At 55.2% G+C, this 57,381-nt stretch carries 54 protein-coding genes, 5 tRNA genes and 1 other annotated feature (1 of these 60 only partly in view); of the genes, 12 read left to right on the forward strand and 47 right to left on the reverse strand.

What is annotated here, in order from left to right:
- Window positions 1–434 precede the first annotated feature (434 nt).
- The 3 genes from clpB to rluD all read right to left on the reverse strand — a co-directional run bounded on the left by clpB (window position 435) and on the right by rluD (window position 4,839).
- Complete coding sequence (gene clpB / locus AABB92_RS19510; RefSeq protein ID WP_031374787.1) at window positions 435–3,020, reverse strand: ATP-dependent chaperone ClpB; 2,586 nt, start codon at window positions 3,018–3,020, stop codon at window positions 435–437.
- Between the two features lie 113 nt (window positions 3,021–3,133).
- Window positions 3,134–3,862: a purine nucleoside phosphorylase YfiH gene (gene yfiH / locus AABB92_RS19515; RefSeq protein WP_031374786.1), complete on the reverse strand. Its 729-nt coding sequence runs from the start codon at window positions 3,860–3,862 to the stop codon at window positions 3,134–3,136.
- The gene (gene rluD / locus AABB92_RS19520) at window positions 3,862–4,839 is read right to left on the reverse strand and encodes a 23S rRNA pseudouridine(1911/1915/1917) synthase RluD (protein WP_031374785.1); all 978 of its coding nucleotides are present in this window, start codon (window positions 4,837–4,839) and stop codon (window positions 3,862–3,864) included. Before rluD ends, yfiH begins: the two co-directional genes overlap by 1 nt.
- A gap of 130 nt (window positions 4,840–4,969) precedes the next feature.
- On the opposite strand from rluD, the gene bamD reads away from it, so the two are divergent.
- From bamD to pheA, 4 genes are all read left to right on the forward strand, one after another.
- Window positions 4,970–5,701 (forward strand): outer membrane protein assembly factor BamD, encoded by a 732-nt coding sequence (gene bamD / locus AABB92_RS19525; protein WP_031374784.1) that lies wholly within the window; start codon window positions 4,970–4,972, stop codon window positions 5,699–5,701.
- A 278-nt stretch (window positions 5,702–5,979) separates the two neighbouring features.
- Entirely contained in the window at window positions 5,980–6,315 is a 336-nt protein-coding gene (gene raiA / locus AABB92_RS19530) for a ribosome-associated translation inhibitor RaiA (RefSeq protein WP_031374783.1), read from the forward strand.
- Between the two features lie 93 nt (window positions 6,316–6,408).
- Window positions 6,409–6,533: a sequence feature (Phe leader region), on the forward strand.
- Window positions 6,410–6,457 (forward strand): pheA operon leader peptide PheL, encoded by a 48-nt coding sequence (pheL, locus tag AABB92_RS19535; RefSeq protein ID WP_193387678.1) that lies wholly within the window; start codon window positions 6,410–6,412, stop codon window positions 6,455–6,457. It overlaps the preceding feature by 48 nt.
- A 22-nt stretch (window positions 6,534–6,555) precedes the next feature.
- A complete protein-coding gene (gene pheA / locus AABB92_RS19540; RefSeq protein ID WP_031374782.1) occupies window positions 6,556–7,719 on the forward strand; it encodes a bifunctional chorismate mutase/prephenate dehydratase in 1,164 nt (387 codons plus the stop codon).
- Window positions 7,720–7,752: 33 nt separating this feature from the next.
- On the opposite strand, the gene tyrA is transcribed toward pheA, so the two are convergent.
- A complete protein-coding gene (gene tyrA, locus AABB92_RS19545; protein WP_031374781.1) occupies window positions 7,753–8,874 on the reverse strand; it encodes a bifunctional chorismate mutase/prephenate dehydrogenase in 1,122 nt (373 codons plus the stop codon).
- Window positions 8,875–8,879: 5 nt separating this feature from the next.
- A complete protein-coding gene (locus AABB92_RS19550) occupies window positions 8,880–9,959 on the reverse strand; it encodes a 3-deoxy-7-phosphoheptulonate synthase (protein ID WP_031374780.1) in 1,080 nt (359 codons plus the stop codon).
- 290 nt (window positions 9,960–10,249) lie between these two features.
- Between AABB92_RS19550 and AABB92_RS19555 the strand changes: the two genes are divergently transcribed.
- Window positions 10,250–10,810 (forward strand): GNAT family N-acetyltransferase, encoded by a 561-nt coding sequence (locus AABB92_RS19555; RefSeq protein WP_031374779.1) that lies wholly within the window; start codon window positions 10,250–10,252, stop codon window positions 10,808–10,810.
- 73 nt (window positions 10,811–10,883) lie between these two features.
- Here the strand turns inward: AABB92_RS19555 and rplS are convergent, their stop codons facing one another.
- The 5 genes from rplS to ffh form a co-directional block, all read right to left on the reverse strand.
- Window positions 10,884–11,231: a 50S ribosomal protein L19 gene (gene rplS / locus AABB92_RS19560; RefSeq protein WP_031374778.1), complete on the reverse strand. Its 348-nt coding sequence runs from the start codon at window positions 11,229–11,231 to the stop codon at window positions 10,884–10,886.
- Between the two features lie 42 nt (window positions 11,232–11,273).
- A complete protein-coding gene (gene trmD / locus AABB92_RS19565) occupies window positions 11,274–12,038 on the reverse strand; it encodes a tRNA (guanosine(37)-N1)-methyltransferase TrmD (RefSeq protein ID WP_031374777.1) in 765 nt (254 codons plus the stop codon).
- A 35-nt stretch (window positions 12,039–12,073) separates the two neighbouring features.
- Window positions 12,074–12,622, reverse strand: coding sequence for a ribosome maturation factor RimM (rimM, locus tag AABB92_RS19570; RefSeq protein WP_046289605.1), 549 nt, complete (start codon window positions 12,620–12,622; stop codon window positions 12,074–12,076).
- An 18-nt stretch (window positions 12,623–12,640) separates the two neighbouring features.
- Window positions 12,641–12,889, reverse strand: coding sequence for a 30S ribosomal protein S16 (gene rpsP / locus AABB92_RS19575; RefSeq protein ID WP_003849041.1), 249 nt, complete (start codon window positions 12,887–12,889; stop codon window positions 12,641–12,643).
- A gap of 141 nt (window positions 12,890–13,030) precedes the next feature.
- Window positions 13,031–14,392 (reverse strand): signal recognition particle protein, encoded by a 1,362-nt coding sequence (ffh, locus tag AABB92_RS19580; RefSeq protein WP_031374776.1) that lies wholly within the window; start codon window positions 14,390–14,392, stop codon window positions 13,031–13,033.
- 165 nt (window positions 14,393–14,557) lie between these two features.
- On the opposite strand from ffh, the gene AABB92_RS19585 reads away from it, so the two are divergent.
- On the forward strand, window positions 14,558–15,358 hold the full coding sequence (locus AABB92_RS19585) for a cytochrome C assembly family protein (RefSeq protein WP_031374775.1): 801 nt from the start codon (window positions 14,558–14,560) through the stop codon (window positions 15,356–15,358).
- A 15-nt stretch (window positions 15,359–15,373) separates the two neighbouring features.
- Window positions 15,374–16,660: an HlyC/CorC family transporter gene (locus AABB92_RS19590; protein WP_031374774.1), complete on the forward strand. Its 1,287-nt coding sequence runs from the start codon at window positions 15,374–15,376 to the stop codon at window positions 16,658–16,660.
- Window positions 16,661–16,717: 57 nt separating this feature from the next.
- Here the strand turns inward: AABB92_RS19590 and luxS are convergent, their stop codons facing one another.
- From luxS to tam, 15 genes are all read right to left on the reverse strand, one after another.
- A complete protein-coding gene (luxS, locus tag AABB92_RS19595; RefSeq protein ID WP_031374773.1) occupies window positions 16,718–17,233 on the reverse strand; it encodes an S-ribosylhomocysteine lyase in 516 nt (171 codons plus the stop codon).
- A gap of 150 nt (window positions 17,234–17,383) precedes the next feature.
- Window positions 17,384–18,991: a glutamate--cysteine ligase gene (gene gshA, locus AABB92_RS19600; RefSeq protein ID WP_031374772.1), complete on the reverse strand. Its 1,608-nt coding sequence runs from the start codon at window positions 18,989–18,991 to the stop codon at window positions 17,384–17,386.
- A gap of 31 nt (window positions 18,992–19,022) precedes the next feature.
- A complete protein-coding gene (locus AABB92_RS19605; protein WP_031374771.1) occupies window positions 19,023–19,451 on the reverse strand; it encodes a YqaA family protein in 429 nt (142 codons plus the stop codon).
- Complete coding sequence (gene yqaB, locus AABB92_RS19610; protein WP_031374770.1) at window positions 19,448–20,014, reverse strand: fructose-1-phosphate/6-phosphogluconate phosphatase; 567 nt, start codon at window positions 20,012–20,014, stop codon at window positions 19,448–19,450. Before yqaB ends, AABB92_RS19605 begins: the two co-directional genes overlap by 4 nt.
- Before the next feature lie 460 nt (window positions 20,015–20,474).
- Window positions 20,475–20,551: transfer RNA gene (locus tag AABB92_RS19615), tRNA-Arg, on the reverse strand.
- 189 nt (window positions 20,552–20,740) lie between these two features.
- Window positions 20,741–20,817, reverse strand: a tRNA-Arg gene (locus tag AABB92_RS19620).
- A 190-nt stretch (window positions 20,818–21,007) separates the two neighbouring features.
- Window positions 21,008–21,084: transfer RNA gene (locus AABB92_RS19625), tRNA-Arg, on the reverse strand.
- A 216-nt stretch (window positions 21,085–21,300) separates the two neighbouring features.
- A tRNA-Arg gene (locus AABB92_RS19630) sits at window positions 21,301–21,377 on the reverse strand.
- Between the two features lie 8 nt (window positions 21,378–21,385).
- Window positions 21,386–21,478 (reverse strand) — tRNA-Ser (locus AABB92_RS19635).
- A 285-nt stretch (window positions 21,479–21,763) separates the two neighbouring features.
- Complete coding sequence (gene csrA, locus AABB92_RS19640; RefSeq protein WP_008927091.1) at window positions 21,764–21,949, reverse strand: carbon storage regulator CsrA; 186 nt, start codon at window positions 21,947–21,949, stop codon at window positions 21,764–21,766.
- 250 nt (window positions 21,950–22,199) lie between these two features.
- The gene (alaS, locus tag AABB92_RS19645; protein WP_031374769.1) at window positions 22,200–24,827 is read right to left on the reverse strand and encodes an alanine--tRNA ligase; all 2,628 of its coding nucleotides are present in this window, start codon (window positions 24,825–24,827) and stop codon (window positions 22,200–22,202) included.
- 133 nt (window positions 24,828–24,960) lie between these two features.
- The gene (locus tag AABB92_RS19650) at window positions 24,961–25,479 is read right to left on the reverse strand and encodes a regulatory protein RecX (RefSeq protein ID WP_031374768.1); all 519 of its coding nucleotides are present in this window, start codon (window positions 25,477–25,479) and stop codon (window positions 24,961–24,963) included.
- Between the two features lie 124 nt (window positions 25,480–25,603).
- Window positions 25,604–26,674 carry a recombinase RecA gene (gene recA / locus AABB92_RS19655; protein WP_031374767.1) on the reverse strand — a complete coding sequence of 357 codons (1,071 nt, stop codon included), beginning with the start codon at window positions 26,672–26,674 and terminating at the stop codon, window positions 25,604–25,606.
- Window positions 26,675–26,770: 96 nt separating this feature from the next.
- Entirely contained in the window at window positions 26,771–27,265 is a 495-nt protein-coding gene (pncC, locus tag AABB92_RS19660) for a nicotinamide-nucleotide amidase (RefSeq protein WP_046289604.1), read from the reverse strand.
- Between the two features lie 105 nt (window positions 27,266–27,370).
- Window positions 27,371–28,147, reverse strand: coding sequence for a trans-aconitate 2-methyltransferase (gene tam, locus AABB92_RS19665; RefSeq protein WP_031374766.1), 777 nt, complete (start codon window positions 28,145–28,147; stop codon window positions 27,371–27,373).
- Window positions 28,148–28,314: 167 nt separating this feature from the next.
- Between tam and AABB92_RS19670 the strand changes: the two genes are divergently transcribed.
- Window positions 28,315–29,202, forward strand: a complete 888-nt coding sequence (locus tag AABB92_RS19670; RefSeq protein WP_031374765.1) for a dihydrodipicolinate synthase family protein — start codon at window positions 28,315–28,317, stop codon at window positions 29,200–29,202.
- A 35-nt stretch (window positions 29,203–29,237) separates the two neighbouring features.
- Here AABB92_RS19670 and AABB92_RS19675 read toward each other — a convergent pair whose 3' ends face one another.
- The 7 genes from AABB92_RS19675 to AABB92_RS19705 all read right to left on the reverse strand — a co-directional run bounded on the left by AABB92_RS19675 (window position 29,238) and on the right by AABB92_RS19705 (window position 39,079).
- A complete protein-coding gene (locus tag AABB92_RS19675; protein ID WP_031374764.1) occupies window positions 29,238–29,573 on the reverse strand; it encodes a zinc ribbon domain-containing protein YjdM in 336 nt (111 codons plus the stop codon).
- 80 nt (window positions 29,574–29,653) lie between these two features.
- Window positions 29,654–30,736, reverse strand: a complete 1,083-nt coding sequence (mltB, locus tag AABB92_RS19680; RefSeq protein ID WP_031374763.1) for a lytic murein transglycosylase B — start codon at window positions 30,734–30,736, stop codon at window positions 29,654–29,656.
- A 148-nt stretch (window positions 30,737–30,884) separates the two neighbouring features.
- Entirely contained in the window at window positions 30,885–31,562 is a 678-nt protein-coding gene (gene narI / locus AABB92_RS19685; protein WP_031374762.1) for a respiratory nitrate reductase subunit gamma, read from the reverse strand.
- The gene (gene narJ, locus AABB92_RS19690; RefSeq protein ID WP_031374761.1) at window positions 31,559–32,287 is read right to left on the reverse strand and encodes a nitrate reductase molybdenum cofactor assembly chaperone; all 729 of its coding nucleotides are present in this window, start codon (window positions 32,285–32,287) and stop codon (window positions 31,559–31,561) included. The genes narI and narJ overlap by 4 nt, the downstream gene beginning before the upstream one ends.
- The gene (narH, locus tag AABB92_RS19695; protein ID WP_031374760.1) at window positions 32,284–33,828 is read right to left on the reverse strand and encodes a nitrate reductase subunit beta; all 1,545 of its coding nucleotides are present in this window, start codon (window positions 33,826–33,828) and stop codon (window positions 32,284–32,286) included. Before narH ends, narJ begins: the two co-directional genes overlap by 4 nt.
- Complete coding sequence (locus AABB92_RS19700) at window positions 33,825–37,586, reverse strand: nitrate reductase subunit alpha (protein WP_031374759.1); 3,762 nt, start codon at window positions 37,584–37,586, stop codon at window positions 33,825–33,827. The genes narH and AABB92_RS19700 overlap by 4 nt, the downstream gene beginning before the upstream one ends.
- A gap of 101 nt (window positions 37,587–37,687) precedes the next feature.
- A complete protein-coding gene (locus AABB92_RS19705; RefSeq protein ID WP_046289603.1) occupies window positions 37,688–39,079 on the reverse strand; it encodes a NarK family nitrate/nitrite MFS transporter in 1,392 nt (463 codons plus the stop codon).
- A gap of 322 nt (window positions 39,080–39,401) precedes the next feature.
- Here AABB92_RS19705 and narL point away from each other — a divergent pair, with 322 nt between their 5' ends.
- Complete coding sequence (gene narL, locus AABB92_RS19710) at window positions 39,402–40,049, forward strand: two-component system response regulator NarL (protein WP_031374758.1); 648 nt, start codon at window positions 39,402–39,404, stop codon at window positions 40,047–40,049.
- Window positions 40,050–40,351: 302 nt separating this feature from the next.
- Window positions 40,352–42,913 carry a DNA mismatch repair protein MutS gene (gene mutS / locus AABB92_RS19715; protein WP_046289601.1) on the forward strand — a complete coding sequence of 854 codons (2,562 nt, stop codon included), beginning with the start codon at window positions 40,352–40,354 and terminating at the stop codon, window positions 42,911–42,913.
- A 398-nt stretch (window positions 42,914–43,311) separates the two neighbouring features.
- Here the strand turns inward: mutS and rpoS are convergent, their stop codons facing one another.
- The 13 genes from rpoS to cysG all read right to left on the reverse strand — a co-directional run bounded on the left by rpoS (window position 43,312) and on the right by cysG (window position 54,684).
- Window positions 43,312–44,304 carry an RNA polymerase sigma factor RpoS gene (gene rpoS, locus AABB92_RS19720; protein WP_031374757.1) on the reverse strand — a complete coding sequence of 331 codons (993 nt, stop codon included), beginning with the start codon at window positions 44,302–44,304 and terminating at the stop codon, window positions 43,312–43,314.
- Between the two features lie 56 nt (window positions 44,305–44,360).
- Window positions 44,361–45,461: a murein hydrolase activator NlpD gene (nlpD, locus tag AABB92_RS19725; protein WP_031374756.1), complete on the reverse strand. Its 1,101-nt coding sequence runs from the start codon at window positions 45,459–45,461 to the stop codon at window positions 44,361–44,363.
- A gap of 162 nt (window positions 45,462–45,623) precedes the next feature.
- Complete coding sequence (locus AABB92_RS19730; RefSeq protein WP_031374755.1) at window positions 45,624–46,250, reverse strand: protein-L-isoaspartate(D-aspartate) O-methyltransferase; 627 nt, start codon at window positions 46,248–46,250, stop codon at window positions 45,624–45,626.
- On the reverse strand, window positions 46,244–47,005 hold the full coding sequence (surE, locus tag AABB92_RS19735) for a 5'/3'-nucleotidase SurE (protein ID WP_031374754.1): 762 nt from the start codon (window positions 47,003–47,005) through the stop codon (window positions 46,244–46,246). The genes AABB92_RS19730 and surE overlap by 7 nt, the downstream gene beginning before the upstream one ends.
- 191 nt (window positions 47,006–47,196) lie before the next feature.
- Entirely contained in the window at window positions 47,197–48,237 is a 1,041-nt protein-coding gene (gene truD / locus AABB92_RS19740) for a tRNA pseudouridine(13) synthase TruD (RefSeq protein WP_031374753.1), read from the reverse strand.
- Window positions 48,234–48,716, reverse strand: a complete 483-nt coding sequence (gene ispF, locus AABB92_RS19745) for a 2-C-methyl-D-erythritol 2,4-cyclodiphosphate synthase (protein WP_031374752.1) — start codon at window positions 48,714–48,716, stop codon at window positions 48,234–48,236. Before ispF ends, truD begins: the two co-directional genes overlap by 4 nt.
- Window positions 48,716–49,432, reverse strand: a complete 717-nt coding sequence (gene ispD, locus AABB92_RS19750) for a 2-C-methyl-D-erythritol 4-phosphate cytidylyltransferase (protein ID WP_031374751.1) — start codon at window positions 49,430–49,432, stop codon at window positions 48,716–48,718. Before ispD ends, ispF begins: the two co-directional genes overlap by 1 nt.
- Before the next feature lie 3 nt (window positions 49,433–49,435).
- Window positions 49,436–49,753: a cell division protein FtsB gene (gene ftsB / locus AABB92_RS19755; protein ID WP_031374750.1), complete on the reverse strand. Its 318-nt coding sequence runs from the start codon at window positions 49,751–49,753 to the stop codon at window positions 49,436–49,438.
- Between the two features lie 178 nt (window positions 49,754–49,931).
- Window positions 49,932–50,252, reverse strand: a complete 321-nt coding sequence (locus tag AABB92_RS19760; RefSeq protein WP_031374749.1) for a DUF3561 family protein — start codon at window positions 50,250–50,252, stop codon at window positions 49,932–49,934.
- A 54-nt stretch (window positions 50,253–50,306) separates the two neighbouring features.
- A complete protein-coding gene (cysC, locus tag AABB92_RS19765; RefSeq protein ID WP_031374748.1) occupies window positions 50,307–50,912 on the reverse strand; it encodes an adenylyl-sulfate kinase in 606 nt (201 codons plus the stop codon).
- A complete protein-coding gene (gene cysN, locus AABB92_RS19770) occupies window positions 50,912–52,339 on the reverse strand; it encodes a sulfate adenylyltransferase subunit CysN (protein WP_031374747.1) in 1,428 nt (475 codons plus the stop codon). Before cysN ends, cysC begins: the two co-directional genes overlap by 1 nt.
- A gap of 11 nt (window positions 52,340–52,350) precedes the next feature.
- Entirely contained in the window at window positions 52,351–53,259 is a 909-nt protein-coding gene (gene cysD, locus AABB92_RS19775) for a sulfate adenylyltransferase subunit CysD (RefSeq protein WP_031374746.1), read from the reverse strand.
- A 9-nt stretch (window positions 53,260–53,268) separates the two neighbouring features.
- Window positions 53,269–54,684: a siroheme synthase CysG gene (gene cysG, locus AABB92_RS19780; RefSeq protein ID WP_046289599.1), complete on the reverse strand. Its 1,416-nt coding sequence runs from the start codon at window positions 54,682–54,684 to the stop codon at window positions 53,269–53,271.
- Window positions 54,685–55,060: 376 nt separating this feature from the next.
- On the opposite strand from cysG, the gene AABB92_RS19785 reads away from it, so the two are divergent.
- Both AABB92_RS19785 and AABB92_RS19790 read left to right on the forward strand, forming a co-directional pair.
- Window positions 55,061–56,074: an aminopeptidase gene (locus AABB92_RS19785; protein WP_031374743.1), complete on the forward strand. Its 1,014-nt coding sequence runs from the start codon at window positions 55,061–55,063 to the stop codon at window positions 56,072–56,074.
- Window positions 56,075–56,083: 9 nt separating this feature from the next.
- Entirely contained in the window at window positions 56,084–56,368 is a 285-nt protein-coding gene (locus AABB92_RS19790; RefSeq protein WP_031374742.1) for a YciI family protein, read from the forward strand.
- Window positions 56,369–56,419: 51 nt separating this feature from the next.
- Here the strand turns inward: AABB92_RS19790 and AABB92_RS19795 are convergent, their stop codons facing one another.
- On the reverse strand, window positions 56,420–57,154 hold the full coding sequence (locus AABB92_RS19795; protein WP_046289598.1) for a phosphoadenylyl-sulfate reductase: 735 nt from the start codon (window positions 57,152–57,154) through the stop codon (window positions 56,420–56,422).
- Window positions 57,151–57,381, reverse strand: partial view of an assimilatory sulfite reductase (NADPH) hemoprotein subunit gene (gene cysI / locus AABB92_RS19800; RefSeq protein WP_031374741.1) — the 3' portion only. 1,491 nt of this gene lie beyond the right edge of the window; only the last 231 of its 1,722 coding nucleotides appear in the window; its start codon lies beyond the right edge, outside the window — the gene reads right to left on this strand; it ends in the stop codon at window positions 57,151–57,153. Before cysI ends, AABB92_RS19795 begins: the two co-directional genes overlap by 4 nt.

The raw sequence follows: 57,381 nt of genomic DNA on the forward strand, positions 1-57,381 counted from the left end.
TGTAAAACGTCATAATGAATTTCATTATGTGTTCACTCGTGAGACTTGATATTTTTTACGTCCGGAGACGCTGATATCAATCCTGCGAGTGCCCACACAGATTGTCTGATAAATTGTTAAAGAGCAGCGCGAACAGTGCGTTAGCGTCCTGTCGCGAGGAGGCGTATATTACGCTTTCCTCCCTCAGAGTCAACTTCTTTTCAGAAGTTTTTCTCCGGCGGCGCAGTCTCCTGTGCCTGCTGACCCGTCTCTCCGTAAGCCGGTGTTCCGTGTCAGTGGAGGCGCATTATAGGGAGTTTCCGGAGGCTGACAAGTGCTAATTTCAACTTTTTAACTAACCGTTCACTTTACGTGCAATATGAATAAAAAACCAGCAAATCACCCACTAATAGACAAGAAAAACGGGCCTAAGGCCCGTTTTTCTTCATGCTGCATTACTGATGCGCGGTGATAACGTCGTTTTCCACATCCATTTCGATTGTTTTTCCGGGAACCAGCTTACCAGAGAGAATCTGCTGTGCCAGCGGGTTCTCAATCTGTTGCTGTATCGCACGTTTCAGCGGCCGCGCGCCATATACCGGATCATAACCGTTCTCACCCAGCAGTTTGATCGCCGCGTCAGAGATATGCAGCTGATAGCCGCGCTCTTCCAGACGTTTGTACAACCGCTGCAGCTGAATCTGGGCAATCGACGCGATATGTTTCTCCGCCAGCGGATGGAACACTACCACCTCATCTATACGGTTAACGAACTCTGGACGGAAATGATGTCCAACCACGCCCATGACAATCTCTTTCATCTCGGCATAGTTCAGATCGCCAAACCGTTCCTGAATCAAATCCGATCCGAGGTTAGAGGTCATGATTACCACGGTGTTGCGGAAATCGACCGTGCGTCCCTGGCCATCCGTCAGGCGCCCATCATCCAACACCTGCAACAGGATGTTGAAAACATCCGGATGCGCTTTCTCCACCTCATCCAGCAGAATCACGGAATAAGGACGACGGCGAACGGCTTCGGTCAGATAACCGCCCTCTTCATATCCGACATAGCCCGGAGGCGCACCCACCAGACGCGACACCGAGTGTTTCTCCATAAACTCGGACATATCGATACGCACCATCGCATCATCACTGTCGAACAGGAAGTTAGCCAGCGACTTACACAGCTCGGTCTTACCGACACCGGTTGGCCCCAGGAACAGGAACGAACCGATTGGACGGTTAGGGTCTGACAAGCCCGCACGGCTACGACGAATCGCATTCGATACCGCCTCTACCGCTTCATCCTGTCCGATTACCCGTCCATGCAGATCCTGCTCCATACGCAGCAGTTTATCGCGCTCACCTTCCATCATGCGTGCCACCGGAATACCGGTCCAGCGCGCCAGCACATCGGCAATCTCCACGTCGGTTACGCGGTTGCGCAGTAACTTCATGGTTTTGCCTTCTGCCTGAGTGGCTGCGGCCAGCTGTTTTTCCAGCGCCGGAATTTTACCGTACTGCAACTCAGACATCCGGGCGAGATCGCCGAGGCGACGTGCCTGCTCTAAATTCAGACGCGCCTGTTCCAGCTCGGCTTTAATGTTCTGCGTACCGGACAACGACGCTTTTTCCGCCTTCCACTCATCTTCCAGCTCGGCGTATTCGCGTTCTTTCTGGTCGAGTTCGCTTTCCAGCATTTCAAGACGCTTAATGCTGGCATCGTCTGCCTCTTTCTTCAGCGCCTGCTGCTCCAGCTTGAGCTGAATAATCCGGCGTTCCAGCCGATCAAGCGCTTCCGGCTTCGAGTCAATCTGCATACGAATGCTGGAAGCGGCCTCATCGATCAGGTCAATCGCTTTGTCCGGCAACTGACGATCGGCAATATAGCGATGCGACAAGGTCGCGGCCGCCACAATGGCCGGGTCAGTAATCTGCACATGGTGATGCAGTTCATAACGCTCTTTCAGACCACGCAGAATGGCGATGGTGTCTTCCACTGTGGGCTCAGCCACATAGACTTTCTGGAAACGCCGTTCCAGCGCCGCATCTTTTTCAATGTACTGACGATATTCGTCGAGCGTAGTCGCGCCCACGCAGTGCAGTTCACCACGTGCCAGCGCCGGTTTGAGCATGTTGCCCGCATCCATCGCGCCGTCAGCTTTACCGGCACCTACCATAGTGTGCAGTTCATCAATAAACAGAATGACGTTGCCTTCCTGTTTGGACAGGTCGTTCAGCACGCCTTTCAGACGCTCTTCAAACTCACCGCGATATTTGGCACCGGCCACCAGCGCACCCATATCCAGCGCCAGTACCCGCCGCCCTTTCAGGCCTTCAGGCACTTCGCCGTTGATAATCCGCTGCGCCAGCCCTTCAACGATGGCCGTTTTACCGACCCCGGGTTCACCAATCAGTACCGGGTTGTTTTTAGTCCGGCGTTGCAGAACCTGAATGGTGCGACGAATCTCTTCGTCACGGCCAATCACCGGGTCAAGCTTGCCCTTCTCAGCACGCTCGGTCAGATCGATAGTGTATTTCTTTAATGCCTGGCGCTGATCTTCAGCCCCCTGATCGTTCACGCTGTCCCCTCCACGCATTTGTTCAATAGCCTTGGTGAGTTTTTCACTGGTTGCGCCTGCCGCTTTCAGCAGATCGGCCAGTGAACCCCGTGAGTCGAGGGCCGCCAGAACAAATAATTCAGATGATATAAAGTTGTCGTTGCGCTTCTGCGCCAGTTTGTCACACAGGTTCAGTACCCGAACCAGGTCAGATGAGGGTTGTACGTCCCCTTCGCTGCCTTCCACCTGTGGCAGACGATCGATAGCCTGCTCAACCTGAGTGCGCAATGAGGCAACGTCAATACCTGCTGACGTCAATAAAGGTGAAACCGATCCGCCTTCCTGTTTAAGCAGTGCGCTCATCAGGTGCAGAGGTTCAATGAATTGGTTGTCGTGTCCCAGAGCCAGGGACTGCGCGTCGGCGAGAGCCAGTTGGAATTTGTTAGTAAGACGATCCAGACGCATAATTCCTCCCATTACAGGTCAAAATGCTACTGGAGATTAAATGAGGTCATCCCTCAAAATTTCAAGGTTAATGACCTGAGATTTGAGTAAAAAATACGCTAACTGGACCGTCTTATGGCGTAAGGTTATAACAGCCAGATTAAAGTTGCCATACGCCCGGTGATTCCATCACGGCGGAACGAGAAGAAATCGTTACCTTCGGTGAAGGTGCAACGGCTGTCAGCACTGATGGATTGCACGCCTGCGGCCTGCAGACGTAAGCGCGCCAGTTGCCAGATATCGGCATAAAACTTCTCACCAGCTGGACGAAAAGCCTCTGCAGCGCGAGGATCCTGTGCCATAAACGCCTGCCGAACCTCGGCACCCACTTCAAACGCATCCGGACCAATCGCCGGCCCCAGCCAGGCGTGAATCTGATGCGCTGGTGAACGGAACTGCGCCAGCGTGTTTTCCAGCACGCCAGCACACAATCCCCGCCAGCCCGCATGCGCCGCAGCGACCTCGCTTCCATCCGCTGAACAGAACAGCACCGGCAGACAGTCGGCGGTCATGATCGCGCACACCACGCCTGCTTCGGCGGTAATGCAGGCATCGGCACGCAACGGCTCAGTGCCGCCCGAGGACAGACGCGCCACATCAGTGGCATGCACCTGCTCCAGCCACTGTGGCATCGCTGGCAAACCCGCCTGTTCAACCAGTAACTGTCGGTTCTGTGCAACGTGCTCTGGCTTATCCCCCACGTGCCCGCCGAGATTGAGTGCATCCCAGGGCGACAGGCTGACGCCGCCCTGACGCTGCGTCGAGCAAGCCCGGACGCGCGCCGGTGCCGGCCATTGAGGAATAATCATCTGCATCACCAGTCCATCTGGTCCTTGAAAGCCTCAGTATCGGCTTTCAGCGCTGCGATCAAATCGACCATATCCTGCGGAATCGCTGCGTGGAACTCCATCTCGATACCGCTGATCGGGTGATACAGACGCAGCATAGTGGCGTGCAGTGCCTGTCGATCGAAACCGCGCAGGGTCGCAATGAACGCATCCGATGCCCCTTTTGGTGGGCGAGGACGACCGCCGTAAAGCGGATCACCCACCAGCGGATGATTGATGTGCGACATATGCACACGAATCTGGTGAGTACGACCGGTTTCCAGACGCAGACGCAAACGGGTATGCGCGCGGAAGTGCTCCATGATGCGGTAATGCGTCACCGCTGGCTTACCCATCGGATGGACTGCCATGTGGGTGCGTTTGGTCGAGTGTCGGCTGATAGGCTCATCAACGGTGCCACCTGCGGTCATGTTGCCAATCGCGACCGCTTCATATTCACGGGTGATTTCGCGCCTCTGCAGCGATTCCACCAGGTGCGTCTGCGCCGGTACGGTCTTCGCGACCACCATCAAACCGGTGGTGTCTTTATCCAGACGGTGAACGATGCCGGCACGCGGCACATCCATAATCGCTGGATAGTGATGAAGTAAGGCGTTTAGCACCGTGCCATCGGGATTGCCGGCGCCAGGGTGCACCACGAAATCACGCGGCTTGTTGATGACAATAATGTCTTCATCTTCATAAACAATGTCGAGCGGCAGAGCTTGCGGTTCCCAGCGCTGCTCTTCTTCGATCTCAGCGTTAATGGCGACCAGCTCGCCGCCCAACACTTTTTCTTTCGGTGTATCAACCGTTACGCCATTGACTGTGACGCGACGATCGAGGATCCATTCTTTTATGCGAGAACGTGAATAATCAGGGAACAATTCCGCCAAAGATTGATCTAAGCGTTGTCCGAGTTGTGATTCGGATACCGTTGCGGTGAGTTGAACTTGTTGTGCCATATACAGCTTCTTCGTTAACGTTGGGTTTTCACGGCGATGCCGTTTAATATAATGTGCTATCGTACCTGGTCATTACCGGGAGCTATACGGACAGCTTCCGCCATAACATTTTGAGGATAATCACTTCGTCATGACGCGTATGAAACATCTGGTGGCTGCTGCCACACTGAGCCTGGCACTTGTTGGTTGTTCCGGCTCAAATGACGCGGTACCGGACAGCCCGCCTTCTGAAATTTATGCTACAGCGCAGCAAAAGCTGCAGGACGGTAACTTTAAAGCCGCGATTAAGCAACTGGAAGCGCTGGATAATCGTTATCCGTTCGGTCCTTATTCGCAGCAGGTTCAGCTGGATTTAATCTACGCGTACTATAAAAATGCCGATCTGCCCCTGGCGCAGGCTGCCATCGCTCGCTTCATGCGTCTGAACCCGACGCATCCGAACATTGACTATGTCATCTACATGAAAGGTCTGACGGACATGGCGCTGGATGATTCGGCGCTGCAGGGCTTCTTTGGTATCGATCGGTCTGACCGCGATCCGACGCACGCTCGTGATGCTTTCCGCGACTTCTCTCAGCTGCTGCGCGGTTACCCGAACAGCCAGTATGCGGCTGATGCTCAGAAACGTCTGGTCTACCTGAAAGATCGTCTGGCTAAATATGAGCTTTCAGTGGCGCAATTCTATACTAAGCGTGAGGCTTATGTCGCGGTTGTTAACCGGGTAGAGGGCATGATGCGCGATTATCCGGATACGCAGGCAACACATGATGCGTTGCCGTTGATGGAAAATGCTTACCGTCATCTGCAGCTGAACGCTGAAGCAGATAAAGTGGCGAAAATCATTGCAGCGAACAGTCACTGATCGTCTGTAGATTATCGGCCATAAAAAAGCAGCCTGAATGGGCTGCTTTTTTTTGCTTATTGCATAACCAGTCACAGATATTTGCTGGCAAGTTAACTCATCAAGAATGCCGCGAGAATCGCTTCGCTTCAAGGCTTTTCGGCCACATTCTCTGCCTTTCTCACAAATTGTCTGGCTTGACAAAAAGTGACATTTTTTCGTGATCAAAATCACGCAATTAACCCTTTATCGCGCTATGCTGGACCTACCAAGACGGAAATGACAGAGAGGTAAGACTGATGATCCTGAACATTACCAGCAAACAAATGGAAATCACTGCGGCTATCCGCAACCATGTTGAAGACCGTCTCGCCAAGCTTGAAAAATGGCAAACCGACCTGATTAATCCCCATATCGTCCTGTCCAAAGAGCCCAAAGAATTTGTGGCCGATGCCACCATTAATACGCCTAACGGGACGCTGGTGGCCAGTGCCAAACACGAGGATATGTACACCGCTATCAACGATCTGATCGCCAAGCTCGAGCGCCAGCTGAATAAAGTACAGCATAAATCTGAAGCGCGCCGCGCCAGTGCCAGCGTGAAAGACATTATCCCCGCTGACGAACAATCCTGATCTGATTCGGTTAACGCGCCTGCGGGCGCGTTTTTTATTGACAGCTTTAAATCAGTACGGTTACTCTCAGAACAGACTTTTTTCGGACATACCTATGAAACATGACCTGTTTTTCTTCGCTTTCTTTTTTACCTTCCCCTGAACGGGAGGCCATTCGTCGTGTGAAAACGAAAGCGAAGACGAACAACAAAGCCTCCCAACCGGGAGGCTTTTTTATTGGACAGCTTACAGGTGAGCCTTATGAATCCCGACAATCCACTGCTGGCGCTACGCGATAAAATCAGCGCAGTTGATAAAAAACTCCTGACGCTTTTAGCCGAACGCCGCCTGCTGGCAGTGGAAGTTGCGCAGGCCAAACTGGCTACCCACCGCCCGATTCGTGACGTCGAACGTGAGCGAGCGCTGCTGGAAAACCTGATTGTGCTGGGCAAAGCGCATAATCTGGATGCACATTACATCACCCGGCTGTTTCAGTTGGTGATCGAAGACTCGGTGTTAACCCAGCAGGCGTTATTGCAAAAAAACCTGAATCATCCGCATGCCCATGCGGCACGTATCGCCTTTCTCGGCCCTAAAGGTTCTTACTCCCATCTGGCGGCACGCAAATATGCCGCCCGTCATTTCGACAATATGGTTGAATGCGGTTGCCTGAAATTTCACGACATTATCAAGCAGGTAGAGAACGGCGCAGCTGATTACGCGGTGATGCCGATTGAGAACACCAGTTCAGGTTCAATCAATGACGTCTACGATTTGCTGCAGCAGACCAGCTTATCGATCGTCGGAGAAATGACGCTGCCGATTGACCATTGCGTACTGGTCAATGGCCCTACTGACTTGCAGCAGATCGAGACGGTCTACAGCCATCCTCAGCCATTCCAGCAGTGTAGTCAGTTCATTAACCGATTCCCGCACTGGAAAATCGAATATACCGAAAGCACTGCGGCAGCGATGGAGAAAGTCGCGGCGCTTAACTCACCGAAAGTGGCGGCACTGGGCAGTGAAGCCGGCGGTGAACTCTACCAGTTGCAGGTGCTGGAGCGTAACCTGGCGAACCAGCAGCAGAACCATACGCGCTTTATCGTGCTGGCACGCAAAGCAATCGAGGTTTCAGATCAGGTTCCGGCCAAAACGACGTTGATCATGGCAACGGGTCAGCAGGCGGGTGCGCTGGTTGATGCCTTACTGGTGCTGCGCCAGCATAATCTGATCATGAGCAAGCTGGAGTCGCGGCCGATTAACGGCAATCCATGGGAAGAGATGTTTTATATCGACGTTCAGGGCAACCTGCAGTCGGAAAGAATGCAGCAGGCGCTGCAGGAGTTGCAGACCATGACCCGTTCACTGAAGGTGCTGGGCTGTTATCCCAGTGAGAATGTAGTGCCGGTCGAACCGGGAGAATAGACAAAAAAGGCATCCCGCGGGATGCCTTTCTGTTTAAGGACGACTGTCGTTCGCCGAACGCAATAAGCTGCGACTTTCAACCAGGAAGCGTTTCGCGTGATCGCCAAACCAGTGTTCAACCCGATTGAAGCTGGCAATAAATGCCTGCTTATCACCCTGTTCCAGCAAGGCAATCGCCTCACCGAAGCGCTGGTAATAACGTTTAATCAGCGCCAGGTTGCTCTCTGACGACATGATGATGTCAGCATAGAGCTGCGGGTCCTGAGCAAATAATCGTCCGACCATCGCCAGCTCCAGCCGGTAGATCGGTGACGACAGCGCCAGTAGCTGATCGAGGTTAACGTTCTCTTCCGCTAAATGCAGGCCGTAAGCAAACGTTGCGAAGTGACGCAGCGCCTGAATGAATGCCATATTCTGATCGTGCTCAACCGCACTGATGCGGTGTAAGCGCGCGCCCCAGACCTGAATCTGCTCCAGAAACCACTGATAGGCTTCGGGCTGACGACCATCACACCAGACCACCACCTGTTTTGCCAGGCTGCCGCTATCCGGGCCAAACATCGGGTGCAGCCCCAGCACCGGACCGCTATGAGCAGCCAGCATCGCCTGCAACGGCCGGTTCTTCACCGACGCCAGATCGACCAGAATACAATCCTGTGGCAGCGGCGGCAGTTGGGCAATGACCTGTTCGGTCAAATGAATCGGTACGCTGATGATCACCATGCCGGCATCGCTGAGTAAATTCTCTGCCTGTGGCCAGTCATCTTTATCCAGAGTTTTCACCGTATAGCCCGACAGCCGCAGCATTTTCTCAAACAGCCGCCCCATCTGACCATTACCGCCGACGATCACTACCGGCCGCAGTTCAGGACACAACGTTTTGAAGCCCTTGTCGTTCTCGCTGGTATAGGATTCGCGCATTACCCGACGCAACACATCCTCAATCAGATCCGGCGGAACACCGAGCGCTTCAGCTTCTTTACGGCGCGAAGCCAACATGGAGGCCTCACGCTCAGGAACATAAATCGGCAGTCCATAACGGCTCTTGACTTCGCCCACCTCGGCGACCAGTTCAAGCCGTCTGGCCAGCAGGTCAAGCAGCGCCTTATCGACACTATCAATTTGATCGCGTAACGCGCTTAGTTCAGCCACCATTGCTCTTACACCTCGTGTGACAGACGCGCCGACAGCACTCCCTGCAGATCCTGATGCATCTCACGCAGCAACGTTTCAGTGACGTCCCAGTTGATGCAGGCATCGGTGACAGAGACGCCATATTTCATTTCACTGCGAGGCTGCTCAGAAGACTGGTTACCTTCATTGATATGGCTTTCCAGCATCAAACCAATAATTGAACGGTTTCCATCTTTGATCTGGGCGATAGCGGATTCCGCTACGCCAGGCTGACGACGGTAGTCTTTATTAGAGTTACCATGGCTGCAATCTATCATTAAGGCCGGACGCAGTCCCGCCTTGAGCATCTCTTTTTCACATTGCGTAACATCTTCCGGACCGTAGTTAGGCGCTTTTCCGCCGCGCAGAATGACGTGTCCATCCGGATTGCCCTGCGTCTGCAGCAGGCAAACCTGCCCCGCCTGATTGATGCCGACAAAGCGATGCGGCATTGACGCTGCGCGCATCGCATTAATCGCGGTGCCCAGGCTGCCGTCGGTGCCATTTTTGAAACCCACCGGCATCGACAGGCCAGAGGCCATTTCACGGTGCGTCTGCGATTCAGTGGTACGCGCGCCGATGGCTGACCAGCTGAACAGATCGCCAAGGTACTGCGGGCTGTTAGGATCCAGCGCTTCAGTTGCCAGCGGTAAACCCATTTCAACCAGGTTCACCAGCAGTTTACGGGCAATGTGCAGACCTGCTTCCATATCGAATGAGTTATCCATGTAAGGATCGTTGATCAACCCTTTCCAGCCGACGGTGGTACGGGGTTTTTCAAAGTAGACGCGCATCACGAGATACAGTTGATCCTTCAACTGTTCAGACAGAGTTTGCAAACGACGAGCATAATCCAGAGCCGCTTCGGTATCGTGGATTGAACAAGGTCCGCACACCACCAGCAGGCGAGGATCGCGGCCGGCAATAATGTCGGAGATAGTCTGACGAGAGGCAGCAACCTGAGCCTGTTGCTCAGCGGTCAGCGGAAATTTTGCTTTCAGCTCTTCCGGGGTAATAAGTACCTGTTCGTCGGCGATATGCACATTGTTCAGCGCGTCTTTTTGCATGATGGCGATCCTTTTTGCTCGTGTATGCGGTCATGGGATCCTCATGGAGGATGGAGCACACTGTATCACAGCGAATACATGACACAACTATAAACGTACACTTTTATTACCACTGAAATTAAACAGCTCAACAAAAATTGTAAATATTGATAAAAATCAACTAATTAAACCAATCACCTTGATTCACTAATCCCGATCAACTGTACAAATTTATTTACACTACTGGATGTTGTTTTCCCGCACGTCGCTGGCAGAATGAAGCCATCAACCTGACGATTACCGAGTGTGCTATGCCACAGACTGCTGCAAACATTAAGCTGCGCCCTTTTACCCTCAATGACATAGACGCATTCACCCAGGCGGTTAACGCCTCGCTGGAAAGCCTGATGCCGTGGATGGCCTGGGCACACCCGAATTATCAGCCGCACGAAGCGGAAAGCTGGATCCGCTTCACCCACTGGCAACGAATTAAGGCACAGGCGGAGGAATTTGCCATCGTTGATCAACACGATCGCCTGCTCGGAGGGGCCGGTATCCGATTCGCCCGTCATCCCGGCGATTTCAGCGCCTTAGGCTACTGGGTACGCAGCGATGCACAACGTCAGGGGATCGCCAGCCAGGCCGTGAAGGCTTTGCTGACACTGGGGTTTTCTCGACCTGAAACGCGCGGTATAGAGATCCTGGCGGCAGAGGAAAATCTGGCCAGTCGGGCAGTGGCAGAGAAATGTGGTGGTGAGTTTATTGGCTGCCGCTACGGGTTGATTGTGCTGGAGAGCGGCGCGGTGAATACGGCGATTTACCATTTTCCGCGACCGGATGCCGACGAATTATCATCTTTGGTTGGGCATTAAGATAAAAAAAGGGGCTGGCATCACGCCAACCCCTTGTTTGCTATTAACTTTTAGATGTCGCGTTAGCGATACCTTAGTTAAGACGCTCTTTAATACGAGCAGACTTACCAGTACGCTCACGCAGGTAGTACAGTTTGGCTTTACGCACAGCGCCACGACGTTTGACAGTGATGCTGTCAATAACCGGCGAGTGAGTCTGGAATACACGCTCAACGCCTTCGCCGTTAGAAATTTTGCGAACAGTGAATGCAGAGTGCAGACCGCGGTTACGAATAGCGATAACCACGCCCTCGAATGCCTGCAGACGTTTTTTAGAACCTTCAACGACCCATACTTTCACTTCCACGGAATCACCCGGGCGGAAGGAAGGTACGTCCTGTTTCATCTGCTCTTGTTCAATTTGCTTGATAATGTTGCTCATAATTAAATCTCATATCCTGGGTAAACTGATAGTCGGGGAAGATCACTCTTCCACATCATCGTTTTGTTGCTGATGAAATTCCCGCTGGAACTCACTTAGCAACCTTGCTTGCTCTTCAGTCAGAGCCAGGTTTTCCAGAAGTTCAGGTCTTCTCAGCCAGGTACGGCCTAGCGACTGCTTCAGGCGCCAACGGCGAATATCAGCATGGTTGCCTGACAGTAATACTGCCGGAACCTCCACACCGTCTAACACTTCAGGTCGGGTATAGTGCGGACAGTCCAGCAGCCCCTCCGAGAACGAATCCTCTTCGGCTGACGCCTGCTTGCCGAGTACGCCGGGAATAAACCGGGCGACTGCGTCAATCATCGTCATAGCTGGCAGTTCCCCGCCGCTGAGAACGTAATCACCGATTGACCATTCTTCGTCAATTTCGGCGTGGATTACGCGCTCATCTATCCCTTCATAACGGCCACAGACCAGAATTAACTTGTCCCGTGCCGCCAGTTCGCAAACGCCCTGTTGGTCCAGTTTGCGCCCCTGAGGTGAAAGATATATCACCCTGGCCCCATCACCTGCCGCTGCTTTCGCTGCGGAGATGGCATCCCGTAAGGGTTGTACCATCATCAGCATTCCCGGTCCGCCGCCGTATGGACGATCGTCTACGGTACGGTGCCGGTCGTGCGTGAAGTCACGAGGACTCCAGCTTTGAATGCTGAGCAGACCGTTTTTTACTGCCCGGCCAGTTACCCCGTAATCGGTAATAGCGCGAAACATTTCTGGAAACAGGCTAATTACACCAATCCACATTGTATTCGCCGTTACGTTACCGTTCGATTCGGAGATCAAAAACCAGGATCCCAATCTACTTCAATAACGCCAGTAGAGAGATCGACTTTCCTGATAACCTGTTCATCAAGAAACGGAATTAACCGCTCCTGCACACCGAACGCATCCTTCAGGTTTGCCTTAACGACGAGAACGTCGTTCGAGCCGGTTTCCATCATATCGATGACTTTGCCCATCTCGTAGCCGTCGAGGTTAACCACCTGGCAACCCATAAGGTCTTTCCAGTAGTAGTCGCCCTCTTCCAGCGATGGCAACTGCGTCGAGTCAACCTGAATTTCGCAATTGGTTAACTGAGCCGCCGCATCCCGATCGTCAACGCCTTTAACTTTGATGATCAGGTCCTGATTATGGTGCTTCCAACTCTCCAGTTCGATCTGCTGCCATTTACCGGCGCGCTGGATAAACCAGGGTTGGTAGTCGAAGATGCTTTCAGCGTCTTCAGTGGAGGAAAACACTTTGAGCCAGCCGCGAATACCGTAGGCGGCTCCCATTTTACCCAACACCAGTGGATTAACGGGAGGCTGTGCGGCAAGTTGTCTGCTCATGCTCACCACCGTGACAGATTAAGCTGCTTTCTTAGCTTCTTTGACCAGCGCGTTAACGCGATCAGAGAGTGTTGCGCCCTGGCCAACCCAGTGCTCGATACGATCCAGATCCAGACGCAGACCTTCAGCCTGACCAGATGCGATCGGGTTGAAGAAACCAACGCGCTCGATGAAACGACCGTTGCGTGCATTGCGGCTGTCAGTGACGACGACCTGATAGAACGGACGCTTTTTAGCGCCGTGACGTGCCAAACGAATTGTTACCATAACATCCTCTTCAGTTAATAAAACACCCGGCCCCCATCGAGGAACGGGGTCCGGGTGCTGTATAAAAAGCCCGAAAATTTTACTCATTTTGGCGCAAAAAGCAACCTAAACCGCGTCCTTTCGGGCTTTTTTGTGGAACACTTAGCGTCCAGGGAAACCTGGCGGCATCATACCTTTCATGCCGCGCATCATTTTCGCCATTCCGCCCTTCTTCATTTTCTTCATCATACGCTGCATGTCGTCGAACTGCTTCAGTAAGCGGTTAACGTCCTGCACCTGCATACCGGAGCCAGTAGCAATACGGCGCTTGCGCGAGCCTTTGATGATTTCAGGCTTCTGGCGCTCTTTACGCGTCATCGAGTTGATGATCGCTTCCATGCGCACCAGCACCTTGTCATCCATTTGTGACTTCACGTTATCCGGCAGCTGCCCCATGCCTGGCAGTTTGCCCATCAGGCTGGCCATCCCGCCCATGTTACGCATCTGCTTCAACTGCTCAAGGAAGTCATTGAGATCGAAACCGTCACCGGTTTTCAGCTTCTTCGCCAGCTTCTCCGCCTGATCGCGGTCAACCTTGCTTTCGATATCTTCGATCAGCGACAGCACATCGCCCATGCCGAGGATACGTGAAGCGATACGCTCCGGATAGAACGGCTCCAGTGCATCAGTCTTCTCACCGACACCCATGAACTTAATCGGCTTGCCGGTGATATGACGAATCGACAGCGCCGCACCACCGCGCGCATCACCATCCACTTTGGTCAGGATAACCCCGGTGAGCGGCAGCGCTTCGTTAAAGGCTTTGGCGGTATTCGCCGCATCCTGACCGGTCATGGCATCGACCACAAACAGCGTTTCTACCGGATTAATCGCGGCATGAACCTGTTTGATTTCGTCCATCATCGCTTCGTCAACGTGCAGACGACCCGCAGTATCCACCAGCAGAACATCGTAAAACTTCAGGCGTGCTTCACGCAGCGCATTGTTAACAATGTCGACCGGCTTCTGGCTCAGATCGGATGGACAGAAATCTACGCCCACCTGTTGCGCCAGCGTTTCCAGCTGTTTGATTGCCGCCGGACGATAAACGTCGGCAGAAACCACTAAGACTTTCTTTTTATGCTTCTCACGCAGGAACTTACCCAGCTTACCGACGCTGGTGGTTTTACCCGCACCCTGCAGGCCGGCCATCAGCACTACGGCAGGCGGCTGCGCAGCCAGATCCAGCGCATTGTTTTCTGCACCCATCGCCGCAACCAGTTCGTTACGGACGATCTTGATGAACTCCTGACCTGGCGTCAGGCTTTTATTCACATCGTGCCCAACCGCGCTCTCTTTCACGCGATTAATGAAGTCACGCACTACCGGCAGCGCAACGTCTGCCTCAAGCAGTGCCATGCGAACTTCACGCAGGGTCTCTTTGATGTTCTCTTCAGTCAGCCTTCCGCGGCCGCTGATATTGCGCAGGGTTTGCGACAAACGATCGGTTAAATTATCAAACATGGTCTCTCACTTAAAAAGATCGCGAGGCGCCTGATCGGCAGAATGCGGCGGATTATAACACGAAGCCTCAGCGATCTCTGCAATTGCCCCTCAGATCGTTTGGTGCCAGCTGCGGCTGGCGCTATACTGCCGTTTTCCTTATCTGACTGATACCCGAAAGGATCTATGTTCGTTTTCGCGATAGTGGCGCTGTTCGCCTACTCCCTTAGTCTTGCACTGATCATTCCCAGCCTGTTGAAACGTAACGGCGGCTGGCGGCGAATGGCGATGCTCTCTGCCTGCGTCGCGTTGATTACTCACGCGGTGGCCTTGCAGCAACGTATTTTTGCCGTCGACAGTGGACAGAACTTAAGCCTGCTCAATATCGGCTCGCTGGTCAGTCTGTTGATCTGTGCCATCATGACCATTGTGGCGTCCCGCAACCGTGGCTGGTTACTGCTGCCGATTGTTTATAGCTTCGCGCTGATCAACCTCGCCTTTGCTACTTTTGTGCCCAATGCGTTTATCACTCATCTGGAAACCACCCCAGGCATGATGATTCATATCGGCCTCTCGCTGTTTGCCTACGCGACGCTGATCATCGCGGCGCTGTATGCGCTGCAACTGGCGTGGATCGATTATCAGCTGAAAAACAAGCGACTGACCTTTACCCAGGATATGCCGCCGCTGCTGACGATTGAACGCAAGATGTTTCACATTACCCAGGTCGGCGTAGTACTACTGACGCTGGTGCTGTGTACCGGCTTGTTTTACATGCAGGATCTTTTCAGCGCGGAAAACGTCGATAAAGCGGTGCTCTCCATCATCGCCTGGTTTGTGTATATCGTTTTGCTGTGGGGGCACTATCATGAAGGTTGGCGTGGACGTCGTGTGGTGTGGTTTAACTGCAGCGGCGCATTGTTATTAACCATGGCCTACTTTGGCAGTCGCATCCTACAGCACCTGCTTATCCCTACCTCTCGTTAAAAAGGAAGTTCTGCGTTGGAACATGTTTCAACCACCACGCTGATTGTTACGCTGATCATCATGGTGCTGGTTTCGGCTTATTTTTCGGGCTCTGAAACCGGCATGATGACTCTCAATCGCTACAAGCTGCGCCATCAGGCTAAAAATGGCCACCGCGCTGCCCGTCGCGTCGAAAAATTGCTGCGCCGCCCTGACCGCCTGATTAGCCTGGTGCTGATCGGCAACAACCTGGTCAACATTCTTGCTTCTGCCCTCGGTACCATCGTCGGGATGCGCCTGTATGGTGATGCCGGCGTTGCCATCGCCACCGGTGTACTGACCTTCGTGGTGCTGGTGTTTGCCGAAGTGTTACCAAAAACCGTGGCGGCGCTCTATCCGGAAAAAGTCGCCTATCCCAGTAGCTTCCTGCTGGGTCCGTTGCAATACATTATGTTGCCGCTGGTCTGGTTGCTGAACACCATTACCCGTCTGCTGATGCGGATGGTCGGTATTCGCGCTGACGGCTCTGCCAATTCCGCGCTGAGTAAAGAAGAGCTGCGTACCATCGTTTACGAATCGCGTAACCTGATATCACGCCGTAATCAGGACATGCTGTTGTCCGTCCTCGATCTCGAGAAGGTCAGTGTGGATGACATCATGGTGCCGCGTAATGAGATCGTCGGCATCAACATCAACGATGACTGGAAGTCGGTGGTCCGCCAGTTAAGTCATTCGCCACACGGCCGCATCGTGCTGTTCCGGGATTCGCTGGATGACTGCGTCGGCATGCTGCGGGTGCGTGAGGCCTGGCGCATGATGACCGAGAAAAAAGAGTTCACCAAAGAGACGCTGCTGCGCGCTGCCGATGAGATCTACTACATCCCGGAAGGCACGCCGCTCAATACCCAACTGGTGAAGTTTCAGCGCAATAAGAAGAAAGCCGGACTGGTGGTTGATGAGTATGGCGATATCAAAGGACTGGTGACGATAGAGGATATTCTGGAAGAGATCGTCGGCGATTTCACCACCTCGATGTCGCCTTCGCTGGCTGAAGAAGTGATGCCGCAGAATGATGGATCGGTGCTGGTTGAAGGCAGCGCCAACGTGCGTGAAATCAACAAGGCGTTTAACTGGCATCTGCCGGAGCAGGAAGCCCGCACCATCAATGGCATGCTGCTGGAGGCGCTGGAGGAGATTCCTGAGGTGCAGACCCGGGTGCAAATCAGTCAGTACAACATCGACATCCTCGATGTGCAGGACAACATGATTAAACAGGTCCGCATCACACCGACCACGCCGTTAAAGAAATCTATCGGCTCTTAAGCCATAAAAAAACGCCGCAATAATAATGCGGCGTTTTTTTTAGCAGAAAAGTCCTGACTAGATGTGCAGTTCTTTCAGCTTCTCAGCAGGCAGTTTCAGATCTTCGTTGCGGTTAACACCGATATCATGCGCCAGCACATTGCGGGCGATCTGCTGTGCTTCTTCCAGCGAGTGCAGCTTGTAACTGCCGCACTGGTATTCGTTCAGCTCAGGGATCTGGTTCTGATCTTTAACTTTCAGAACGTCTTCCATCGCCCCTTTCCACGCTTTTGCTACGCGCTGCTCGTCTGGCGTACCAATCAGGCTCATGTAGAAGCCAGTACGGCAACCCATTGGCGAGATATCAACGATTTCAACGCCGTCACCGTTCAGATGATTACGCATGAAACCGGCAAACAGGTGCTCCAGCGTATGAATGCCACGCTCAGTGAGGATATCAATGTTCGGGCGGCAAAAACGCAGGTCAAAAACGGTAATCGTATCGCCATGCGGAGTCTTCATGGTTTTCGCAACGCGTACGGCGGGAGCGGCCATGATAGTGTGATCAACGGTAAAACTGTCCAGTAGTGGCATACGTCACCTCCTGTTTTAAGAATTTTTTTTAAAACGATGAAACTTTTCTGTTCGCCCAACGTCTGAATATATGAAAGACGCGCATTTGTTATCATCATCCCTGACAACAGAGATGTTAATTTGGCCACATTGATGTGGCCTTTTTCTTTTCTACCCTTCCCGGCTCGCCAGATAAGCCTCAAAATCCAGTTTGTCATCGGCTTCAAGCGCCTGCTGTGCTGCCACAGACTCCTTCGCCTGACGACTGAAATCGTCTTCGCTCAGCACTTCCAGCTGCTCTTCGCAAAGCAGATGGCGATACTGTTCCGCTAACGCCACACCGGTACCGGTAACACCATTGTCCTTCATCGCCTGAAGGATGCGCGCCGAATAGGTTAGCTCAGGATCGTCGAACGATGCCACCAGTTGATCGCAAACTTGTTGATATTGCGTGCTGCCCTGGTTGTTGCTGTCTAAAACTTCCGCCACCCGACGCAGATCGGCAAACAGTGTCTTACCGACTTCAACCAGCGAATGCTCCGCTTCACCACAGCCGACCGCAATTTTCTGATCCGGCTTACGCCCTTCCAGCACCACCCTATTCCAGTTTTTACGGGTACACTGCAGCTCGTCAGCGCTCATTTCCGGCGCGTCAGCCAGCGTACACCAGATCAGGAACAGGTCGAGGAAGCGCACCTGGTTCTCGTCCACGCCAATCGCTGAGAACGGGTTAATATCCAGCGAGCGCACTTCAATGTACTCAATGCCGCCACGCAGCAGCGCGTCAGAAGGCGCTTCACCCGAGCGCGTAACGCGCTTAGGCCGGATAGGCGCATAGAGTTCATTTTCAATCTGCAGCACGTTAGTGTTGAGCTGGAGCCAGTTGCCGTCGGCATCTTTGGTGCCCATCTCAGCATACTCTTCCGACGGTGTCTTGATCGCTTTCTTCAGCGCAGTGACATAGCCTTCCAGTGAATTGAAGGTAATGCCCAGCGCGCTCTGGGATTTGTTGGTATAGCCTAAATCGCTCAGACGCAGCGAGGTGGCATACGGCAGCCACAGGGTATCTTTATCATTAGTTTCAAACGGCAGTGCGCTCTCGCGGCCCTGCAGGAAGCTGGAACTGATGGCGGGCGACGCACCAAACAGATACGGGATCACCCAGCCAAAACGATAATAGTTACGGATCAGTCGCAGATAGCCGGCAGAGATGGTCTCTTTCCCGCTTTCCTGATCTTTCACATCGGCCCATTCCTGCCAGAAAGAGAGCGGCAGCGAGAAGTTATAGTGAATACCGGAGATGGTCTGCATCAACGCGCCGTAGCGGTTTTTCAGCCCCTGGCGGTACAGCGTTTTCATCTGGCCAATATTGGATTTCCCATACTGTGCCAGTTCAATCTTGTTCGCATCGTCAATCTCGCACGGCATGCTGAAGGGCCACATACGCTCTTCGCCGAGTTCACGGGCAACATGACGATGAATATCACGCAGGAAAGCCAGCATGTGATCGATGCTGTGATCCACTGGCGTAATGAACTCCAGCAGCGTTTCGGCAAAGTCTGTGGTAATCCAGTCATGCTTCAGCGCCGAACCCAGTGATTCGGGGTGACCGGTTTCCGCCAGCTTACCGTCTGCCTGCACGCGCAACGTTTCACGTTCGATGCCACGGCCGATACCCTTAAGGGCATCAGGATGCGCTTCCAGCCAGGAGAGCGCTTTAGATACGTCCGGGATCACATTAACCTCCCGCTGTGAGAATAATTTATTTTTGTTCAGCATAATGTTAACCGTAGCCTCGAATCTGTGCGAATCAATGCCACCATTGCATACCCTGTAATGTGGCGGTCGCGATAACGATATAACGCAGTGTTTTACCGACAGCGAGATACAACATCGCCGGTAACCAGGCGAAGCGTAACCAGCCTGCAAGCACGCAGAGCAGATCACCTATCACTGGTAACCAGCTAAATAACAGTGCTGCAGGACCCAATCGGTGCAACCACGTCATTGCTGTGTCATGCCATCGCCCCTGACGTTTTAACGGCAGCAAGCGACCAAGAAAAATGTTGGTTAAGCCGCCCAAGGTGTTTCCCAGTGATGCGGCCAAAAGCAACCCATAAACTGACGTCTTTTTTGCAATTAATAGTGCTATCAGCAGTGCTTCAGAGCTTCCTGGCAGGAGCGTCGCACTTAAAAAACTGCTGCCGAACAATGAGGCATAGGCGAGCATCTCACTCACAGTAAGCGGACGTCCACCACATCCATCCCTGCCGCTTTCGCCGCCTGAACGCCAAAATCTGCATCTTCGAAAACCACACAGCGCTCTGGCGCCACGCCCAACAGCTCGGCGCAGCGTAAGAAGGTATCTGGTTCAGGTTTATGACGCTGTACGTCATCAGCGCCGACCACGGCGGAAAACAGCTCACGCACGCCCAGCTGCGTCAGTAACGCATCTGCCATGCTCTGTTCACTGCCGGTACCGACTGCCATAGGACGACGCCCGTGGTAAGCCTTCACCACCTCCATCAAAGGAAGCGGCTGAACATTTTCCAACAGCATGGCTTTCACTGCGGCGGTCTTTTCGGCGGCAAGAAGATGAGGATCGTGAGACGACTGATTCGTTTCGATGATGAACTGCGCCAGTCGCCAGGTAGGAGCACCATTAAAGCCGACAATACGCGCTTCATCCAGCGTCATTCCATAACGCGCCAGTACCTGACGCCACGCTTTTCGATGTGTCGGCTCAGTATCGAGAATGGTGCCGTCCATATCGAAAATCAGGGCGTCGTATTGATCGTACATAGTCACTCCGGACCTCCAACAAATGAGACATTACTTTAGCCTAATGTGCACAGGTTGTCGCCAGGGGGGATGAACAGCAAATGCTTTGAAAGCATTAGCAATTTTTCTTTTCAGATAAAGGTGATCGTCTGCGACCGGCAATAACCGTACGAAATTGCAGCATTTTTTATCCGCAGAGGGTAAACCGGAGCTGGCTGGCATCAATTAAAAGCCAGCAATAGAAAACCGGATTTACGCGCTAACCGTCAGCAGAAAGAGTCAGGCCAGACAGCCTGTTAGCCGGGTTGATAAAGCAGATCGGTTTTGCGATTAAACGTGAGCAGTAGAGGAAGAAATGCAAAGGGCTCATTCAGAGGAGGCACCAGTGCGGGCCGTTGCTGAGGCAACGTTATGCACGTTAGTGCAGCCTGAACAATGAGAACGCTATAAGACGCTGAGGAGATAATGATATCGAAAGAGATGGTGCATCCAGGAGGATTCGAACCTCCGACCGCTCGGTTCGTAGCCGAGTACTCTATCCAGCTGAGCTATGGATGCAACGGAAATCTGGGGGATTACGGAGCAGGTTGCTAACCGGTAAAACAGCAAAGTGAAGAGTGCATCGCGGATAATGTCTCAGCTTACTTTTCGGCCTGCGGGCCGTTGCTGAGGCAACGCTATCCTCGTTAGTGCAGTCTGACGATTTTCACGCTATGACACACTAAGGCACTTCCCTATCCGAAGATATGGTGCATCCAGGAGGATTCGAACCTCCGACCGCTCGGTTCGTAGCCGAGTACTCTATCCAGCTGAGCTATGGATGCATTGGGGAATTACTTTTTATGGACTTTCAGAAATCAACCTGGGAATGATACGAAGAATGGTGCATCCGGGAGGATTACTCAGCTTACGCTTCGCCCTGCGGGCCGTTGCTGATGCAATGTTATCCTCCTTAGTGCAGTCTGACGATTTTCACGCTATGACACACTGAGGCACTTTCCATATTCGAAAATATGGTGCATCCAGGAGGATTCGAACCTCCGACCGCTCGGTTCGTAGCCGAGTACTCTATCCAGCTGAGCTATGGATGCATTGATTTAATTCTTGTACAACGCAGGGTGCTAACTACTCACCATGAAAGGAATTGCTAGTTCACTTTGTTTTTATTCCGATGGTGCATCCAGGAGGATTACTCAGCTTGCGCTTCGCCCTGCGGGCCATTGCTGATGCAACGTTAACCTCCTTAGTACGACCTGAACACTAATTGCGTCATGTCACACTGAGGCACTTCTCCACATTCGAAAATATGGTGCATCCAGGAGGATTCGAACCTCCGACCGCTCGGTTCGTAGCCGAGTACTCTATCCAGCTGAGCTATGGATGCATCGGAAATGGCGGTGAGGGAGGGATTCGAACCCTCGATACAGCTTTTGACCGTATACTCCCTTAGCAGGGGAGCGCCTTCAGCCTCTCGGCCACCTCACCTTACGCGTTCTTCCGAACTGCGCCGCTGAACTTTGTTTCCGCTCATCGGCACTGCGTGGCGCACATATTACTTTCCCGCACTTATAAGTCAAACAATTTTTCCGAAGGTTTGTTTGATTGAACAAATGACAGACAATTGGGCCAAAATGACGGCAAAAAGAGTGAATTATCAACAATGAAAGATGATGCAATTAACAAAAAAGGGAATAAGGGGGAGAAAAGAAAAAGGGGGGAATGGGTCGATAAAGCGGTAGCGCCTCGCACAGGTGCGAGACGCTGAATCCGTTAAACGCTGGTTTGTTGCGTTTTTTCAGCCTGGATGCGTTGATAGATCTCTTCGCGATGCACAGACACTTCTTTCGGAGCGTTAACCCCGATGCGAACCTGGTTACCTTTAACACCCAGCACCGTTACAGTCACCTCATCACCGATCATGAGGGTTTCACCAACTCGACGAGTTAGAATAAGCATTCTTTGCTCCTTGAAAGATTAAAAGAGTCGGGCTTGTACAGGCTCCCGGCATTATCCATCATTTAACGCTGCACAATGAGTATGACAAATACACCAATGCACATCGATGCGCTAATACATTCTGCTGATAGTTAGTTTAGCCGAAATACACTACATCAACCTGACTTTGTCATTTGCTACTCTGACATCGTATGAAAAAGCGCCGGAACAACCGTTCTGACGCTTTATACGATGCCTTGTTTTAATTCACTTACAGACGGCTGCTGACCCAGTCCTCAACCCCTGTTAACGCGCTTTTCAGGGCCGCCACATCGGTTCCGCCAGCCTGCGCCATATCCGGGCGTCCACCGCCCTTGCCGCCGACCTGCTGCGCCAGACCTGCAATCAGTTCACCGGCTTTAACCCGGTCAGTCAAATCTTTGGTCACGCCAGCGATTAACGACACTTTACCTTCCGCAACCGTCGCTAACACAATGATGGCCGAACCCAACTGGTTTTTCAGGTCATCCACCATGGTACGCAACATTTTCGGCTCAACGTTATTCAGCTCACTGACCAGCAGCTTCACGCCTTTCACGTCGATGGCACTGCTGCTCAGAGACGCGCTCTCCTGCGCCGCTTGCTGATCGCGCAGTTGCTGCAACTCTTTCTCCAGCGCCCGTACGTGATCCACCAGACCACGTACTTTTTCATTCAGGTTGCTGCTGTTGGCTTTCACCAGCTGCGCCAGATCGTGCAGCTGGCTGCTCTGCGCATTGACCTGCGCCAGGGCGCCTTCACCGGTAATCGCTTCAATACGACGAACACCCGCCGCAGTGCCTGACTCAGCCTGGATACGGAACAGACCGATGTCGCCGGTACGTGCCGCGTGCGTGCCGCCGCACAGCTCAACCGAGAAATCACCCATGGTCAGGACGCGCACGCGCTGATCATATTTTTCGCCAAACAGCGCCATGGCGCCTTTAGATTTCGCCGCCTCAAGATCCATCACGTCGGTTTCAACCGGCAAGTTGCGACGAATCTGCGCGTTGACAATATCTTCGACCTGGCGAATCTCCTGAGGTTTCATCGCTTCGAAATGCGAGAAGTCAAAACGCAGGTATTTATCGTTAACCAGAGATCCTTTCTGTGCAACATGCTCACCTAATACCTGACGCAGCGCGGCATGCAATAAGTGGGTTGCAGAGTGGTTAAGACGGATACGCGCCCGGCGTGCCGCATCAACTTTTGCTTCAAGGCGATCGCCGATACGTAACTGCCCTGCCGTCAGCTTACCGATATGACCGATTGCCTGACCATATTTTTGTGTGTCCTGTACGCTAAATTCAGCATTCTTCCCTGTCAGCACGCCGGTATCGCCGACCTGACCGCCTGATTCGCCATAGAATGGCGTTTCATCCAGTACCACAACCGCTTCCTGGCCTTCGGTGACTTCATTCACCGACTCGCCTGCCACGTACAGCGCTTTCACCGTCGCGGCTAAATCCAGCTGGTCGTAGCCTTTGAACGAGGACGCCGCATCGATACGAATAACGTTGCTGTAATCCGCGCCGAAACCACTCGCTTCACGTGCGCGCTGGCGCTGTTGCTCCATCGCCTGCTCGAAGCCCGCTTCGTCGATCTTCAGATTGCGTTCGCGGCAGACATCAGCCGTCAGGTCAGCCGGGAAGCCAAAGGTATCGTACAGACGGAAGACCGTTTCGCCATCCAGCGTATCACCCTGCAGTTTCGCCAGCTCTTCGTCCAGCAGCGCCAGGCCGCGTTCCAGAGTCTTAGCGAATTGCTCTTCTTCGCTTTTCAGCACCTGCTCAACCTGAGCCTGCTGACGCTGTAACTCTTCACCGGCCGATCCCATCACCTCAACCAGCGGCGCGACCAGCTTATAGAAGAATGCGTCTTTCGCGCCCAGCATGTTGCCATGACGTACGGCACGACGAATGATGCGACGCAGCACGTAACCACGGTTCTCATTCGACGGGATCACGCCATCGGCAATCAGGAATGCACAGGAGCGGATATGATCGGCAATCACGCGCAGTGATTTATTGCTCAGATCGGTGGCACCGGTCACCTGCGCTACCGCCTGGATCAGTTTCTGGAACAGGTCGATTTCATAGTTAGAGTTGACGTGTTGCAGTACGGCAGTAATGCGCTCCAGGCCCATGCCGGTATCAACCGACGGTTTCGGCAGCGGCAGCATGGTGCCATCCGCCTGACGATTGAACTGCATGAAGACGATGTTCCAGATCTCAATGTAGCGGTCGCCATCCTCTTCCGGGCTGCCTGGTGGTCCACCCCAGATGTGATCGCCGTGATCGTAGAAAATTTCGCTGCAGGGACCGCAAGGGCCGGTGTCGCCCATCTGCCAGAAGTTATCTGACGCGTAAGCCCCGCCCTTGTTGTCGCCGATACGGATAATGCGTTCGTGCGGCACGCCAATCTCGTTGGCCCAGATGGCATAAGCTTCATCATCGGTTTCATATACCGTAACCCACAGACGCTCTTTTGGCAGGCCGAACCACTGCTCGCTCGTCAACAGTTCCCAGGCAAAAGCGATTGCCTCTTTCTTGAAGTAGTCACCAAAGCTGAAATTACCCAGCATTTCAAAGAAAGTGTGGTGACGTGCGGTGTAGCCGACATTTTCAAGATCGTTGTGTTTGCCACCGGCACGCACGCAGCGCTGTGAAGTGGTCGCACGTGAGTAATCACGCTTGTCCTGGCCGAGGAAAACATCTTTGAACTGGTTCATTCCGGCGTTGGTAAACAGCAACGTCGGATCGTTATTCGGTACGAGGGAGCTGCTGGTTACAACCTGATGTCCCTTGCTATGAAAAAAGTCGAGAAACGCTTGACGGATCTCAGCAGTGCTCTTGCTCATATATATCCTGGAATCACGCTAACGAACGTTCCATCTTTTCCGCGATGCCACATCCTGGCGGCGCCTGATTAGAGGAACAAAAAGTGGGAATAAGATAAATTTTCTTCAGTGGGAAGTAAAATTACATCGGCTTTTAGTCGTCAAAATTTCTGAAAACGGACTGAATATCTTCGCTCATGAAGCCTTTTGACTGTAGATAGCGTAGTACTTTGGCTTTCTCTTTCCATTCTTTCGGTAACGGGTGTCCGAATTTACGTTCAGCCAGCTGGGCAGCACAGGCAGACCAGTCCACCTCGGTCTCTTCCATCGCAATATCAATCGCCTCGCGATCGATCCCCTTCTGCGCCAGTTCCAGACGTACCCGCTGTGAACCAAAACCTTTGCGGCTTCGGCTCTGAATAAAACGTTCGGTGAAACGCGCGTCGTTTAGCCAGCCATTTTCCTGGCACCAGTTGAGCACTTTTTCCAGCAGCTCTTCGGTGACGATTTCCGGCTCTTTCTGCTGTGCCCACGCCGCACGCTGCGCCGACTGTTGCAGCTTACGCGCTAATTCGGCACGACTGTGATCGCGCTGTCCAAGAATGCGCATCGCACGGTCGAGCAGACGAGAAAAAGAGACAATGTTGGGTTGGGGCTGGGATTGTTCAGACATACTGCGCACCTTGTACTAACGGGAAGGGGATTATGGCGACAGATCGGGAGAGAAGAAAGGTAAGAAAGAGAGGGTAAGTGGTAAAAAACAACGGGAGTGGATTTCTCCACCCCCGCGTGAGTGATTAGAAGTCTTCGTTCGCTTCACTGGCTGCGTTTTCAACTTTGTCAGCAGACTGCTCTGCTGCAAGCTTATCGTCAGCGCCGTTCAGTAACATTTCACGTAACTTCAGATCAATCTCGTTTGCGACAGCCGCATTCTCTTTGAGGAAGTTGCTGGCATTCGATTTACCCTGACCAATCTTATCGCCCTGGTAGCTGTACCATGCACCCGCTTTTTCGATCAGCTTGTGCTTCACGCCCAGGTCGACCAGTTCGCCGAAGGTGTTGATGCCTTCGCCGTACATGATCTGGAACTCTGCCTGTTTAAATGGCGCCGCGATTTTGTTTTTCACCACTTTAACGCGAGTCTCACTGCCCACCACGTTATCGCCCTCTTTGATAGCGCCGATACGGCGGATATCAAGACGGACAGAAGCGTAGAACTTCAGCGCGTTACCACCGGTAGTGGTTTCCGGGTTACCAAACATCACACCAATTTTCATACGGATCTGGTTGATGAAGATCAGCAGGGTGTTGGACTGCTTCAGGTTACCGGCAAGCTTACGCATCGCCTGGCTCATCATACGTGCCGCCAGGCCCATGTGTGAGTCACCGATTTCACCTTCGATTTCCGCTTTCGGCGTCAGTGCCGCCACGGAGTCGACAATGATTACGTCAACCGCGCCTGAGCGGGCCAGCGCATCACAAATCTCCAGCGCCTGCTCACCGGTGTCTGGCTGCGAACAAAGCAGGTTGTCGATGTCTACGCCCAGTTTCTTGGCGTAAACCGGATCCAGCGCATGCTCAGCATCGATAAAGGCACAGGTTTTGCCTTTACGCTGTGCTGACGCGATTACCTGCAGGGTCAGCGTGGTTTTACCTGAAGACTCTGGCCCGTAAATCTCAACGATACGGCCCATTGGCAGACCGCCTGCGCCTAACGCAATGTCCAGCGACAGCGAACCGGTAGAGATGGTTTCCACATCCATTGAGCGGTCTTCACCCAAGCGCATGATGGAGCCTTTACCAAATTGCTTCTCAATCTGGCCCAGCGCGGCAGCTAAAGCCTTTTGTTTGTTTTCATCAATCGCCATTTCAACTCCTAATCAAGCCGGGTAAACACGCACTCAGGGGTGCCTGCACTCTTTCTGTTGCCGACAATTATACTGTATAGTCATACAGTATCAAGTTTAATTTGTCAGAAATTCGCCATACAGCCGCTGTAGTGCCCAGGCGACGGACTGGCGGCGTACCGCCTCACGGTCACCGGAGAAATGCTGCTGAAAAGTCAGGACTTTATCCTGCGGACCGGCAAAACCGAACCAGACGGTGCCGACCGGTTTTTCCGCACTGCCGCCATCCGGCCCGGCAATACCGCTCACGGAGATGGCGTAGTCTGCCCGGGCGGCGTGCCTTGCGCCCAGCGCCATTTCGCGCACCACGGCTTCACTCACCGCTCCGTACTGTTCCAGCGACGTTGCCTGAACGCCCACCAGCTGCTGCTTGGCATCATTACTGTAGGTCACGAAGCCGCGTTCAAACCAGGCTGAGCTGCCACTGATGTCAGTAAACACCTTGGCAATCCACCCTCCGGTGCAGGATTCTGCACAGGTTACGGTGGCGTTTTGCTGCTTAAGCTTCTCACCGATCTGCGCGCTAAGCGCCTGCAACTGCCGATCATCCATCGTGTTTCTCCCTCAGGTGGTGCAATGAAAGTGGTGCAACACCGCCACTTTTTCAAGCCCTGTCTTAAGTATTGCCCGCTTTTTGCGGCCTGTTTTCCCTTAACCTCAGCTTTTTTTCACGGCAACGATAAAAAGACGCGGGAAAGCGAGCAGAACCTGACCATCGCGCTGCGCCGGATAGGCGCTGAGCAAACGCTGATGATAGGCCGCCAGAAAATCCGCCTGTTCGGCTTCATCCAGCATGGCCAGAAACGGGCGCAGGCCGGTCGCCTGTAGCCAGCTGATAATCGCCTGTGCATCGGCCATCACGTGATAATAGGTGGTGCGCCAGATATCCACGTCACAGCCGGTGCCGGTGAGCAGATCGTAATAGTCGCCGGTCGGGAGCAGCTGTTTACGGTCCGCCGTTTTGGCATCAATACGGGAATGCCAGGGTTCAGACGCCGCCACGTCGCGCATCAATCGATGCGAGGGCTCATTGAGATTATCGGGCATCTGCACTGCCAGCACGCCGCCGGGTGCCAGTTGTTCCACCAGATGGGGAAACAGCGTCGCGTGGTTATCCAGCCACTGTAGCGACGCATTGGCATAGATCACCTGCTGAGGCGTTTCTGCCTGCCAGCTGCGAATGTCCGCCTGTACAAAGCGGCAGTGCGGTAACCGTTCGCGCGCCTGGGCTAACATCGCTGCTGAACTGTCGAGCCCGCAGACCGTGGCCAGCGGCCAGGCTTCAGCCAGCAATTCGGTGCTGTTGCCCGGACCGCAGCCCAAATCGGTCACCTGCTCAACCTCTTCAACGCTGATGTGCGCCAGCAGTTCACGTGCCGGGCGGGTGCGTTCCGCCTCAAACTTGCGATACAACTCAGGATCCCACTCTTTCATGCTCACCTCCGGTTTGGTTATCTGACGTGACCGATCGATAAGACGCTTTAAACGCGGAAAAGTGCGACCTGTTGCTCATTTCTGAATCGAATACTGGCGGTGCTAAGGCGGAATAATTAAGTTAAAACACTGTTTCATTTTCCCTAAACGCTACTCAGGAGTGAGTCATGACTGCAGAATCTGCCTTTGCCGGCGTCTGGTGTCCCTCGGTGACCCCGTTTAATGCGCAGGGTGCGATCGATATCGATGCGCTCGGACGCCATTTTTCGCGCCTCAACCGTTCAGGCATTGATACCTTACTGATCATGGGCAGTATTGGCGAGTTCGCCTCATTGACGCAGCAGGAACGCTTACAGCTGATTAAAGAAGCCCGTCCCCTATCGCCGCTGACAATGGTGGCTAATGTCTCCGCTACCTGCGTCGCGGATATGCTGTCGCTGGCTGAAGCGGCATGGGAAAGTGGTTACGACGCGGTGATGGTTCTGCCGCCCTACTACTACGGCCAGACGCAGAACCAGCTGATGCATTATTTTGAAACGCTCGATCAGCAGTTAGGCGGCAAGTGGTTTGCCTATAATTTTCCGGCGCGCACCGGCTGCGACCTCTCCCCCACGCTGGTCGCCGCGTTAGCAGCAAAACTGCCGAATTTCATCGGCATTAAGGATACCGTCGACTGCCTGTCGCATAACCGGGCAATGATTGACGAGACAAAAAAGGTACGCAGCGATTTTGCGGTGCTGTCGGGCTATGACGAATATCTGTTGCCCAATCTGCTGGCGGGTGGCGCCGGGGTAATCTCGGGACTGAACAATATTGTGCCGGAGGTTTTTGCCCAAATGATGCAGGCGTGGCGTGACGGCAATATGGCTGAACTGACGCGTATCCAGCAACAGATTGGCCGGATGATGGCGATTTACAGCATCGGTGATGACTTTGTGACCACGATAAAAACCGCGGTGTCGCGTCGCTATGATTCAATGCGTAGCGCATCGCGTAATTACGGTGGCACTTTAGACGCGCAACAGTGTGCGGCGCTCGATCGGTTATTCAGCTAATCAGCATTACGGGCGCCTCCCTGCGCCCGCCAGCCTCAGTTCTTTTTGACGAACTCAGACTTCAATTTCATCGGACCAAAACCGTCGATCTTACAGTCGATGTTGTGGTCCCCTTCAACCAGACGGATGCTTTTCACTTTGGTGCCAATCTTCAGCGACGAAGAACTCCCCTTCACCTTGAGATCTTTAATCACTGTGACGCTGTCGCCATCTGCCAGCAGATTGCCGTTAGCGTCACGCACTTCCAGCGACTGATTGCTGCTGTCACTTTCCGCCTCGGTCCAGATATGACCACAGGAAGGACAGTTAAGGTTATCGCCATCTTGCCAGGTGTAATCGGCGTGACAGGCTGGGCAGGCAGGTAAAGACATAACGACTCCAGAGATAACAAGGGCTGATGGGCCTGAAAAAGGGCGTCATCATATAACCTTACAGTTGATAAGGACAGTCTTTATAGCATTCCGCCCTGCCGCGCCTTGCTAACGGCCTCGCCTAACTGCCACACCGCCATCGCGTAATGGGTGCTGTGGTTATAACGGGTAATGACATAAAAGTTGGGTAAACCGTACCAGTACTGATAGCTGGTGCCCAAATCAAGCCGTAGCAGGCTCACCTGGTCGTTGCCATTGAGTGAGCCCTGCGGCGACAGGCCGGAGGCAGCCAGCATGCCTACGCTGTAGCGGGTCTTGAAGCCATCTTCAAGCAAGGGCGCCTGACCACTGGCCGGGACCGCAATGTTTTCGCCGCTGCGCCAGCCGTGCTGCTGGAAGTAGTGCGCCACGCTGCCGATGGCATCAACCGGATCCCACAGGTTGGCGTGGCCATCACCGTTGAAGTCCACCGCGTACTCTTTGTAGGACGATGGCATGAACTGACCATAGCCCATCGCCCCGGCAAACGAGCCTTTCAGCGCCAGCGGATCGTCCTGCTCATTACGCGCCATCAACAGGAAGGTTTCCAGTTCGCTGCTGAAGTAAGCCGCGCGACGCGGATAGTTGAAGGATAAGGTCGCGAGCGCATCCAGAATACGCGTTTTCCCCATCACGCGCCCCCAGCGGGTTTCAACGCCAATGATGCCGACGATGATTTCAGGCGGCACGCCGTAGACCTGCTGCGCGCGTTGCAGCGCATCCTGATATTGATCCCAGAAGGCGACGCCGTTTTGGACGTTGTCCGGCGTAATAAACTTATTGCGATAGCGAATCCAGGCACCGTTAGGTCCCGGTGCCGGCGTATAGCTCGGTGCCTGGCGATCCATCAGGCGCAGCACATAGTCCAGCCGCTTTGCCTGACCAATAATGTTATGCAGTTGCTGGCGATCGAAGCCGTGCTTCTCCACCATCTGATCGATAAATTGTTCTGCCGCCGGGTTGCCGGCAAAGTCACCAAACATCGCGGATCCACTGTGCGACGGCTGGAGCAAGAATCCACCTTGCGGTGCAGCCAGCATCTTTTGCTGTTGGGGGACTTCAGGTTTGCTGCTGCAGGAGGCCAGTAACGGGATGAACGCAAGGAGAGCTAGCTTGAGACGCATCGGTAATCCATAAACGAGGGGGTAGATTCAGATGCGCTAATAGTAGTCGTTCAGCGCAACGACATACAGGTCAAATTCTTAAAAAAACGTCAAGAAACTGCCCCGAAAAACGGTCACCGGACGCGCTGTGCCGGTGACCGTCACCTCGTCAGCGGCGATTTCTCACCAGCTGATAACGACGGGTGAGATACTCCACCGGCGCGCTCCAGATATGCACCAGGCGGCAGAATGGAAACAGCAGGAATAACGTCATTCCCAGCACCATATGTAGCCGGTAGATCAGAGCCACGCCGTCAAGATGATGGGATGCACCGCCATGGAAGGTCACCACTGCCTGCGCCCAGCCCACCAGCTTCATCATCTCGCTGCCATCCATATGCTGTGCCGAGAAAGGAATGGTCAGCAGTCCGAGGGTAGCCTGCGCCACCAGTAAGCTCAGGATAAGGATATCGCCGACGCTGCTGGTTGCCCGCACCCGAGGGTTAGTCAGACGGCGTTTCAGCAACAGTGCGCCACCGGCCAGCGTCATCGCGCCAAACACGCCACCGGCAATCATCGCCAGCTTTTGCTTCACGTCGAGCGGCAGAAAGGATTGATACATCCAGTGAGGCGTCAGCATCCCGACGATATGGCCGAAAAAGATACCGATGATGCCGATGTGGAACAGGTTAGAGGCGAGCCGCATCCCTTTTTTATCCAGCATCTGGCTGGAACCGGCGCGCCAGCTGTACTGCCCGTAATCGTAGCGCAGCCAGCTGCCGACCAGAAAGACCGTCCCGGCAAGGTAGGGGTAAATATCAAAGAAGAAAGTGTTGAGAAAATTCATGCTGATTCTCCTGTGGCGCGCGGAGTAGCCTGAGCGATATCCAGATACTGCGGCGCAACCGCTGCGGCGAAACGGCGCTGATGCGCGGCCTGTTGCGCCGAGGCGCAGCCCTGTTCGCCAAGAAATTTAACCTGCTCCTCTTCCCAGACGGCATCCAGGGCCGCCGGGGTATCGTCGCGTGCTTCCTGTGCCACCTGCGGCCGTAAGGCGTCAGGCTGGATAGCGGTACCCGAAAGCGTTAACAGCGCACTGAACAGAGCGGCATAGGGACTTTCACGTTCCACCAGCCGCGCCGCCAGGAGCGCCAGGATCGGCGCGATATCCTCTAAACCCTGACGCACCTCATCAGCCGTTTTACAGGCGAGGTATTCAAGGTAAAGCGGGAGATAATCAGGCAGCTCTTTGCTATCCAGCTCCAGTCCGTCGGCCCGATACTGCGCCAGCAGATCGACCATCGCCTGACCGCGATCGCGTGACTCACCGTGCACATGTTCAAACAGCAACAGCGAGGTGGCGCGGCCGCGATCAAACAGTTCGCAGTAATCAGCCTGAACGTCGAGCAGTGGCCGGGCGCAGAGCTGGTGGATAAAGTCCACCAGCCGTGCGCTCTGCGCTGGGTCGAGTTCAGGGGCGCTTTCCAGCGCCTCAATCAGGTTCTGATGGTGGCTAAACAGCGCCTCATCCGGGTAATCCAGCAGGCGCGACAGCACACGTAGCGCAATCATGATGCATCCTCCGGGCGTACGGTTTGTTTAGTGATGTCGATGGCATCGATACGGCGGCTGTTGAACAGGTTGAATTTGCTGTCGCTGCCGTGGCAGCCATCGCCGAAGCTAAAGCCGCAGCCTTTACTTTCCGGGAAGGCTTCACGTGCCAGTTCGCGATGGCTGGACGGCACCACAAAGCGATCTTCGTAGTTGGCGATAGCCAGATAACGGTACATCTCCTGCGCCTGCGCTTCGCTCAGACCGACCTGTTCCAGCGCCCGGACATCGCGTTTACCTTCGACGCTTTCTGCCCGCTTGTAATGACGCATCGCCAGCATGCGTTTCAGCGCCAGCAGCACCGGCGCGGTATCACCGGCGGTCAGCAGGTTCGCCAGATACTCGACCGGAATACGCAGGCTTTCAACGTCCGGCAGCACGCCGGTGTGCGCCAGTGCACCACCGTCGACGGCTGACTGAATCGGTGACAACGGCGGCACATACCACACCATCGGCAGGGTGCGATATTCCGGATGCAGCGGCAGCGCCAGCTTCCAGTCCATCGCCATTTTGTACACCGGCGAACGTTGCGCCGCGTCAATCACGCTTTGCGCTACGCCATCTTTCAGCGCCTGGGCGATCACCGCCGGATCGTGTGGATCGAGGAAGATATCCAGCTGGCTCTGATAGAGATCTTTTTCGTTCTCTGCTGAGGCGGCCTGTTCAATACGGTCTGCGTCATACAGCAGTACGCCGAGATAGCGGATACGTCCGACACAGGTTTCCGAGCAGACGGTCGGCTGGCCGGCTTCAATACGCGGATAGCAGAAAATGCATTTTTCTGATTTGCCGCTCTTCCAGTTGAAGTAGATCTTTTTGTACGGGCAGCCGGTAAGGCACATACGCCAGCCACGGCATTTATCCTGGTCGATCAACACAATGCCATCTTCTTCACGCTTGTAGATGGCACCACTCGGACAGGTCGCCACGCAGGCAGGGTTGAGGCAATGCTCACACAGGCGCGGCAGATACATCATGAAGGTGTGTTCAAACTGGCCGTAAATATCCTTCTGGATATTGTCGAAGTTTTTATCCTGTGAACGTTTGGAAAATTCACCGCCGAGGATCTCTTCCCAGTTCGGGCCATTTTCGATTTTTTTCATCCGCTGACCGGTGATCAGTGAACGCGGGCGTGCAATCGGCTGGTGCTTACCGGCCGGCGCATTGTGCAGATGCTGGTAATCGAAATCGAACGGTTCGTAGTAATCATCCAGCGCCGGCACATCCGGGTTAGCGAAGATTTTTGACAGCACGCCGACACGGTTTCCCATGCGCGGCTCCAGCTTGCCGTTGATTTTCCGGATCCAGCCGCCCTTCCATTTCTGCTGATCTTCCCAGGCGTGGGGATAACCGACGCCGGGCTTGCTCTCTACGTTGTTGAACCAGGCATATTCCATCCCTTCACGACTGGTCCAGACGTTTTTGCAGGTTACCGAGCAGGTGTGGCAGCCGATACATTTGTCGAGGTTCAGCACCATGCCGACCTGTGAGCGAATTTTCATGGTTTTACCTCCTGCTGGCTGCCCTGACAGGCATCGTTGCCTTCCCCGTCTAACCAGTTAATGTTGTTCATTTTTCTTACCACCACGAATTCATCGCGGTTAGAACCGACGGTGCCGTAATAGTTAAAGCCCCAGGAGAGCTGGGCATAGCCGCCGATCATATGGGTCGGTTTCGGACAGGTACGGGTGACGGAGTTATGAATACCGCCGCGCTGGCTGGTGATCTCTGAACCCGGAATATTCACAATACGTTCCTGGGCGTGATACATCATGGTCATCCCGGCCGGAATACGCTGGCTTACCACCGCACGCGCGGTCAGCGCACCGTTGGCATTGAACGCCTCAATCCAGTCGTTATCGACAATCCCCAGTTCACGGGCATCGTCTTCGCTCATCCAGACAATCGGTCCGCCGCGCGACAGGGTCAGCATCAGCAGGTTATCGCTGTAGGTGGAGTGAATGCCCCACTTCTGGTGTGGTGTCAGGAAGTTCAGTGCCTTCTCCGGATTACCGTTAGGTTTGCTGTTGAGCAACGGTTTGGCAGCACGGGTATCAATCGGCGGACGGTAGACCAGCAGGCTTTCACCAAAGGCACGCATCCACTCATGATCCTGATACAGCTGCTGGCGGCCACTCAGGGTGCGCCACGGAATCAGCTCGTGAACGTTGGTGTAGCAGGCGTTGTAGGAGACATGTTCGTCTTCCAGACCAGACCAGGTTGGGCTGGAGATGATTTTGCGCGGCTGTGCCTGGATATCGCGGAAGCGAATTTTTTCATCTTCCTTGTTCAGCGCCAGATGGGTATGGTCGCGGCCGGTAATCTCACCCAGCGCCTGCCAGGCTTTAACGGCTACCTGACCGTTGGTTTCCGGGGCCAGCGTCAGGATCACTTCTGCCGCGTCGATGGCCGTGTCGATATTCGGCCGTCCCGCTGCCGGGCCATCCGCTTTGACATAGTTAAGCTGCTTAAGGAAATCGACTTCTTTCTCAGTATTCCAGCCGATGCCTTTGCCGCCGTTACCCAGGGTATCAAGCAGCGGACCCAGTGAGGTAAAGCGCGCCCAGGTGGCCGGATAATCACGCTCTACCAGCATGATGTGTGGCGCGGTTTTACCTGGAATCAGCTCACATTCGCCTTTCTTCCAGTCTCTGGCGTCAAACGGCTGCGCCAGTTCGGCTGGCGAATCGTGCAGTACCGGCAGCGTGACCACATCCGTTTCTACCCCTAAATGGCCAGGGCAGAGATCGGAGAAGGCTTTTGCGATGCCCTTATAGATTTCCCAGTCGCTTTTTGAATCCCAGGCTGGATCGACCGCGGCAGAGAGCGGATGAATAAACGGATGCATATCCGAGGTATTCATGTCGTCTTTTTCATACCAGGTGGCGGTTGGCAGCACCACATCAGAGTAGAGGCAGGTACTCGACATACGGAAATCGAGGGTCACCACCAGATCCAGTTTGCCTTCAGCCCCCTGATCCAGCCACTCCACCTCTTCAGGCTTGACGCCGCCCTGCTTACCCAGATCTTTACCCTGAATGCCGTTTTCAGTACCCAGCAGGTACTTCAGCATATATTCGTGCCCTTTACCGGATGAGCCGAGCAGGTTAGAACGCCAGACAAACAGGTTACGCGGGAAGTTCTGCGGATCGTCTGGCTGTTCGGCGGCGAAACGCAGCGTGCCTTTTTTCAGACTCTCAACGGTGTAATCCAGCGGCGACAGGCCAGCGGCTTGCGCCTGTGCGGCGATATGCAGCGGGTTAACGTTGAGCTGCGGCGCCGACGGGAGCCAGCCCATGCGCTCAGAACGCACGTTAAGGTCGATCAGGCTGCCGCTGTAGCGACTTTTATCTGCCAGCGGCGACAGCAGCTCGCTGGTGGCGAGGGTTTCATAACGCCACTGGCTGGAGTGGTTATAGAAGAATGAGGTACTGTTCATCTGACGTGGCGGACGTTGCCAGTCGAGGCCAAATGCCAGCGGGGCCCAGCCGGTCTGCGGACGCAGTTTCTCCTGACCCACATAGTGCGCCCAGCCACCGCCGCTCTGACCGACGCAGCCGCAGAAGATCAGCATGTTCATCAGGCCACGGTAGTTCATGTCCATGTGATACCAGTGGTTCATACCGGCACCGACGATAATCATTGAGCGGCCGCGGGTCTTCTCAGCATTGTCGGCAAATTCACGGGCAATGCGGATGATATTCTGGCGCGAAACGCCGGTGATCTTCTCGGCCCAGGCCGGGCTGTACGCTTTCACCTCGTCGTAGTTTTGCGCGCAGTTGGCATCACCCAGTCCGCGCTCCAGACCGTAGTTTGCCAGCGTCAGATCGTAAACGCTGGTGACCAGCGCTTCGCTGCCATCGGCCAGTTGCAGACGTTTTACCGGCAGCTTATGCAGCAGGATTTCATCCAGCGCGACGCTGTTGAAATGCTCACTGGTGATCCCGCCAAAGTAAGGGAAACCAACTTCAACCACCTCGTCATGGCCACCCAGCAGACTGAGCTGCAGTTGAACTTCCTGCTGCGTCGTCCCGTCACGCTGCTCAAGGTTCCATTTACCTTTTTCACCCCAGCGGAAGCCGATTGAACCCTGCGGTGCCACCAGCTGGCCGGTCGCCTCGTTGATCGCCACCGTTTTCCATTCAGGATTATTATCCTGACCGAGACCATCGATCAGATCGCTGGCTCGCAGCTGGCGTCCGGCGGCGTAAAAGCCACCTTCACGCGGCTCCAGCAACACCAGCATTGGCATATCGGTATAACGACGCACGTAGTCGCTGAAATAGCTGACTTCGCGATCGAGATGAAACTCCTTCAGCATCACGTGGCCCATCGCCAGCGCCATTGCACTGTCGGTGCCCTGTTTCGGATTCAGCCACTGGTCGCACAGCTTGGCAACCTCGGCATAGTCCGGCGTCACCGCCACGGTTTTGGTGCCTTTGTAACGCACTTCGGTAAAGAAGTGCGCATCAGGGGTACGCGTCTGCGGCACGTTTGAGCCCCAGGCGATGATGTAAGAAGAGTTGTACCAGTCGGCCGATTCCGGCACGTCGGTCTGTTCGCCCCAGGTCATCGGTGATGCCGGAGGCAGATCGCAATACCAGTCGTAAAAACTCAGGCAGGTACCGCCAATCAACGACAGATAACGCGCGCCTGCCGCATAGGAGACCATCGACATCGCCGGGATAGGTGAGAAACCCATCACCCGGTCCGGACCGTAGGTTTTCGCAGTGCAGATGTTAGCGGCGGCGATCATCTCATTGACCTCCTGCCAGCTGGACCGCACAAACCCACCGCGGCCGCGCGCCTGCTTATAGCTTTTGGCTTTTTCCGGGTTGCTGATAATCGAGGCCCAGGCATCGACCGGATCGCTGTGCTGCTGTTTCGCCTCGCGCCACAGCTGAATCAGCTTCTTACGCATCAGTGGATATTTCAGCCGGTTGGCGCTGTAGAGATACCAGGAATAACTGGCACCACGCGGACAGCCACGCGGTTCGTGATTAGGCAGATCGGGACGGGTACGCGGATAGTCGGTCTGTTGCGTCTCCCAGGTCACCAGGCCATTTTTCACGTAGATTTTCCAGCTGCAGGAGCCGGTGCAGTTGACCCCATGCGTGGAGCGGACAATTTTATCGTGCTGCCAGCGACTGCGGTAACCATCTTCCCAGTCTCGGTTGCTGTTCAGTGACTGGCCATGTTCGCCAGAGAAAGGCTCCGCCAGCTGTTTAAAATAGCGAAACCGATCGAGAAACTTGCTCATCCGGAATACTCCTGAAGGCTTAATGTGACATTGCTAACTCTGCGTCGGTGAGGACGCAGAAAGTGAATAATGGCCGGCGCGCCACGCCGGCATTGTTGTTATCAGGCGCGGGACTTGCGTCCATAAACCAGCCAGGTAATGGCGATACAGCAGAGGTAAAACACCAGGAAAATTTTCATCGCGCCGGCTGGCGAGCCGGTCATAGAGAGCGAGAGGCCAAAGGTCTGCGGAATAAAGAAGCCGCCCAGCGCGCCAATCGCGGAGATAAAGCCCAGCGCGGCGGAGGTTTCAGTCCCGGCTTCACGCAGCGCCAGCGCATCGTCGCCGCCTTCGGCTTTAATGCGTTCCAGAGTGAGCTTGCGGAAAATCACCGCAATCATCTGATAGGTTGAGCCGCTGCCCAGTCCGGCAGTGAAGAACAGCCCCATAAAGATGGCGAAGAAAGCGATAAACGAGCCGTGGCCGTCAGCGCCCGGTAAGGTGAAAAACAGCAGTGCGGCAAACAGCGCCATCAGCACGTAGTTGATCAGCGTGACGCGGGTACCGCCGAAACGGTCAGAAATGATGCCGCCCGCTGAGCGGGCCAGCGCGCCAATAAACGGACCAAAAAAGGCGTAGTGCAGAATCACTACGTCCGGGAACTGCGTTTTGGTCAGCATGGCGAAACCGGCAGAAAATCCGATAAATGATCCGAACGTCGCCAGATAGAGCAGCGCCATCACCCACAGGTGTGGCCGTTTCAGTACCGGCAATTGCTCACGCAGCGAAGATTTCGCCGCCGCCAGGTCGTTCATTCCCAGCCAGGCGGCCAGCGTGGCGACCGCCAGCAACGGCAGCCAGATCCAGGCGGCGTTTTCCAGCCAGATCGCTTCGCCATTAACGGTAGTCTGACCCGCATCCGAAAAACCGAAGATGGCACAGGAGATCGCCAGCGGCGCGACAAACTGCATCACGCTGACACCGAGGTTACCGAGGCCGCCATTGATGCCCAGCGCGCCGCCCTGACGGGCTTTTGGAAAGAAGAAGCTGATGTTGCCCATGCTGGAAGCGAAGTTAGCCCCGGCAAAACCGCACAGCAGAGAAATAATCACAAAGGTGCTGAACGGCGTCTGGCTATCCTGCACCGCGAAACCGAGCCACAGGCAAGGGATCATCAGGATGCCGGTGCTAAAGGCGGTCCAGCGACGTCCCCCAACCAGCGGGATGACGAAAGAGTATGGAACGCGCAGCAGCGCGCCGGAAACCGACGGCAGTGCCGTCAGCAGAAACAACTGATCGGTAGTGAAACTGAAACCAACTTTATTCAGGTTGACCGCAACGGCGCTGAACAACATCCAGACGCAGAAGGCGAGCAGCAGACAGAAGACGGAAATCCACAGGTTACGGCTGGCGATACGTTTGCCGTGCGACTGCCAGAAAGCCTCATTTTCAGGCTGCCAGTCCTGGATTACCGCGCGGCGGGTGTCGGTTTGCAGAGGGACAGGTTGGGTCATAGCGTTCTCATCTACAGGATATTAATTGTGCATATCCTGCGCATCCGACCTGATGAGCAGCTTGATACAAATCAACGGCAAAGCAGGTAGTTATGCGACACTGGCGCGCAGATATCCCGGTTAAGTAGATGAACAGCCAGCAAATAACCTTTGTGAATCAGCGGTTTTTAAAACAGTTGCATAAAACCTGTCACAAGCGCGCCGGCAGTGGGAAATAAAGGAGTAGTCCATAAGGGGTATATAGCCACCCGTCTTCCCCGGTAAGATACCGCCTTTACTTCACTTCGCGATGCGCGCGAATCCACTGAGCAGGAGCAGAGATGTGACGACAGAAAAGTTTACGCTCTTACTTATCGACGACCATCCGATGCTGCGTAACGGGCTGAAACAGCTGATCGCGCTGGATGAGAGGCTGGAAGTGGTGGCCGAAGCAGGCAACGGCATAGAGGGGGTGGCGCTGGCACAGCAGCACGATCCTGACCTGATCCTGCTCGATCTGAATATGCCGGGCCTCAACGGACTGGATACGCTGAGCCGGCTGCGCGAGATATCGCTCTCGGGTCGGGTAGTGGTTTTCAGCGTTTCTGATGATGAGGAAGATGTGGTCACCGCCTTAAAACGCGGTGCCGACGGTTATTTACTGAAAGATATGGAGCCGGAAGCGCTGCTGAAAGCCCTGCACCAGGCGGCGGCCGGGCAGACTGTCCTCAGCGAAACCTTAACCCCGATACTGGTGGCCCGCTTACGGGAAGATCGCCCGGCCCCGGCCCGGGATATCAATCAGCTGACCCGCCGCGAGCGCGATATTCTGCAGCTGATCAGCGCCGGGATGACCAATAAAGCCATTGCGCGCAAACTGGGCATCAGTGAAAGCACGGTCAAAGTTCACGTCAAATACCTGCTGAAAAAGATGAACCTGAAATCCCGGCTGGAGGCAGCCGTCTGGGCATTACAGAGCGGACAACGTTAAGTAGCCGCGATCTAAACAGGAGACCGGCGGGATAAGGATTCAGGCAGCAGAATTCGCGAGCAGGCTCGCAGCCGCAGCTAAACAGCCGGAAAAACCGTTTTTTTCAGTCGCCAGCCGCGCCTGGTGTTTGATAGGGTGCCGGTCAGGCAACAACGGCTGAAGGTAACGGCGATGCATCAGACTGGTATATGCCCCGCCCTATTCGTTATCATCTGCTTATCCTGCACGCTGACGCTGAGCCGCTTCGGTTCAGCGACGTCGGCAGCCAGAATCTTACCGCTTTAAAAATGAGTTAAAACCCTATGCAAGAGCCAACCGAAAAGGATTTTCCTTCCCATACGCCGATGATGCAGCAATACCTGCGACTCAAGGCGGAACATCCTGACATTTTGCTGTTTTACCGGATGGGCGATTTCTACGAGCTGTTTTATGACGACGCCAGACGCGCCTCGCAGTTGCTGGAGATTTCACTCACCAAACGCGGCGCTTCGGCTGGCGAACCGATTCCGATGGCTGGCGTGCCCTATCACGCCGTTGAGAGTTATCTGGCGAAGCTGGTGCAGCTGGGCGAATCCGTCGCCATCTGCGAGCAGATTGGCGATCCCGCCCTGAGCAAAGGGCCGGTTGAACGCAAAGTGGTACGCATCGTCACGCCCGGCACTATCAGTGACGAAGCACTGCTGCAGGAGCGTCACGATAACCTGCTGGCGGCGATTGTTCAGAGCCCGCGCGGCTTTGGCTACGCAACGCTGGACATCAGTTCTGGCCGTTTCCGTCTGAGTGAACCGGGCGATGCGGAAACCATGGCAGCAGAATTGCAGCGCACTAATCCTGCCGAACTGCTCTATCCGGAAGATTTTCAGGCGATGTCGCTGATCGATCAGCGTCGTGGCCTGCGTCGTCGTCCGCTGTGGGAATTTGAGATCGATACCGCACGTCAGCAGCTCAATCTGCAGTTCGGCACCCGTGATCTGAACGGTTTTGGCGTCGAAAACGCGCATCTTGGCTTAAGTGCGGCGGGCTGTCTGCTGCAATATGTTAAAGATACCCAGCGCACTACCCTGCCCCACATCCGTTCCCTCAGTATGGAACGGCAGCAGGACAGCATCATTATGGATGCGGCGACCCGCCGTAACCTGGAGATCACCCAGAACCTGGCCGGCGGTACCGACAACACCCTGGCGGCGGTGCTGGATAAAACCGTCACCCCAATGGGCAGCCGGATGCTGAAGCGCTGGCTGCACATGCCGCTGCGCGATGCGCGCATCATCAATCAGCGTCAGGAGTCGATTGCCGAGCTGCAAAATCTCAGCGAAACCCTGCAACCGGTGCTGCGCCAGGTGGGTGACCTCGAGCGTATCCTGGCGCGTCTGGCATTGCGTACCGCGCGTCCGCGCGATCTGGCGCGGATGCGTCATGCGTTCCAGCAGCTGCCTGAGCTGAATCAGCTGCTGGCGGAAGTTGAGTCGACCCAGTTAAAACAGCTGCGTACCCAGATGGGCGAGTTTACCGCTTTACGCGAACTGCTGGAGCAGGCGGTGATTGAGTCGCCGCCGGTGTTGATCCGCGACGGCGGGGTAATCGCGCCCGGCTACAACGCCGAGCTGGATGAGTGGCGCGCCCTCGCCGACGGTGCCACCGATTATCTCGACAAGCTGGAGATACGCGAACGCGAAAAGCTGGGGCTGGATACCCTTAAGGTCGGCTTCAATGCGGTCCATGGTTACTACATTCAGGTCAGCCGCGGTCAGAGCCATCAGGTGCCGATGCACTATGTCCGCCGCCAGACGCTGAAAAATGCCGAGCGCTACATCATTCCGGAACTGAAAGAGTACGAAGACAAGGTGCTCACTTCGAAAGGCAAGGCGCTGGCGCTGGAAAAAAGTCTGTATGAGGCGCTGTTTGACCAGCTGCTGCCGCATCTGGAAGCGTTGCAGCTTAGCGCCGCCGCGCTGGCAGAGCTGGACGTGCTGAGCAACCTGGCGGAACGCGCCTGGTCACTCAACTATTGCCGTCCGGTGTTGCAGGACAAACCGGGGATAAAAATCAGCGGCGGCCGCCATCCGGTGGTTGAACAGGTTCTGAAAGAGCCGTTCATTGCTAACCCGCTTTCGCTGGCACCGCAGCGCCGGATGCTGATCATTACCGGCCCCAATATGGGCGGTAAAAGTACCTATATGCGGCAGACCGCGCTGATTGCACTGATGGCCTGGATCGGCAGCTTTGTGCCAGCTGATGAGACGCTGATTGGGCCGCTTGACCGTATCTTCACCCGTGTCGGCGCGGCTGACGATCTGGCGTCCGGCCGCTCGACCTTTATGGTAGAGATGACCGAAACGGCCAACATTCTGCATAACGCCACTGAAAACAGCCTGGTGCTGATGGATGAGATTGGCCGCGGTACTTCAACCTACGACGGGTTGTCGCTGGCCTGGGCCTGTGCCGAAAATCTGGCAAACCGCATCAAGGCGATGACGCTGTTCGCAACGCACTACTTTGAGCTGACCACCCTGCCGGAAAAAATGGAAGGTGTAGTCAATGTGCATCTTGATGCGGTGGAGCACGGTGACACCATCGCCTTTATGCATAGCGTACAGGATGGCGCGGCCAGTAAGAGTTATGGTCTTGCTGTCGCCGCACTGGCGGGCGTACCGAAGGAAGTGATCAAGCGGGCACGTAACAAGCTGAAGGAGCTGGAGACGGTTTCAAACCATACCGCCTCATCGACGGTGGATGGTTCGCAACTGCCGCTGCTGGTTGAAGAGACCTCGCCAGCGGTGGAAGCCCTTGAAGCGCTGGACCCGGATACCCTGACCCCACGTCAGGCGCTGGACTGGATTTATCGTCTTAAGTCTCTGGTGTAATAACTGCGCGCATCGGGCTGAAGCCCGATGCGCGCAGGCTTTGCAGGCGCGCCAGGGTAAGGCGCTGAGCACTTCTTCTGCGGGTGAGTCGCTTATCTGCGGGCAACCATTTTTTAAATGGAAATCCGTTGCCTGCAGGCAGATCAGTTCTTTGCGCGCAGATCGATTTTCTGCCGCAGAATCAGTTATCTGAACACAAATCGCTTATCGACTGGCAAAATATTTTTCTGTAGTTCAATCAGTTCTCTGCGAAAAAATCACCTATCTGCACGCAAATCAGCTCCCTGAATGCAAATCACCTTTCTACCGGCAAATCACCTTTCTGCAGGCATAAAAAAAGCGGTGATTTTCACCACCGCTTTTTAGATTCACATCTGAATCAGAGACTCACGACGCGATTATTCCCGAAAAAGTGCTTCGATGTTGAGGCCCTGCGCCTGCAGGATTTCGCGCAGACGACGCAAACCTTCAACCTGAATCTGACGGACACGCTCACGGGTTAAACCGATTTCACGGCCCACATCTTCAAGCGTTGCCGCTTCATAGCCTAACAGGCCAAAACGACGTGCCAGCACTTCACGCTGCTTGGCGTTCAGTTCGAACAGCCATTTGACGATGCTTTGTTTCATGTCATCGTCTTGCGTGGTGTCTTCCGGACCGTTGTCTTTCTCATCGGCCAGAATATCCAGCAGCGCTTTTTCAGAATCACCGCCTAACGGCGTATCGACTGACGTAATGCGTTCGTTGAGACGCAACATACGGCTTACGTCATCAACCGGTTTATCCAGCTGCTCTGCGATCTCTTCCGCGCTTGGCTCATGGTCAAGCTTGTGGGAGAGTTCACGCGCAGTACGCAGATAAACATTCAGTTCTTTAACAATATGAATCGGCAGACGAATGGTACGGGTTTGATTCATGATCGCCCGTTCAATAGTCTGACGAATCCACCAGGTAGCATAAGTTGAGAAACGGAACCCGCGCTCCGGGTCAAACTTCTCAACGGCACGAATCAGGCCGAGGTTACCTTCTTCAATCAGGTCCAGCAGGGCTAAACCACGATTGCTGTAACGACGGGCAATCTTCACTACCAGGCGTAAGTTACTTTCGATCATGCGGCGGCGGGAAGGAATGTCACCTCGCAATGCACGGCGAGCAAACAGCACTTCTTCCTCGGCCGTTAACAACGGAGAATAGCCAATCTCCCCGAGATAGAGCTGCGTCGCATCTAATACACGCTGCGTCGCCCCCTGGGACAACAACTCTTCTTCCGCTACGTCGTTATCACCAGGTTCGTTTTCGACGAGAGCCTTCTCATCAAAAACCTCAGCTCCATTCTCCTCGAATTCCGCGTTCTCATGTAACTCGTTTACTTTCAGCGTATTCTGGCTCATAAGCGGCTCCTACCCGTGATTCCAGGGCAGAACATCAAAAGGTGCGTTCTGCCGGATTATCGCTGCGGTAAATAACGCAACGGGTTTACGGATTTCCCCTTGTAACGAATTTCAAAGTGTAATCTTACTGAACTGGTTCCGGTGCTACCCATGGTCGCGATCTTCTGCCCCGCCTTAACTTCCTGTTGTTCCCGGACCAGCATTGTATCGTTATGGGCGTAAGCACTCAGATAATCATCATTGTGTTTAATGATGATCAGATTACCGTAACCCCGGAGTGCGTTACCTGCGTAAACCACCCTTCCTGAAGCGGTGGCGACGACAGACTGTCCGCGCGTTCCGGCGATATCGATACCCTTGTTGCCCCCTTCGGCGGCAGAGAAGTTATCAATAATCTTACCATCGGTCGGCCAACGCCAGCTTCCTACCGGCGTAGAGCTATTGGTTGTGCTGCTGACCGTTGGCGGTGCGGTAACCACTGGAGCTGTTGTCGATGCAACATTTGCTCCTTTCGAAGGCAGCAGTTTACTGCCGCCCGAACTACCCGAATCATCAGAATACGTAATAACAGGTTGCTGTGCAACAGCGGCAGATTTAATTTGTGGCGCGGTCGGGACGCCGCCCTGCGTTGCATCAGCAACGGTAATGGCATTGCCACCGGTAATCGGCTGGCCGGAACCGTTGCCGATCTGCAAAGTTTGCCCGACATTCAGGCTGTAAGGCGCAGGAACGTTGTTACGCTGGGCTAAATCACGGAAATCGTTGCCGGTAATCCAGGCGATGTAAAACAACGTGTCGCCGCGTTTTACGGTATATGTTTCACCGGAGTAGCTACCTTTAGGAATATTCTGATAACTGCGGTTGTACACAATTCGGCCGTTTTGCGTCTCAACATTATTATTGGTACTAATCATTCCACCACTGCTGGGCGCAGATGCTGCATTTCCGCTTAACATTCCTCCCTGCCCCGGCATAGTGGGAACACCGCCTGAGGCGCTTGCCGCGCCACTCTGGCTGCTGTTCATGCCGCCACCATCACCAACGCGGCTAATGGGTGCTTGTGTGTTGTCGCTGGAGCTACAGCCTGCCAGCCAAAAACCTACCAGTGAAAGCGCCGCCAGACGGCGTAACTGAAAAATTGTGCTTCCCGTGCTCATTGATCCCCCGTGATGGCAACCCTGATGTACCTGTTTCACTGTACTTGCCAGCAGAATACTCTGCACGGCGCGATAAAATATGCGTTTTCGTTGATTAAAATGGATAGTAACAATATCAAGTACGTGGTGCCATGAAACAGTTGTGAAGAAATACGAAGCGGGTCAGGCGAGATCGCCCTGAACCAGCGGCACAAACCGCACCGGCTCAATCGTCTCTTCAATAATTTCTTCGCCCTGACGACGCAGACGTTTCAGCACCTGCTGGTCTTCACCAACTGGCAGCACCATAATGCCGCCTTCTGCCAGTTGCGCTATCAGCGCAATCGGAATTTCAGGCGGGGCGGCGGTGACGATGATGGCGTCGAACGGCCCGCGTGACGGCCAGCCCTGCCAGCCATCGCCATGTCGGGTCGAGACATTATGCAGATCGAGCTGCTTCAGTCGGCGCTTGGCCTGCCACTGCAACCCTTTGATGCGCTCAACCGAATACACATGATCCACCAGATGGGCAAGAATCGCGGTCTGATAGCCGGAACCGGTGCCGATTTCCAGCACCCGTGAATGCGGATTCAGCGCCAGCAGCGCCGTCATTCGCGCCACCATATAAGGTTGCGAGATGGTCTGGCCGGAGCCGATCGGCAGAGCCACATTATCCCAGGCCTTGTGTTCAAAAGCCTCGTCGATAAAACGTTCACGTGGCACATCGCTGATGGCTTTCAGCAGGTTTTCATCATCAATCCCCTGCTGACGCAGCTGTGACAGCAATGTCTCAATACGCCGATTCACCATGCCAGATTCACCTCAGCTTTAGCCAGCCAGTCATTCAGCACATCCTGCGCGCTGTGCGCGGTCAAATCGACATGCAGAGCCGTGATCGAAACATAGCCCTGATCAACCGCGGCAAAGTCGGTATCCGGGCCTGCATCCAGTTTCTCACCCGGCGGGCCAATCCAGTAAAGCGTATTGCCGCGCGGATCCTGCTGGGCGATCACCTGATCGGCAGGATGCCGGCTACCACAACGCGTAACGCGGATGCCCTTCAGTTCGGCCAGCGGCAGATCCGGCACGTTGATGTTAAGAATGCGGCCAGTGCGCAGCGGTTGCTGAGTCAGGGCCTTAAGGATAGCGCAGGTGACCGCAGCCGCAGTGGCATAGTGCTGGTGGCCATTAAGCGATACCGCGACGGCGGGTAAGCCAAGATGACGCCCTTCCATCGCCGCCGCCACCGTGCCGGAGTAGATCACATCATCGCCCAGGTTAGGACCGGCGTTGATACCGGATACCACGATGTCGGGACGCGGCTGCATCAGCGCGTTGACGCCCAGATAGACGCAATCTGTCGGGGTGCCCATCTGCACCGCAATATCGCCATTCTCATGAGTAAAGGTGCGCAGCGGCGTTTCCAGGGTTAAGGAGTTCGAGGCACCGCTTCGGTTACGATCGGGCGCGACGACCTGCACGTCAGCAAAGTGCCGCAGGGCTTTCGCCAGCGTTTGAATACCTGGCGCATGAATGCCGTCATCGTTGCTGAGCAATATCCGCATTTTGTTCTGACCTTTTTTTATTCGACTGGTCGCCGTGACTGGACCCGTTTGAACTGCATGGCAACAGGTGAAGACCGGACAGCGATTTTTGCATTCTAGCGAGGCACGCAACGAAGTGGTAGGCGTAAATCATACTACTGCGGGGGTTTGCCGCAACAATACCCACAATCGGGGTAATGTTGCAGCAGGGATTACTCGTCAATATTATCAAGCGCATCGGCGTGGGTGAGCAGTTCTCTCACCACGCTGGTGGCAAAGCTACCCGCAGGCAGCCAGAAAGTCATTTCCAGCGTCGCCTCATCACACCAGTTCCAGTGCAAATCCCGCGGCACCACCAGCATCGCCCGGCGGGCGGCATCGACACGTTCGCGCGTCATCAGACTCAGCAAGGTGGTGGCATCAGCCAGCGCCTGCTGTTCAAAAGCCAGCGCATCGGCCTGTGGCCCGGCTTCACCATCGCCGGGCAACGGAGCGGTAATGCGCAGCTCGTGCTGATCGACGCGAGTTTGTAAGGATACATGTTCATCGGGCTGGGCGACGAACCAGCTGCCGCGACCGGTAAGCTGGAGCGCATCACCGTTCATCACCTGGCTGAGACTACCCTGCTGTTGCAGGCGCGCGCTGGTGACCTGATTAAACAGTGCACTGCGCGCAGATGACAGCAACAGGCTGCGCTTATTCCGGTCGCGCACCATAATCTCATTGCGCGCCCACTTCTCCGCCATGATCAGATTGTTGCCGTTGCGGCCAAAACGCTGCTCGCCAAAATAGTTCGGCACGCCAGCATCGCGTATCTGCGCCAGCCGGGCTTCCGCCGCCTGCCGATCGCTGATCTGGCGAATGACCAGACGGAAAGCATTGCCCGCCAGCGCACCGATGCGCAGCTTACGCTTGTGGCGCACCGCCTGCAGAATCTCTACCCCTTCCAGTGCAAAACCGCGCAGATCCGGCATCGCATTACCCGGCAGGCGAAAACAGAGCGTCTGCTCGGTAACCGCATGCCGATCTTTCATGCCGGCGTAGCTCATATCACGCGGGTGAATGCCGAGGTATTTGGCCAGCGCTTCGGCGACAAAACGGGTATTGGCACCCACTTTGCGGATGCGCACCAGCAGATGCTCGCCTTCCCCATCCGCGCCATAGCCGAGATCCTCAACCACCACAAAATCTTCCGGCTTAGCTTTGATCACGCCGGTAACGGCGGGCACGCCGTGCAGATAATGCAGCATCACTGGCTGTCGGCTTTGAGCAGCAGGGCCACCGCCTCACAGGCGATCCCTTCGCCACGACCGGTAAAGCCGAGCTTTTCGGTGGTAGTGGCTTTTACGTTGACCGCATCCATATGGCAGCCGAGATCTTCAGCGATATTGATGCGCATTTGCGGCACGTGTGGCAGCATTTTCGGCGCCTGGGCAATCAGGGTGACATCGACGTTGCCGATGCGGTAGCCTTTGGCTTCAATACGTCGCCAGGCTTCACGCAGCAGGCCGCGGCTGTCTGCGCCTTTGAAGGCGGGATCGGTATCCGGGAACAGCTTCCCGATATCACCCATTGCCACCGCGCCTAACAGCGCGTCAGTCAGCGCATGCAGCGCCACGTCACCATCAGAATGGGCGATAAAACCGTGTTCAAACGGGATTCGCACGCCGCCAATCACCAGCGGACCCTCGCCACCGAAGGCGTGAACGTCAAAACCGTGACCGATACGCATCATGCGCTCTCCTTTAATTGAATCTGACTCAGATAAAAAGCCGCCAGCGCCAGATCTTCTGGCCGGGTGACTTTGATGTTATCGCTGCGTCCGCTCACCAGCTCCGGATGGTAGCCGCAGTACTCCAGCGCCGACGCCTCATCCGTGATGGTCGCGCCTTCATTCAGCGCGCGCGTCAGGCAGGCGGTGAGCAATGCATGCGGGAAAAATTGCGGGGTTAAGGCGTGCCACAGATCCTCGCGCTCCACGGTATGAGCGATGGCCGCTTTGCCCGGCTCGCCCCGCTTCATGGTGTCGCGCACCGGGGCAGCGAGAATCCCGCCAACGTGGCTCTGATGCCGCACGTTTAGCAGACGCTGAAGATCGTCCGGATGGAGGCAGGGACGCGCCGCATCGTGCACCAGCACCCAGGCGGAGCCTTTCGCTGCCTGCAGTCCGGCCAGTACCGATTCAGCGCGCGTCTCTCCGCCGATGACCCGCACCACACGCGGATCGCGTGCCAGCGGCAACGCGGCAAAATGCTGGTCATCGGGACTCAGGGCGACAATCACCTGTTTGATAGCGGGATGGGAAAACAGGCGTGCAATGCTGTGTTCCAGAAGGGTGTGCTGACCAATCGTCAGATACTGTTTAGGACAGGTTGCCTGCATCCGGCTGCCGATCCCGGCAGCGGGCACCACGGCAATCACATCCGCAAGGGAGGACAGATTGTTCATGTTTTATCGTTGTTGGTTAAGCGCTGCTTGTTGCGCGTTGCGTTTGTTCTGGTCAGGCACCAGGCGATAGAAGGTTTCACCAGGCCTAATCATGCCCAATTCATTGCGTGCGCGTTCCTCGATCGCTTCAGAGCCGCCATTGAGATCGTCAATTTCGGCAAACAGTTGATCGTTACGCGATTTAAGTTTGGCGTTATTCGCCTGTTGCACCGCGACGTCATCGTTGACGCGCGTATAGTCATGGATGCCATTTTTTCCCAGCCACAATGAATATTGCAGCCAGCCAAGCAGCACCAATAGCAGTAACGTCAGTTTTCCCATCCCGCCCCCTAAAAACGGCCCAATCATCCCATAACTTTGCGCAGGACTCCACACCAGCGGCGAAAATGGCGCGCTTTGCTGCGCGTCTGCGCAAAATATGAATCAGTGGGGTAAACCAGGCGGGAAAAGTTTTGTAACCTGCCGATGCGTTTGCACATCAGCGTGGCGGCAATGGCGGTTACCAGCCGGAGAGAAAGGCGAACATTAACCAGAACAGGCAAATCACCAGAATCACCGTGGCGAGTGTGGTCCACAGCAGTTGTCCACGCAGTAAGGTGTTAAGCGCGATACCCATCAGCACCGATACCGGCAGCAGCGCAAGGAAGAACGGCCAGGTGTAGAGAAAGAAAAACAAGGTGTTAGAGCCGTACAACAGGAACGGTATGGCCAGGGCGCACCAGTAAGCAACAAAGCCGATGATGCCGCCCGGCAGTGATGAGTGCGGCTCATCCGGGGTGCGTTCATCTTTGCGAGCCAGCATGGGGGTAATGTTTTGCATAGGGGTCCTGTTGACGCGAAGGCGGCAAATCAGCTTCGATTTGCCGCTGTCTGTTCAGGATCTGATGATATCGCGGTCACGCAGCAGGTCTAACAATTGGGCGGCAAGTTTTGTAACCAATTGTTCGCCCTCAAGCTGGATATCCGGGCTTTCTGGCGCCTCGTATACGCTATCGATACCGGTGAAATTACGCAGTTCACCAGCGCGTGCTTTGCGATAGAGTCCCTTGGGATCGCGCGCTTCGCATACCGCCAGCGGCGTATCGACAAACACCTCAATAAACTGGCCCGGCTCCAGCAGATCGCGCACCATCTGACGCTCGGCGCGGTGCGGCGAAATAAAGGCGGTCAGGACCACCAGTCCGGCGTCCACCATCAGTTTCGCCACTTCGCCGACCCGACGAATGTTCTCTTTGCGATCGTCATCGCTGAAGCCGAGATCGCGGCACAGCCCGTGACGCACATTGTCGCCATCCAGCAGGTAGGTGCTGACGCCAATGCGGTGCAGCGCCTGCTCCAGCGCGCCCGCCACGGTTGATTTTCCCGAGCCAGACAGCCCGGTAAACCACAGCACCACGCCCTGATGGCCATGCTGCTGTTCACGTGCGGCGCGGGTCACCGGATGGTCATGCCACACCACATTATCATCGTGGCCGGCCATTATTGACCGCCCAGCAGATCGCGCGCGTTCCAGTGTGGGAAATGACGGCGCACCAGCGCATTCAGTTCCAGCTCGAAGGCGCTGAACTGTCCCTGATGGGTCGGCGCATCCTGTTTCGGCTGATGGATCATGCCGGCACCCACAGTGACGTTGCTCAGGCGATCGATAAAGATCATGCCGCCGGTCACCGGGTTCTGTTGATAGCTGTCGAGCACCATCGGCTCATCAAAGGTCATCTCAATCAGGCCAATGCCGTTGAGCGGCAGCGAATCGACATGGCGCGTTTCCAGCGAGTTGATCTCCACCTGATGCAGCACTTTCTCAACCCGGCCACGCGCTTTTTTGCCGGCGATTTTCACGTCGTAGCTCTGGCCAGCCTGCAACGGCTGCTCTGCCATCCAGACCACATCCACGCTGGCGGACTGGACGGCACTCAGCTCAGCGCTGGCATCCACCAGCAGATCGCCACGGCTGATATCAATCTCATCCTGCAGCACCAGCGTAATCGCTTCACCGGCCCCGGCTTCCTGCAGATCGCCATCAAAGGTCACAATGCGGGCAATGCTGGATTCGACACCAGATGGCAGCACTTTGACCCGCTGTCCAACCTGCACGCTGCCCGACGCCAGCGTACCGGCATAGCCACGGAAATCGAGGTTCGGACGGTTAACGTACTGGACCGGGAAACGCATCGGCTGATGATCCACCACCCGCTTCAGTTCAACCGTCTCCAGCACGTCAAGCAACGTCGGGCCGCTGTACCATGGCATGGTCTGGCTGGCTGACGCCACGTTATCCCCTTCCAGCGCCGACATCGGCACAAAGCGAATATCGAGATCTTCCGGCAGCTGGGCGGCAAAATCGAGGTAATCCTGTTTGATTTGCTCGAAGATATCCTGTTTGTAATCCACCAGGTCCATCTTGTTGATCGCCACCACCAGGTGTTTGATGCCCAGCAGCGTCGAGATAAAGCTGTGACGACGGGTCTGATCCAGCACCCCTTTACGCGCATCAATCAGCAGGATCGCCAGATCGCAGGTTGACGCACCGGTCGCCATGTTACGGGTGTACTGCTCGTGGCCCGGAGTATCGGCAATGATAAACTTGCGCTTTTCGGTAGAGAAATAGCGATAGGCCACATCAATGGTGATGCCCTGTTCCCGCTCCGCCTGCAGACCGTCGACCAGCAGCGCCAGATCGAGCTTTTCGCCCTGGGTGCCGTGACGCTTACTGTCGTTATGCAGCGAAGAGAGCTGATCTTCATAGATCTGACGGGTGTCATGCAGCAGGCGTCCAATCAGGGTGCTTTTGCCATCATCGACGCTGCCGCAGGTGAGAAAACGCAGCAGGCTCTTGTGTTGTTGTGCGGTCAGCCAGGCTTCAACGCCGCCCTGGTCGGCAATCTGTTGTGCAATTACGGTATTCATCTGGCGTCTCCTTAGAAATAACCCTGACGTTTTTTCAGTTCCATCGAACCGGACTGATCGCGGTCGATCACCCGACCCTGACGCTCACTGGTGGTGGAGACCAGCATCTCTTCAATGATCTCCGGCAGCGTCTGCGCCTCAGATTCCACCGCGCCGGTCAGCGGCCAGCAGCCGAGAGTACGGAAACGCACCATGCGCTGTTTGATCACTTCACCCGGCTGCAGGTTGATACGATCGTCATCGATCATCATCAGCATGCCATCGCGTTCCAGTACCGGACGCGGTGCGGCGAGGTAAAGCGGCACGATCTCAATGTTTTCCAGGAAGATGTACTGCCAAATATCCAGTTCAGTCCAGTTCGACAGCGGGAAAACGCGGATGCTTTCGCCCTTGTTGATCTGCCCGTTGTAGTTGTGCCACAGCTCCGGACGTTGGTTTTTAGGGTCCCAGCGATGGAAGCGGTCACGGAACGAGTAGATACGCTCTTTAGCGCGCGACTTCTCTTCATCACGACGTGCGCCACCGAAAGCAGCATCAAAACCGTATTTGTTCAGCGCCTGCTTCAGCCCTTCGGTTTTCATGATGTCGGTATGTTTGGCGCTGCCGTGCACAAACGGGTTAATGCCCATCGCCACCCCTTCCGGGTTGCGGTGAACCAGCAGCTCCGCGCCCATCGCTTTGACGGTGCGATCGCGAAATTCGTACATTTCGCGGAATTTCCAGCCGGTGTCCACATGCAGCAGCGGGAACGGCAGCGTGCCAGGATAAAAGGCTTTACGCGCCAGGTGCAGCATCACTGAGGAGTCTTTACCGATTGAGTACATCATCACCGGGTTGCTGAACTCCGCCGCCACTTCGCGAATGATGTGGATACTCTCCGCCTCCAGCTGACGCAGATGAGTGAGTCGTTTTTGGTCCATGATTTTCCCTCAAGCCAGATTGACAACGGCGGACTCGCGAGCCCCCTGCTGTGCCGAATGTTGAAACCAGGCGAGTTGCCCGTGCAAATTGACCACTTCTCCGATCACCAGCAGTGCCGGAGTGGGTGCCGAGGCGGCCAGCGCCTCGAGTTGTTCTAAGGTACCGGTCACTACCTGTTGATCCTGACGGGTGCCGCGGCTGATCACCGCCACCGGCGTCGACGGCGCGCGGCCGTGCTGAATCAGCGCTTCGCTAATCAGCGCCGCCTTCACCGTGCCCATATAGATCGCCAGCGTCTGACGCGCACGCGCCAGCGACGGCCAGTCAATGTCGTCACCATCCGGACGACAATGACCGGTAATAAACATCACGCTCTGCGCGTAATCGCGGTGAGTCAGCGGAATACCGGCGTAAGCGGTGGCTCCGGCGGCGGCGGTGACGCCCGGCACCACCTGGAACGGAATGCCAGCCTGCTGTGCCGCCTGCAGCTCTTCGCCGCCGCGGCCAAAGATAAACGGATCGCCACCCTTGAGGCGCACAACCCGCTTGCCCTGCAGCGCCAGCTTAACCAGCATCTGATTGGTCTCTTCCTGCGGCACCGAATGCGCACCCGCCCGTTTACCGACGCAAATGCGATCGGCATCGCGGCGAACCAGCTCCAGCACCTCGTCACTGACCAGATGGTCATACAGCACCACATCGGCCAGTTGCATCACCTGCAGGCCGCGCAGCGTCAGCAGACCGCTGTCGCCCGGACCGGCCCCCACCAGAATAATTTCACCCTGTCGGCCTGGTTCATCGAGCAGCTCACGGTCCAGCGTGCGTTTCGCCTCATCCACATTGCCAGCCGACATCTGGCTGGCAAACAGGCCGTTGAATGCCCGCTCCCAGAAACGGCGGCGGTCAGACATGCGGTGAAAACGCTGTTTAACTTTGTCACGCCACTGTCCGGCCACCTCAGCCATCTGGCCGAGGTTAGCGGGCAGTAGCGTCTCCAGTTTTTCACGCAGCATACGCGCCAGCACCGGCGCAGTGCCGCTGGAGGAGATCGCGACCACCAGCGGTGAGCGGTCAACAATCGAGGGGAAGATAAAGCTGCATTTCGGTTGATCGTCCACCACGTTCACCAGCTTCTGGCGCGCGTTGGCAGCCTCGAAGACCGCCGCGTTGAGGGCATTGTCATCGGTGGCGGCGATCACCAGGAACACGCCGTCGAGCTGGGCAGGATCAAACGCGGTCGCCAGCCACTCCAGCTGCTGCGTCTCGAGCAGCGCCTGCAGTTCAGGGCAGAGTTCGCGCGCGGCAATCTGCACGCGCGCACGCGCACGACGCAGCAGTTCAATTTTTCGCGCTGCGATATCTCCACCGCCGACAACCAGAACCGGGCGGCCAGAGAGATCGGCAAAAAGGGGCAGATAGTCCACGTTAACCTTAGTGTTGTAACTTTGCGTTAACGCGACTATACGTCCCTGAGTTTATCCAGATGAAATTACGAATTGGAATGAGTAGTTACCGAATGGAATAACGGCCCCGCTAAGCACAGAACAATTTGATCTTAACGACGGATAATTAATGGGTTATCCGTGACCGTGCTCACAGATTATCGGCTGGCGGAAGCCGCAAAAAACCGGCCGTCCTCCATCAAAAACAGACAATGGCCAGCCGAAGCGCCGTTCGCTACGCCAGCCGGCCTGATTCTGTCGATAGTGCACCGCAGCAAAAAGGCTATAATAGCGCCCGGCATGACGGGCCCGGTGCAGCATGCCGGACCGGTATCTGAAAAATGAAAAAGGATGCACTATGTTTTCTTCCCTCCGATTGAGGGCGGCGGCGGTTTTAATTGGCGCGCTAATTTCCCCGCTGGCACTTGCCAGCCAGCCCGGCCACTTTGCCGAACAGCAGGTTCGCCACATCGCCACCTGGTTCCCTGGCCGGATGACCGGCAGTCCAGCCGAACTGATGGCGGCCGACTATCTGCAACAGCAATTTACCGCACTCGGTTTCAAGACCAATACCCGGCAGTTCAACACCGGCTATAACTGGCAGGAAAACGACGGCAAGTTACGCTGGCGTAAGCTGACGGCGACCTCGGTGATTGCGGCCCGCGCCGGCAGTGAACCGCAGGAGATTCTGATCGTCGCGCATCTGGATACCTGGACGCCGCACAACAGCAGTCAGACTAACCAGAACCTCGGCGGCCTTCGCCTGCAGGGGGTGGATGATAACGCCTCAGGTCTCGGCGTGATGCTGGAACTGGCGCAACAGCTCAGTCAGCGACCACTGCACTACGGCGTGCGCTTCGTGGCGCTCAGTGCCGGTGAGGCGGAGATGCACGGTATGGACGATTACGTTGAACGGATGAGCGCCAGAGAGAAGAAGAACACCCTGCTGGTGATCGATCTCAACAGCCTGATTACCGGCGATCACCTCTATTTCAATAGCGGAATGAATACGCCACGAGCGGTACGCAAGCAGACCAGCGAACGCGCCCTACTACTGGCGCGCCAGCACGGCATTTCTGCCGCCAGTCATCAGTTAAACCGCAAGGATGCCGACGGCCTGAACGCCTTTGATAAAGCGGGCTTTCCGCTGCTTGACGTGACGGCCAGCAACTGGACGCTGGGCAACCAGGACGGGGCGCAGCAGCGTCATCGCAGCAGCCATTTTCCTGAGGGTACCACCCGACATCAGACCGATCGGGATAACCTCAGTTACCTCGACCGCTGGCTGCCCGGCCGGATTACCGTCCGCACCCGCGACAGCGTTAACGTTTTGCTGCCGCTGCTGAGTGAGCTCACTAACCCTAAAGTCTAAGGAACGGTTATGTACGTCGTGTCTCTCGATTATTTTCGTCCGATGGAAGAAGTAGAAGCGTTGCTGGCAGCGCATATTGCATGGCTGGATCGCTATTTTGATGCTGGAGCAGTGATCGCAGCGGGACGCAAAGATCCGCGGACCGGCGGGTTACTGCTGCTGAAAGAGATGCCGCGCGAGCAGCTGGATGCGCTGCTGGCGGAAGATCCGTTTGTTGCGGTGGCGCACTACACGGTGACCCGCGTGAACGTTACGCGGGCGGCGACCGAGTTTGCGGGCCTGAAAGATCTATAAACAACCGGCTTCTCTGGCGGCATAACCGCAGAGAAGCCGGACACAAAACCGTTACCCTTCGTGCAGACCGCACTCGCGCTTGAGGCCGAAAAAGCGCGTCTCTTCTTCTGCCATCCCAGGCTCCCATTTGCGGGTAGTGTGGGTATCGCCTACCGACAGATAGCCTTGATCCCACAGCGGATGGTATTTCAGATTGTGCTGCTGCAGATACTGATGAATCTGGCGGTTATCCCAGTCGATGATCGGCAGCAGCTTAAACACCCCGCGCTGCACGCCGAGCACCGGCAGATTGGCCCGGCTGCCGGACTGATCGCGACGCAGGCCAGCAAACCAGGTCTGCGCACCGAGCGTTTCCAGTGCACGATTCATCGGTTCCACTTTATTGATGTCGTTGTACTTCTCAATTCCCTCAACGCCCTGCTCCCACAGCTTGCCGTAGCGCGCTTCCTGCCAGGCCGGTGAGGTCTCAGCACGGAACACCTTGAGGTTAAGATTGAGCTGGTCTGCCAGCTCATCAATAAAGCGATAGGTTTCCGGGAACAGGTAGCCGGTATCGGTGAGGATCACCGGGATATCGGGCTGCTGACGCGTCACCATATGCAGTGACACCGCCGCCTGAATGCCGAAGCTGGAGGAGAGCACATAGGCGCCCGGCAGATTCTCCAGCGCCCAGCTCACACGCGCTTCAGCAGACGACTTCTCCAGCTGCGCATTGGTGGCCGCCAGCGCCATCGCGCGCTGGACTTTGGACATTTCATTCAGTGCTGCGAGGTCAATCTGACTCATTTTGCCTCCTCCCAGAAATCGCGCGCCGGGTCCAGCACAGGCGCAACGATGCCCGCGCGGATCACGAAGTCACCAAAGCCTTCAGCGGCATGGCGCTCTTTGGCCCAGCGTCCCACCAGTTCATCAATGGTGGCGAGAATTTCGTTTTCGTTAATGTTTTCACGGTACATCCGCGGAATGCGTGTGCCGATGCGATTGCCGCCGATATGCAGGTTGTAGCGGCCTGG

This window comes from Pantoea brenneri (assembly GCF_038594305.1).
In the GTDB taxonomy this organism is placed as follows: domain Bacteria; phylum Pseudomonadota; class Gammaproteobacteria; order Enterobacterales; family Enterobacteriaceae; genus Pantoea; species Pantoea brenneri.

Coding starts and splice junctions, on each gene's coding strand:
- clpB (WP_031374787.1), bottom strand. CDS start 3,020: ATGGGAGGAATTATGCGTCTGGATCGTCTTACTAACAAATTCCAACTG.
- yfiH (WP_031374786.1), bottom strand. CDS start 3,862: ATGCAGATGATTATTCCTCAATGGCCGGCACCGGCGCGCGTCCGGGCT.
- rluD (WP_031374785.1), bottom strand. CDS start 4,839: ATGGCACAACAAGTTCAACTCACCGCAACGGTATCCGAATCACAACTC.
- bamD (WP_031374784.1), top strand. CDS start 4,970: ATGACGCGTATGAAACATCTGGTGGCTGCTGCCACACTGAGCCTGGCA.
- raiA (WP_031374783.1), top strand. CDS start 5,980: ATGATCCTGAACATTACCAGCAAACAAATGGAAATCACTGCGGCTATC.
- pheA (WP_031374782.1), top strand. CDS start 6,556: ATGAATCCCGACAATCCACTGCTGGCGCTACGCGATAAAATCAGCGCA.
- tyrA (WP_031374781.1), bottom strand. CDS start 8,874: ATGGTGGCTGAACTAAGCGCGTTACGCGATCAAATTGATAGTGTCGAT.
- AABB92_RS19550 (WP_031374780.1), bottom strand. CDS start 9,959: ATGCAAAAAGACGCGCTGAACAATGTGCATATCGCCGACGAACAGGTA.
- AABB92_RS19555 (WP_031374779.1), top strand. CDS start 10,250: ATGCCACAGACTGCTGCAAACATTAAGCTGCGCCCTTTTACCCTCAAT.
- rplS (WP_031374778.1), bottom strand. CDS start 11,231: ATGAGCAACATTATCAAGCAAATTGAACAAGAGCAGATGAAACAGGAC.
- trmD (WP_031374777.1), bottom strand. CDS start 12,038: ATGTGGATTGGTGTAATTAGCCTGTTTCCAGAAATGTTTCGCGCTATT.
- rimM (WP_046289605.1), bottom strand. CDS start 12,622: ATGAGCAGACAACTTGCCGCACAGCCTCCCGTTAATCCACTGGTGTTG.
- rpsP (WP_003849041.1), bottom strand. CDS start 12,889: ATGGTAACAATTCGTTTGGCACGTCACGGCGCTAAAAAGCGTCCGTTC.
- ffh (WP_031374776.1), bottom strand. CDS start 14,392: ATGTTTGATAATTTAACCGATCGTTTGTCGCAAACCCTGCGCAATATC.
- AABB92_RS19585 (WP_031374775.1), top strand. CDS start 14,558: ATGTTCGTTTTCGCGATAGTGGCGCTGTTCGCCTACTCCCTTAGTCTT.
- luxS (WP_031374773.1), bottom strand. CDS start 17,233: ATGCCACTACTGGACAGTTTTACCGTTGATCACACTATCATGGCCGCT.
- gshA (WP_031374772.1), bottom strand. CDS start 18,991: ATGCTGAACAAAAATAAATTATTCTCACAGCGGGAGGTTAATGTGATC.
- yqaB (WP_031374770.1), bottom strand. CDS start 20,014: ATGTACGATCAATACGACGCCCTGATTTTCGATATGGACGGCACCATT.
- csrA (WP_008927091.1), bottom strand. CDS start 21,949: ATGCTTATTCTAACTCGTCGAGTTGGTGAAACCCTCATGATCGGTGAT.
- alaS (WP_031374769.1), bottom strand. CDS start 24,827: ATGAGCAAGAGCACTGCTGAGATCCGTCAAGCGTTTCTCGACTTTTTT.
- AABB92_RS19650 (WP_031374768.1), bottom strand. CDS start 25,479: ATGTCTGAACAATCCCAGCCCCAACCCAACATTGTCTCTTTTTCTCGT.
- recA (WP_031374767.1), bottom strand. CDS start 26,674: ATGGCGATTGATGAAAACAAACAAAAGGCTTTAGCTGCCGCGCTGGGC.
- pncC (WP_046289604.1), bottom strand. CDS start 27,265: ATGGATGATCGGCAGTTGCAGGCGCTTAGCGCGCAGATCGGTGAGAAG.
- tam (WP_031374766.1), bottom strand. CDS start 28,147: ATGAAAGAGTGGGATCCTGAGTTGTATCGCAAGTTTGAGGCGGAACGC.
- AABB92_RS19670 (WP_031374765.1), top strand. CDS start 28,315: ATGACTGCAGAATCTGCCTTTGCCGGCGTCTGGTGTCCCTCGGTGACC.
- AABB92_RS19675 (WP_031374764.1), bottom strand. CDS start 29,573: ATGTCTTTACCTGCCTGCCCAGCCTGTCACGCCGATTACACCTGGCAA.
- mltB (WP_031374763.1), bottom strand. CDS start 30,736: ATGCGTCTCAAGCTAGCTCTCCTTGCGTTCATCCCGTTACTGGCCTCC.
- narI (WP_031374762.1), bottom strand. CDS start 31,562: ATGAATTTTCTCAACACTTTCTTCTTTGATATTTACCCCTACCTTGCC.
- narJ (WP_031374761.1), bottom strand. CDS start 32,287: ATGATTGCGCTACGTGTGCTGTCGCGCCTGCTGGATTACCCGGATGAG.
- narH (WP_031374760.1), bottom strand. CDS start 33,828: ATGAAAATTCGCTCACAGGTCGGCATGGTGCTGAACCTCGACAAATGT.
- AABB92_RS19700 (WP_031374759.1), bottom strand. CDS start 37,586: ATGAGCAAGTTTCTCGATCGGTTTCGCTATTTTAAACAGCTGGCGGAG.
- AABB92_RS19705 (WP_046289603.1), bottom strand. CDS start 39,079: ATGACCCAACCTGTCCCTCTGCAAACCGACACCCGCCGCGCGGTAATC.
- mutS (WP_046289601.1), top strand. CDS start 40,352: ATGCAAGAGCCAACCGAAAAGGATTTTCCTTCCCATACGCCGATGATG.
- rpoS (WP_031374757.1), bottom strand. CDS start 44,304: ATGAGCCAGAATACGCTGAAAGTAAACGAGTTACATGAGAACGCGGAA.
- nlpD (WP_031374756.1), bottom strand. CDS start 45,461: ATGAGCACGGGAAGCACAATTTTTCAGTTACGCCGTCTGGCGGCGCTT.
- AABB92_RS19730 (WP_031374755.1), bottom strand. CDS start 46,250: ATGGTGAATCGGCGTATTGAGACATTGCTGTCACAGCTGCGTCAGCAG.
- surE (WP_031374754.1), bottom strand. CDS start 47,005: ATGCGGATATTGCTCAGCAACGATGACGGCATTCATGCGCCAGGTATT.
- ispF (WP_031374752.1), bottom strand. CDS start 48,716: ATGCGTATCGGTCACGGTTTTGACGTTCACGCCTTCGGTGGCGAGGGT.
- ispD (WP_031374751.1), bottom strand. CDS start 49,432: ATGAACAATCTGTCCTCCCTTGCGGATGTGATTGCCGTGGTGCCCGCT.
- ftsB (WP_031374750.1), bottom strand. CDS start 49,753: ATGGGAAAACTGACGTTACTGCTATTGGTGCTGCTTGGCTGGCTGCAA.
- AABB92_RS19760 (WP_031374749.1), bottom strand. CDS start 50,252: ATGCAAAACATTACCCCCATGCTGGCTCGCAAAGATGAACGCACCCCG.
- cysC (WP_031374748.1), bottom strand. CDS start 50,912: ATGGCCGGCCACGATGATAATGTGGTGTGGCATGACCATCCGGTGACC.
- cysN (WP_031374747.1), bottom strand. CDS start 52,339: ATGAATACCGTAATTGCACAACAGATTGCCGACCAGGGCGGCGTTGAA.
- cysD (WP_031374746.1), bottom strand. CDS start 53,259: ATGGACCAAAAACGACTCACTCATCTGCGTCAGCTGGAGGCGGAGAGT.
- AABB92_RS19785 (WP_031374743.1), top strand. CDS start 55,061: ATGTTTTCTTCCCTCCGATTGAGGGCGGCGGCGGTTTTAATTGGCGCG.
- AABB92_RS19790 (WP_031374742.1), top strand. CDS start 56,084: ATGTACGTCGTGTCTCTCGATTATTTTCGTCCGATGGAAGAAGTAGAA.
- AABB92_RS19795 (WP_046289598.1), bottom strand. CDS start 57,154: ATGAGTCAGATTGACCTCGCAGCACTGAATGAAATGTCCAAAGTCCAG.